Source organism: Streptomyces sp. DSM 15324 (assembly GCF_001514285.1).
Lineage (GTDB): Bacteria > Actinomycetota > Actinomycetes > Streptomycetales > Streptomycetaceae > Streptomyces.
The window spans coordinates 515,581-572,608 of the sequence record NZ_KQ949025.1; the positions used below are offsets into that span (position 1 = coordinate 515,581).

Annotated in this window: 49 protein-coding genes and 1 riboswitch (1 of these 50 cut by a window edge); of the genes, 20 read left to right on the plus strand and 29 right to left on the minus strand. The window is 73.2% G+C overall.

The genetic code is table 11. The features are described from left to right. On the minus strand, positions 1-764 hold the 5' portion of the coding sequence (locus AQJ58_RS42450; protein ID WP_067248919.1) for a YihY/virulence factor BrkB family protein. It extends 154 nt beyond the left edge of the window; the window shows 764 of its 918 coding nt (coding positions 1-764); the start codon lies at positions 762-764; the stop codon falls past the left edge of the window. A gap of 122 nt (positions 765-886) precedes the next feature. On the opposite strand from AQJ58_RS42450, the gene AQJ58_RS12635 reads away from it, so the two are divergent. Next, on the plus strand, positions 887-1,642 hold the full coding sequence (locus AQJ58_RS12635; protein ID WP_067248921.1) for a decaprenylphospho-beta-D-erythro-pentofuranosid-2-ulose 2-reductase: 756 nt from the start codon (positions 887-889) through the stop codon (positions 1,640-1,642). A gap of 3 nt (positions 1,643-1,645) precedes the next feature. Here AQJ58_RS12635 and AQJ58_RS12640 read toward each other — a convergent pair whose 3' ends face one another. The 5 genes from AQJ58_RS12640 to AQJ58_RS12660 all read right to left on the minus strand — a co-directional run bounded on the left by AQJ58_RS12640 (position 1,646) and on the right by AQJ58_RS12660 (position 6,823). After that, positions 1,646-2,224, minus strand: coding sequence for a 2'-5' RNA ligase family protein (locus AQJ58_RS12640; RefSeq protein WP_067248923.1), 579 nt, complete (start codon positions 2,222-2,224; stop codon positions 1,646-1,648). A 181-nt stretch (positions 2,225-2,405) separates the two neighbouring features. Beyond that, positions 2,406-3,419: a tryptophan--tRNA ligase gene (gene trpS / locus AQJ58_RS12645; RefSeq protein WP_067249705.1), complete on the minus strand. Its 1,014-nt coding sequence runs from the start codon at positions 3,417-3,419 to the stop codon at positions 2,406-2,408. A gap of 138 nt (positions 3,420-3,557) precedes the next feature. Continuing rightward, entirely contained in the window at positions 3,558-5,012 is a 1,455-nt protein-coding gene (locus AQJ58_RS12650; RefSeq protein WP_067248930.1) for a glycine hydroxymethyltransferase, read from the minus strand. 31 nt (positions 5,013-5,043) lie between these two features. After that, a riboswitch (ZMP/ZTP riboswitch) is annotated at positions 5,044-5,133 on the minus strand. A gap of 96 nt (positions 5,134-5,229) precedes the next feature. After that, complete coding sequence (locus AQJ58_RS12655) at positions 5,230-6,417, minus strand: glutathionylspermidine synthase family protein (RefSeq protein WP_067248933.1); 1,188 nt, start codon at positions 6,415-6,417, stop codon at positions 5,230-5,232. 13 nt (positions 6,418-6,430) lie between these two features. After that, positions 6,431-6,823, minus strand: a complete 393-nt coding sequence (locus AQJ58_RS12660) for a hypothetical protein (RefSeq protein ID WP_067248934.1) — start codon at positions 6,821-6,823, stop codon at positions 6,431-6,433. 138 nt (positions 6,824-6,961) lie between these two features. Between AQJ58_RS12660 and AQJ58_RS12665 the strand changes: the two genes are divergently transcribed. Beyond that, entirely contained in the window at positions 6,962-7,813 is an 852-nt protein-coding gene (locus AQJ58_RS12665; protein ID WP_067249709.1) for a DMT family protein, read from the plus strand. A 33-nt stretch (positions 7,814-7,846) separates the two neighbouring features. Here AQJ58_RS12665 and AQJ58_RS12670 read toward each other — a convergent pair whose 3' ends face one another. Next, complete coding sequence (locus tag AQJ58_RS12670; RefSeq protein ID WP_067248938.1) at positions 7,847-8,635, minus strand: DUF3050 domain-containing protein; 789 nt, start codon at positions 8,633-8,635, stop codon at positions 7,847-7,849. A gap of 232 nt (positions 8,636-8,867) precedes the next feature. Between AQJ58_RS12670 and AQJ58_RS12675 the strand changes: the two genes are divergently transcribed. From AQJ58_RS12675 to AQJ58_RS12700, 6 genes are read left to right on the plus strand one after another with little or no spacing between them, the layout of a single operon-like run. Further along, entirely contained in the window at positions 8,868-9,464 is a 597-nt protein-coding gene (locus AQJ58_RS12675) for a putative antibiotic biosynthesis monooxygenase (protein WP_067248940.1), read from the plus strand. 28 nt (positions 9,465-9,492) lie between these two features. Next, complete coding sequence (gene pabB / locus AQJ58_RS12680) at positions 9,493-11,640, plus strand: aminodeoxychorismate synthase component I (protein ID WP_067248941.1); 2,148 nt, start codon at positions 9,493-9,495, stop codon at positions 11,638-11,640. Next, positions 11,637-13,187, plus strand: coding sequence for a benzoate-CoA ligase family protein (locus AQJ58_RS12685; protein WP_079078888.1), 1,551 nt, complete (start codon positions 11,637-11,639; stop codon positions 13,185-13,187). The genes pabB and AQJ58_RS12685 overlap by 4 nt, the downstream gene beginning before the upstream one ends. A 32-nt stretch (positions 13,188-13,219) precedes the next feature. Continuing rightward, entirely contained in the window at positions 13,220-14,794 is a 1,575-nt protein-coding gene (locus AQJ58_RS12690) for a class I adenylate-forming enzyme family protein (RefSeq protein ID WP_067248942.1), read from the plus strand. Continuing rightward, a complete protein-coding gene (locus tag AQJ58_RS12695; RefSeq protein ID WP_067248944.1) occupies positions 14,791-15,978 on the plus strand; it encodes an FAD-dependent monooxygenase in 1,188 nt (395 codons plus the stop codon). The genes AQJ58_RS12690 and AQJ58_RS12695 overlap by 4 nt, the downstream gene beginning before the upstream one ends. A 10-nt stretch (positions 15,979-15,988) precedes the next feature. After that, positions 15,989-16,771 carry an aminotransferase class IV gene (locus tag AQJ58_RS12700; protein ID WP_067248947.1) on the plus strand — a complete coding sequence of 261 codons (783 nt, stop codon included), beginning with the start codon at positions 15,989-15,991 and terminating at the stop codon, positions 16,769-16,771. Between the two features lie 83 nt (positions 16,772-16,854). Here AQJ58_RS12700 and AQJ58_RS12705 read toward each other — a convergent pair whose 3' ends face one another. The 6 genes from AQJ58_RS12705 to AQJ58_RS12730 all read right to left on the minus strand — a co-directional run bounded on the left by AQJ58_RS12705 (position 16,855) and on the right by AQJ58_RS12730 (position 21,782). Beyond that, on the minus strand, positions 16,855-17,340 hold the full coding sequence (locus AQJ58_RS12705) for a carboxymuconolactone decarboxylase family protein (protein ID WP_067248953.1): 486 nt from the start codon (positions 17,338-17,340) through the stop codon (positions 16,855-16,857). Between the two features lie 115 nt (positions 17,341-17,455). Then, complete coding sequence (locus tag AQJ58_RS12710) at positions 17,456-18,445, minus strand: malate dehydrogenase (RefSeq protein ID WP_067248958.1); 990 nt, start codon at positions 18,443-18,445, stop codon at positions 17,456-17,458. Between the two features lie 311 nt (positions 18,446-18,756). Further along, positions 18,757-19,662: a helix-turn-helix domain-containing protein gene (locus tag AQJ58_RS12715; RefSeq protein WP_067248961.1), complete on the minus strand. Its 906-nt coding sequence runs from the start codon at positions 19,660-19,662 to the stop codon at positions 18,757-18,759. A 117-nt stretch (positions 19,663-19,779) separates the two neighbouring features. Beyond that, complete coding sequence (locus tag AQJ58_RS12720; protein WP_067248966.1) at positions 19,780-20,232, minus strand: helix-turn-helix domain-containing protein; 453 nt, start codon at positions 20,230-20,232, stop codon at positions 19,780-19,782. 232 nt (positions 20,233-20,464) lie between these two features. Then, a complete protein-coding gene (locus tag AQJ58_RS12725; RefSeq protein ID WP_067248971.1) occupies positions 20,465-20,938 on the minus strand; it encodes a DUF3017 domain-containing protein in 474 nt (157 codons plus the stop codon). After that, the gene (locus AQJ58_RS12730) at positions 20,928-21,782 is read right to left on the minus strand and encodes a bifunctional methylenetetrahydrofolate dehydrogenase/methenyltetrahydrofolate cyclohydrolase (RefSeq protein WP_067248974.1); all 855 of its coding nucleotides are present in this window, start codon (positions 21,780-21,782) and stop codon (positions 20,928-20,930) included. The genes AQJ58_RS12725 and AQJ58_RS12730 overlap by 11 nt, the downstream gene beginning before the upstream one ends. A 382-nt stretch (positions 21,783-22,164) precedes the next feature. On the opposite strand from AQJ58_RS12730, the gene AQJ58_RS12735 reads away from it, so the two are divergent. After that, complete coding sequence (locus AQJ58_RS12735) at positions 22,165-22,614, plus strand: hypothetical protein (protein WP_324613754.1); 450 nt, start codon at positions 22,165-22,167, stop codon at positions 22,612-22,614. Between the two features lie 63 nt (positions 22,615-22,677). Here the strand turns inward: AQJ58_RS12735 and purH are convergent, their stop codons facing one another. Beyond that, entirely contained in the window at positions 22,678-24,255 is a 1,578-nt protein-coding gene (purH, locus tag AQJ58_RS12740) for a bifunctional phosphoribosylaminoimidazolecarboxamide formyltransferase/IMP cyclohydrolase (RefSeq protein WP_067248977.1), read from the minus strand. Continuing rightward, entirely contained in the window at positions 24,252-24,884 is a 633-nt protein-coding gene (gene purN, locus AQJ58_RS12745; protein WP_067248979.1) for a phosphoribosylglycinamide formyltransferase, read from the minus strand. Before purN ends, purH begins: the two co-directional genes overlap by 4 nt. 306 nt (positions 24,885-25,190) lie before the next feature. Between purN and AQJ58_RS12750 the strand changes: the two genes are divergently transcribed. Continuing rightward, a complete protein-coding gene (locus AQJ58_RS12750; protein ID WP_067248982.1) occupies positions 25,191-25,970 on the plus strand; it encodes a hypothetical protein in 780 nt (259 codons plus the stop codon). 120 nt (positions 25,971-26,090) lie between these two features. On the opposite strand, the gene AQJ58_RS12755 is transcribed toward AQJ58_RS12750, so the two are convergent. After that, a complete protein-coding gene (locus AQJ58_RS12755) occupies positions 26,091-27,887 on the minus strand; it encodes a cell division protein PerM (RefSeq protein ID WP_067248985.1) in 1,797 nt (598 codons plus the stop codon). 123 nt (positions 27,888-28,010) lie between these two features. On the opposite strand from AQJ58_RS12755, the gene AQJ58_RS12760 reads away from it, so the two are divergent. Next, positions 28,011-28,838, plus strand: coding sequence for a SigE family RNA polymerase sigma factor (locus AQJ58_RS12760; protein ID WP_067248988.1), 828 nt, complete (start codon positions 28,011-28,013; stop codon positions 28,836-28,838). Between the two features lie 74 nt (positions 28,839-28,912). On the opposite strand, the gene sucD is transcribed toward AQJ58_RS12760, so the two are convergent. From sucD to AQJ58_RS12795, 7 genes are all read right to left on the minus strand, one after another. Beyond that, entirely contained in the window at positions 28,913-29,797 is an 885-nt protein-coding gene (gene sucD / locus AQJ58_RS12765) for a succinate--CoA ligase subunit alpha (protein WP_067248991.1), read from the minus strand. A gap of 21 nt (positions 29,798-29,818) precedes the next feature. Then, the gene (sucC, locus tag AQJ58_RS12770; protein WP_067248994.1) at positions 29,819-30,997 is read right to left on the minus strand and encodes an ADP-forming succinate--CoA ligase subunit beta; all 1,179 of its coding nucleotides are present in this window, start codon (positions 30,995-30,997) and stop codon (positions 29,819-29,821) included. 426 nt (positions 30,998-31,423) lie between these two features. Continuing rightward, positions 31,424-31,846, minus strand: coding sequence for a hypothetical protein (locus tag AQJ58_RS43285; protein ID WP_067248996.1), 423 nt, complete (start codon positions 31,844-31,846; stop codon positions 31,424-31,426). A gap of 148 nt (positions 31,847-31,994) precedes the next feature. Then, the gene (locus AQJ58_RS12780; RefSeq protein ID WP_079078889.1) at positions 31,995-32,666 is read right to left on the minus strand and encodes a hypothetical protein; all 672 of its coding nucleotides are present in this window, start codon (positions 32,664-32,666) and stop codon (positions 31,995-31,997) included. A 447-nt stretch (positions 32,667-33,113) separates the two neighbouring features. Continuing rightward, entirely contained in the window at positions 33,114-34,277 is a 1,164-nt protein-coding gene (locus AQJ58_RS12785; RefSeq protein WP_067248999.1) for a VWA domain-containing protein, read from the minus strand. Then, positions 34,274-36,802 (minus strand): DUF5682 family protein, encoded by a 2,529-nt coding sequence (locus AQJ58_RS12790; protein ID WP_234360034.1) that lies wholly within the window; start codon positions 36,800-36,802, stop codon positions 34,274-34,276. Before AQJ58_RS12790 ends, AQJ58_RS12785 begins: the two co-directional genes overlap by 4 nt. 378 nt (positions 36,803-37,180) lie before the next feature. After that, positions 37,181-38,311, minus strand: a complete 1,131-nt coding sequence (locus AQJ58_RS12795) for an ATP-binding protein (RefSeq protein WP_067249000.1) — start codon at positions 38,309-38,311, stop codon at positions 37,181-37,183. A 156-nt stretch (positions 38,312-38,467) separates the two neighbouring features. On the opposite strand from AQJ58_RS12795, the gene AQJ58_RS12800 reads away from it, so the two are divergent. Then, positions 38,468-39,829: a hypothetical protein gene (locus tag AQJ58_RS12800; protein ID WP_067249003.1), complete on the plus strand. Its 1,362-nt coding sequence runs from the start codon at positions 38,468-38,470 to the stop codon at positions 39,827-39,829. A 47-nt stretch (positions 39,830-39,876) separates the two neighbouring features. Continuing rightward, positions 39,877-41,523, plus strand: a complete 1,647-nt coding sequence (locus AQJ58_RS12805) for a DUF5691 domain-containing protein (protein WP_067249717.1) — start codon at positions 39,877-39,879, stop codon at positions 41,521-41,523. A gap of 99 nt (positions 41,524-41,622) precedes the next feature. On the opposite strand, the gene AQJ58_RS12810 is transcribed toward AQJ58_RS12805, so the two are convergent. Next, positions 41,623-42,039, minus strand: coding sequence for a coenzyme B12-dependent isobutyryl CoA mutase small subunit (locus tag AQJ58_RS12810; RefSeq protein WP_067249006.1), 417 nt, complete (start codon positions 42,037-42,039; stop codon positions 41,623-41,625). Between the two features lie 353 nt (positions 42,040-42,392). On the opposite strand from AQJ58_RS12810, the gene AQJ58_RS12815 reads away from it, so the two are divergent. Both AQJ58_RS12815 and AQJ58_RS12820 read left to right on the plus strand, forming a co-directional pair. Continuing rightward, complete coding sequence (locus AQJ58_RS12815) at positions 42,393-43,307, plus strand: esterase/lipase family protein (RefSeq protein WP_067249008.1); 915 nt, start codon at positions 42,393-42,395, stop codon at positions 43,305-43,307. A 257-nt stretch (positions 43,308-43,564) separates the two neighbouring features. Next, positions 43,565-45,085 carry a M23 family metallopeptidase gene (locus AQJ58_RS12820; RefSeq protein WP_067249011.1) on the plus strand — a complete coding sequence of 507 codons (1,521 nt, stop codon included), beginning with the start codon at positions 43,565-43,567 and terminating at the stop codon, positions 45,083-45,085. Between the two features lie 118 nt (positions 45,086-45,203). Here the strand turns inward: AQJ58_RS12820 and pcrA are convergent, their stop codons facing one another. Beyond that, positions 45,204-47,699: a DNA helicase PcrA gene (pcrA, locus tag AQJ58_RS12825; RefSeq protein ID WP_067249013.1), complete on the minus strand. Its 2,496-nt coding sequence runs from the start codon at positions 47,697-47,699 to the stop codon at positions 45,204-45,206. A gap of 415 nt (positions 47,700-48,114) precedes the next feature. On the opposite strand from pcrA, the gene AQJ58_RS12830 reads away from it, so the two are divergent. Both AQJ58_RS12830 and AQJ58_RS12835 read left to right on the plus strand, forming a co-directional pair. After that, a complete protein-coding gene (locus AQJ58_RS12830) occupies positions 48,115-49,176 on the plus strand; it encodes a C40 family peptidase (RefSeq protein WP_067249015.1) in 1,062 nt (353 codons plus the stop codon). Positions 49,177-49,267: 91 nt separating this feature from the next. Then, entirely contained in the window at positions 49,268-50,284 is a 1,017-nt protein-coding gene (locus tag AQJ58_RS12835) for a tellurite resistance/C4-dicarboxylate transporter family protein (protein WP_067249017.1), read from the plus strand. On the opposite strand, the gene AQJ58_RS12840 is transcribed toward AQJ58_RS12835, so the two are convergent. After that, positions 50,262-50,615 carry a hypothetical protein gene (locus AQJ58_RS12840; protein WP_067249020.1) on the minus strand — a complete coding sequence of 118 codons (354 nt, stop codon included), beginning with the start codon at positions 50,613-50,615 and terminating at the stop codon, positions 50,262-50,264. The genes AQJ58_RS12835 and AQJ58_RS12840 overlap by 23 nt on opposite strands. Positions 50,616-51,125: 510 nt before the next feature. On the opposite strand from AQJ58_RS12840, the gene AQJ58_RS12845 reads away from it, so the two are divergent. After that, a complete protein-coding gene (locus AQJ58_RS12845) occupies positions 51,126-52,208 on the plus strand; it encodes a C40 family peptidase (RefSeq protein WP_067249720.1) in 1,083 nt (360 codons plus the stop codon). A gap of 43 nt (positions 52,209-52,251) precedes the next feature. On the opposite strand, the gene AQJ58_RS12850 is transcribed toward AQJ58_RS12845, so the two are convergent. Both AQJ58_RS12850 and AQJ58_RS12855 read right to left on the minus strand, forming a co-directional pair. After that, the gene (locus AQJ58_RS12850; protein WP_067249023.1) at positions 52,252-52,998 is read right to left on the minus strand and encodes a LuxR C-terminal-related transcriptional regulator; all 747 of its coding nucleotides are present in this window, start codon (positions 52,996-52,998) and stop codon (positions 52,252-52,254) included. Then, complete coding sequence (locus tag AQJ58_RS12855; RefSeq protein WP_067249024.1) at positions 52,995-54,287, minus strand: ATP-binding protein; 1,293 nt, start codon at positions 54,285-54,287, stop codon at positions 52,995-52,997. The genes AQJ58_RS12850 and AQJ58_RS12855 overlap by 4 nt, the downstream gene beginning before the upstream one ends. Positions 54,288-54,466: 179 nt before the next feature. On the opposite strand from AQJ58_RS12855, the gene AQJ58_RS12860 reads away from it, so the two are divergent. Next, the gene (locus AQJ58_RS12860) at positions 54,467-56,116 is read left to right on the plus strand and encodes a PspC domain-containing protein (RefSeq protein ID WP_079078891.1); all 1,650 of its coding nucleotides are present in this window, start codon (positions 54,467-54,469) and stop codon (positions 56,114-56,116) included. Next, the gene (locus AQJ58_RS12865; protein ID WP_067249029.1) at positions 56,103-56,375 is read left to right on the plus strand and encodes a hypothetical protein; all 273 of its coding nucleotides are present in this window, start codon (positions 56,103-56,105) and stop codon (positions 56,373-56,375) included. The genes AQJ58_RS12860 and AQJ58_RS12865 overlap by 14 nt, the downstream gene beginning before the upstream one ends. A 7-nt stretch (positions 56,376-56,382) precedes the next feature. On the opposite strand, the gene AQJ58_RS12870 is transcribed toward AQJ58_RS12865, so the two are convergent. Continuing rightward, entirely contained in the window at positions 56,383-56,916 is a 534-nt protein-coding gene (locus AQJ58_RS12870) for a DoxX family protein (protein WP_079078892.1), read from the minus strand. Between the last annotated feature and the right edge of the window lie 112 nt (positions 56,917-57,028).

A 57,028-nucleotide genomic window follows, 5' to 3' on the forward strand; every position in this document is an offset into this window, starting at 1 on the left:
ACGCCGAAGGCGCCGTACATGCTCTTGCCCGCCACGTTCTGCAGATAGCCGCTGAGCAGCAGTTTGAGCAGTTCGAAGCCGACCGCGCCGATCAGCGCGGCGACGATCAGGCGGCGGCGGGTGGGCTCGACGCCCGGCAGCAGGGTGAGGACGTAGAGGAGGAGCAGGAAGTCGGCGAGGACGGCGATGGTGAAGGCGGCGATCCGCAGCAGGATGCCGTCCCAGCCCGCCTTGTCGATGCCGAGCGCGTCGGTGATCCGGCCGACCAGGGCGGAGGCCACGGTGGAGATGGCGAGGGTGACCAGGACCGCGCCGCCGAGCCCGACCAGGATGCCCGCGTCCTTGCCCTTGCTCAGGATCGGGTTCTCCTCCTGGTCGGGCAGCTCCCACACCGCCCGCAGACAGTCCCGCATCTGACCGACCCAGCCGATGCCCGTGAGCAGCAGCAGGGCGCCGGCGATGAGGCCGACCGTGCCGGAGTTCTGCACGAGGTCGTGGATGTCGAGCTGGTCGGAGATGCCGGGGACCTGGTCGGCGATCTTGTTCTGGAGTTCCTGCTGCCGGGACTCGCTGAGGGTGGCGGCAGCGATCGCGGCGGCCAGGGTGAGCAGCGGGAACAGCGCGACGAAGCTGATGAACGTCATGGCGGCGGCGAGCCGGGTCCATTTCACCCGGTCCAGACGTTCGTACGACCGCCACGCGTGCGTGGCCATGAGGCGGGTGACCCACGGCCCGATGCCGGGAAGCTGCTTCAGCCAGTCCATGCTCCGACTCTGCCCTGCCCGGCGGGAATGACGCGAAGGGCCGCGGGGGCGGGTACCCCGGATGCCCTGGGCCATTTCAGGTAGAAAAGGGATGTTTCCCCTCTGAAGCCCCAGGAGTTGCCGTGCAGGACGCCTTCGGTCTCCCCCAGTCCCTCCTCGTCCTCGGCGGTACGTCGGAGATCGCGCTGGCGACCGCGCGCCGGCTGATCGCCCGCCGCACCCGCACGGTGTGGCTGGCCGGACGTCCCTCCCCCGCCCTGGAGTCGGCCGCCGCCGGCCTGCGCGCGCTCGGCGCCGACGTCCGTACGGTCGCCTTCGACGCCCTCGACCCCGACCGCCACGAGACCGTCCTCGGCGAGGTGTTCGCCGCGGGCGACATCGATCTCGTGCTGCTGGCCTTCGGGGTCCTCGGCGACCAGGCGCACGACGAGCGCGCCCCCGCGGCGGCGGTGCGGGTCGCGCAGACCAACTACACCGGCGCGGTGTCGGCCGGCCTGGTGAGCGCCCACGCGCTCCAGGCGCAGGGGCACGGGGCGCTCGTCGTGCTCTCCTCCGTCGCCGCGGAGCGGGCCCGCCGCTCGGACTTCATCTACGGCTCCAGCAAGGCCGGCCTGGACGCGTTCGCGCAGGGGCTCGGGGACGCGTTGCAGGGGACCGGCGTGCACGTCATGGTCGTACGGCCCGGCTTCGTGCGGACGCGCAGCACGGCGGGGCTGCCGCAGGCGCCGCTCGCGACCACGCCCGGGCAGGTGGCGGCGGCGGTGGAGCTGGGGCTGCGGCGGCACTCGGAGGTGGTGTGGGTGCCGGGGGTGCTGAGGGTGGTCATGGCGGGGCTGCGGCACGTCCCTCGGGGGGTCTTCCGACGGCTGCCCGTCTGAGCCTCAGCGGGTCGGCAGGGTGCCCCGGTCCGCGTGTGCCGTCTGCGGCGGGATCATCGGGCCGCCGAAGGGGTAGGCGCGCAGTTGCCGCCAGACCCCGTCGGACCCCTGTTCGTGCAGGGCGAAGCCGGTGCAGGACCATGCGGCCTCGTAGCCGGAGAGGTCCTCGAAGGCCCGGTCCATGGCCTCCTCGTCGATGCCGTGCGCCACGGTGACATGCGGGTGGTACGGGAACAGCAGCTCGCGCACGAGCGGACCGGAGGGGTCCCGGACGAGCTGCTGGAGCCGGGCGCAGACCTCGGCGCCCTCGACGACCTTCAGGTAGACCACCGGCGACAGCGGGCGGAAGGTGCCGGTGCCGCACAGACGCATCGGGAAGGGGCGGCCGGTCGCGGCGACCTCGCCGAGGTGGGCGTCCACGGCCGGCAGGTCGGCCGCCTCGATCTCCGTCGGCGGCAGCAGCGTGACATGCGTGGGGATGCCGTGAGCAGCGGCGTCGCCGAAGCCCGTGCGCCGCTCCTGGAGCAGGCTGCCGTGAGGCTCCGGGACCGCGATCGACACGCCGATCGTTACGGTCCCCACGTCGTCTCCTGTCGTCAAACCGGTGGTGGTGTCGTGCCGGGTTCGTACTCAGTCGTCTCGGTCGTACGGCTATCGACTGTACGGCCACGGCTGTGCTCTGGGCAGGCGCAGAGGAAGTGATGTGCAGCGCTCTGCCCGGAGGAACGGGGGTGCGGTGCGCCCCGGGTGCCCCCGAGCGCCGTCAGTGCTTCGCGGGCAGGAAGCCGACCCTCTCGTACGCCCGGGAGAGCGTCTCCGCGGCGACGGCGCGGGCCTTCTCGGCGCCCTTGGCGAGCAGCGAGTCCAGCGTCTCCGGGTCGTCCAGGTACTGCTGGGTGCGGTCCCGGAAGGGGGTGACGAAGTCGACGACGACGTCCGCGAGGTCGGTCTTCAGGGCGCCGTACATCTTGCCCTCGTACTCCTGCTCCAGCTGCGCGACGCTCCTGCCGGTGAGCGTGGAGTAGATGGTGAGCAGGTTGCTGACGCCCGGCTTGTTCTCGGTGTCGTAGCGGACGACCGTGTCGGTGTCCGTGACCGCGCTCTTGACCTTCTTCGCGGTGACCTTCGGGTCGTCGAGCAGGTTGATGAGGCCCTTCGGCGTGGACGCCGACTTGCTCATCTTGATCGACGGGTCCTGGAGGTCGTAGATCTTCGCCGTCTCCTTGAGGATGTACGGCTTCGGGATGGTGAAGGTCGCGCCGAAGCGGCCGTTGAAGCGCTCGGCGAGGTCGCGGGTCAGTTCGATGTGCTGGCGCTGGTCCTCACCGACCGGGACCTCGTGGGCCTGGTACAGCAGGATGTCCGCGACCTGGAGGATCGGGTACGTGAACAGGCCGACGCTGGCGCTGTCGGTGCCCTGACGGGCGGACTTGTCCTTGAACTGGGTCATCCGGGACGCCTCGCCGAAGCCGGTGAGGCAGTTCATCACCCAGGCGAGCTGGGCGTGCTCGGGGACGTGGCTCTGCACGAAGAGCGTGCAGCGCTCGGGGTCCAGGCCGGCCGCGAGGAGCTGGGCCGCGGCCAGCCGGGTGTTGGCCGTGAGGTCCTTCGGGTCCTGCGGGACCGTGATCGCGTGCAGGTCGACGACCATGTAGAAGGCGTCGTGGGACTCCTGGAGGGCCACCCACTGGCGGACGGCGCCGAGGTAGTTGCCGAGGTGGAACGAGCCGGCGGTGGGCTGGATGCCGGAGAGCACGCGGGGTCGGTCTGAGGCCATGTTCACCATTCTCTCAGAGGGCGAGGGTGAGTTCGGCCCGGGAGGGGAGGGGTGGTGCGGCGCGCGGGACCGCGGACCGTGGTGGCCGGTCGCGCAGTTCCCGCGCGCTGTGCGGGGCGCTGCCCCTGAAGGCGTCGGTCAGCCGAGGTCGATCTCCGGGTACAGCGGGAAGCCCGCGACCAGGTCCGTCGCCCGCTGGGAGATCTCGTCCGCCACCTTCGCGTCCAGGACGTGGGTCGCCTTGCTCGGCGCGCCGGACTTCGTCGTGCCCTGCTCGGTGGTGGTGAGGACGCGGTCGATCAGGCCCGCGACCTCGTCCATCTCCGCCGTGCCGAGGCCGCGGGTGGTCAGGGCGGGGGTGCCGATGCGGATGCCGGAGGTGTACCAGGCGCCGTTCGGGTCGGCGGGGATCGCGTTGCGGTTGGTGACGATGCCCGAGTCGAGGAGGGCGGCCTCGGCCTGGCGGCCGGTGAGGCCGTAGGAGGAGGCGACGTCGATCAGGTTGAGGTGGTTGTCGGTGCCGCCGGTGACCAGGGTGGCGCCCCGGCGCGCCAGGCCCTCGGCCAGGGCGCGGGAGTTGTCGACGATCCGCTGGGCGTAGTCCTGGAACGCGGGCTGCCGGGCCTCGGCCAGGGCGACGGCCTTGGCGGCCATCACGTGCGGGAGCGGGCCGCCGAGGACCATCGGGCAGCCGCGGTCGACCTGGTCCTTGAGGGAGTCGTCGCACAGGACCATGCCGCCGCGCGGGCCGCGCAGGGACTTGTGGGTGGTCGTGGTGACGATCTGGGCGTGCGGGACCGGGTCGAAGTCGCCGGTCAGGACCTTGCCGGCGACCAGGCCCGCGAAGTGCGCCATGTCGACCATGAGGGTCGCGCCGACCTCGTCGGCGATCTCGCGCATGATCCGGAAGTTCACCAGACGCGGGTAGGCGGAGTAGCCGGCGACCACGATCAGCGGCTTGAACTCCCGGGCCTGGGCACGCAGGGCGTCGTAGTCGATGAGGCCGGTCGCCGGGTCGGTGCCGTAGGAGCGCTGGTCGAACATCTTGCCGCTGATGTTCGGGCGGAAGCCGTGGGTGAGGTGGCCGCCCGCGTCCAGGGACATGCCGAGCATGCGCTGGTTGCCGAAGGCCTGGCGCAGCTCCGCCCAGTCGGCCTCGGTCAGGTCGTTGACCTGGCGGGCGCCGGTCTTCTCCAGGAAGGGGACCTCGACGCGGTCGGCGAGGACGGCCCAGAAGGCGACCAGGTTGGCGTCGATGCCGGAGTGCGGCTGGACGTAGGCGTGGCGGGCGCCGAAGAGTTCGCGGGCGTGCTCGGCTGCGAGCGCCTCGACCGTGTCGACGTTGCGGCAGCCGGCGTAGAAGCGGCGGCCGACGGTGCCCTCGGCGTACTTGTCGCTGAACCAGTTGCCCATCGCGAGGAGGGTGGCCGGGGAGGCGTAGTTCTCGGAGGCGATCAGCTTGAGCATCTCGCGCTGGTCCTGGACCTCCTGGCCGATGGCGTCGGCGACGCGCGGCTCGACGGCGCGGATCACGTCGAGGGCGGCGCGGAAGGCGGTGGACTCGGTGGACAGGCGTGCGGAATCGGCAGACATTCGGGACCTCCGGACATGCGTTCGGCGTTCACGGTTCGGCCCAGGCGCACGGCACTCTGCTGCTCACGGGCCGCTCCCCGATGGTCCGTCCCATCCCAGCGCGCCAGTCACGACCCGCCGTCAGCCTACCCGGCACGGGTGGCCGGGAAGGCGCCGCGTCCACCATGCGAGCGACCCCCGCGAGGGGGCGCGGGCAGTCGGCAGCGGTACCGCGGGGCTAGAGGATCACGTGTGGGAGGAAGCGGGCGTACTCGTCGGTGATCAGGCCCGAGGACTCCCGGATGCCGAGGCCGGCCGACTGCCCCGCCACGACCCAGGCACCGAGGACGACGTGCTGGCCGTCGAAGGCGGGGAGCGGGGCGAGCGCCTGGTAGCAGCAGGGTTCGTCGGTGCGTACGACGGGGTCGGCGCCCTTCTCGTGGATCGTGACGCCGGCCCCCTCCCGGCCGAGCAGGGGCTTGGCCACGTACCCGGTGGTGGCGGCCAGCTCACGGGGGCCGTCGAGATGGGCGGGCAGGAGGTTGGGGTGGTCCGGGTACAGCTCCCACAGGACGGCGAGCAGGGCCTTGTTGCTGAGCAGCATCTTCCAGGCGGGCTCGATCCACAGGGTGCTGCCGGTGCCGCCGCCGTTGTCGAGGGTGTCGAGGACATGCGGGGCGAAGCGGTCGGTGGTGAGCCACTCCCAGGGGTAGAGCTTGAAGCAGCTGCGGATGAACCGGAGCCGGTGGTCGACGAACCGGCCGGAGAGCCGGTCGAAGCCGATGTCCTCGACGGGGATGAACGCCGTGTCGAGCCCCGCCTGTTCGGCGGTCTCCTTCAGGTAGGCGACCGTCATCAGGTCCTCGCCGAGTTCGTCGGCGGTGGAGTGCGCGAAGTAGAGCGGACCGCCGGGCGGCAGGAGCGGGGCCTGCGCGCGCCAGGCCTCGACCAGGCGTTCGTGCAGGGAGTTCCACTGGTCGGCGCCCGGGAAGCGCTCCTCCATCCAGAACCACTGCGGGGAGGCCGCCTCCACGAGCGAGGTCGGGGTGTCGGCGTTGTACTCCAGCAGCTTCGCCGGGCCGGTGCCGTCGTAGCGCAGGTCGAACCGGCCGTAGAGGGACGGGAGTTCGGCACGCCGGTGCCAGGCCTCGGTGACGGCGGCGGCCACGCGCGGGTCGGTGATGCCGAGGTCGGCGAGGCGGCCGGCGGCGACCAGGTGGTCCGCCGCCGCCAGGCACATCCGGTGCAGTTCCTCGACGGTCTCCTCCAGGGCCTCGACCTCGTCGAGGGTGAAGGCGTAGTACGCGCTCTCGTCCCAGTACGGGCGCAGGCTGCCGTCGGGGTGGCGGGTGAGGGGGTAGACGAGCCCCTGCTCCTCGACCGTCCGCTGCCAGCCGGGTCGGGGTTCGATGGTGTGGCGCTGCATGGCGTACGGCCGCTCAGCCGCCGCTGCTGCCGGAGCCGGAGCAGCCGAAGCCGCCCCGGTCGACGGCCTCGCTCTTGCTGAAGGTGCCGTAGTCGGCCCAGCCGGCGTCGACGTCGGCGTCGTAGTACCAGGCGGCGTCGCTCGTGCGCGCCGTGCCGGAGGTCTTCCTGCCCTTGCCGGACGAGAAGCCGGAGGAGCCCGCGGAGGAGGAACCGGAGGAGGCGGCGGCGGAGGACGAGCAGTTCTTGTCGGCGACGACCTTGTAGCCGTAGAGCGAGTCGTAGCTGTCGCGGTCGACGCAGCGGCGGTCCGGGTCGGAGCCGCAGGAGGTGAGGGCGGCGGCGACCACGCCCATGCCGCCGAGTACGACCGTGCTGGACCGCAGGCGCCTGCGTGCTTCCGCCATGTCCTTGTCTCCCCCTTGCCGTCTTTACCTCGCCCTTATGGCGCTTCCCGGGTCGCCAGCCTAGAGATCGGTGAGAGCGCGGGCACACCGGCCCCCCGCGGGGTGCCGGTCGCCTACAGTCCGTTCGTGCTGTTCGGAATGGTGTGCGCGCTCGGCGCGGCGGTCTGCTTCGGTGCGGCGACGGTGCTACAGGCGATGGCCGCGCGCGCCGCGTCCGGCGGGAGCGGCGGGGAGGCGGCGCTGCTGCTGCGGGCGCTGCGGCAGTGGCGGTACGTGGCGGGTCTGGGGCTGGACGGGCTGGGGTTCGTCCTCCAGATCGCCGCGCTGCGGTCGCTCCCGATCTACGCGGTGGCGGCCGCGCTGGCGTCGAGCCTCGCGGTGACGGCGGTGGTGGCGGCCCGGTTGCTGCGGGTGCGGCTGAGCCGGGGCGAGTGGGGTGCGGTGGCCGTGGTGTGCGCGGGGCTCGCCATGCTGGGGCTCGCCTCGGGCGCGGAGGGCGGGGAGAGCGGGCCGGCGGCACTGGTGTGGGTCATGCTCGGTACGGCGGTGGGGGTGCTGCTGCTGGGCGTCGCCGGGGGGCGGCTGCCGGCGCGGGGGCGGGCGCTGGTGCTGGGCGTGGGGGCCGGCTTCGGGTTCGGGGTCGTCGAGGTGTCGGTACGGCTGATCGACGCGCCGTCCCCCGCGGACCTCGTCACCGATCCGGCGGTGTACGCGCTGCTGCTGGGCGGTGGGGCCGCGTTCCTGTCGCTGACCTCCGCGCTCCAGCGGGGCTCGCCGACGACGGCGACCGCCGGGATGGTGATCGGCGAGACGCTCGGGCCCGCGCTGGTGGGGGTGGTGTGGCTGGGCGACCGCACCCGTGAGGGCCTGGCGTGGCTCGCGGTGCTGGGGTTCCTGGTCGCGGTGGCGGGCGCCCTGGCCCTGGCCCGCTTCGGGGAGGCCCCGGAGGAGCCCCGGGCCGAGGAGCTCTCCCCGGGGGGCGCCCTCTAGGCGTCCGCGAGGTGCGGGCGCGTCGGCGGTGGGTCAGGTCATCGCCGCGGTGATGCCGTCCCACAGGCGGGACCTGGCCTCCAGGGCGACGGTGACGGCCTCCACCGCCTCCTGCCAGCGGCTGTCGTCGGTGCCGCAGAGGTCGCCGACCATCTGGAGGGCCATGGGGGTGTGTTCCTCGCCGTCGACCTCGATGTGCCGGGCGAGGTAGTCGCGGAAGAGGGGGAAGCGGTCCGTGCCCTCCTCCTTGACGACCTGGTCGAACATGTCCGGGATCAGGTCCTCGCGGGAGAAGGCGAACACGGCGGCCCGGCAGTGCAGCGGGCTGTGGGCGATGATCTCGAAGGTCGTCGTGACGAACTCCGCCGCCGCGGCGGGCACCCGTGCGACGCGCAGGGCCGCCGGCAGAGCGTGCCCCTCGCCGATGAGACCGAGGAAGGTGTCGACGCGGGTGGTGTCGGCCCCGGCCTCGGCCATGGCGGCCCGGTACAGCTCGAAGTGGCTGGTGAAGCCGCCGTTCAGCTCGTCGCTCTCCTCGACCAGCACGATGTCGTTGATGAGCCGGCGGGCCACCGCCGAGCCGCGGGGCACCCAGGGCACGTCCACGCAGGTCAGCTCGCGCTGGAGCGACGTGAGCAGGGACATGAAGTCCCACACCGCGAAGACGTGGTGGGCCATGAACGTCCTGAGGTGGTCCGGCCCGGATATCCGCCGGTAAATGGGGTGGGCTGTTACTTCTTTTCTGGCGGATTCCAGCACGGAGCGAGCCCGTTCGATTCCCTCTTGTCCCCCGGCGGTCAATTTCCAGTCGTACCTGGACATGAAGATCTCCTTCGATCTCGGACCGCGATCGTCCAACCATCCGAGCGTCGACGGCAAGCACTTTCCTGAATTCAGTGGAAGTTGCTCTCGACAGGGACCGACAGATGGCGGCAAGGAGCCTGAAACACCGTCAAAGAGCCGCGATCCGGACAATCACGGGACGGACACAGGACGGACACAAAAATTCATTGAATCTTTGAACGCGACCGCTCCAGGGTGCGTACTCCACCCCGTGAGCAGTAATCCCGTCACCGTGACCGTGGCTTATCACGTGGTGCCGGGCCGTGAGGCCGACTTCCACACCTGGGGGTGGGCGATGCTGGGCGCGAGTGCCCGCCAGCCGGGTTTCCTCGGGGGTGGCGTCCTTGTCGATCAGGAGGCGGAGTGGCACGTCGTCTATCGCTTCGCCACCGAGGAAACGGCTCTGGCCTGGGAGGTCTCGTCCGACCGGGTCCAGTGGGACGTCCGCACCCACGGCATCGCCGAACGAGCGGGCCGCCGTAGCGTGCAGGGGTCGAAGCAGTGGTTCGACACCCAGGGACCCCCGCCCCCGCCCCCGGCCCCACCTGCTCCGCCGGCCCCGCCGGCGAAATGGAAACTGTGGTTCGTGAATATGAGCGCGGTGTTTCCGCCGGTGCTCCTGTTCAATCTGATCGCGCTGCCCTATCTCGGCGGCCTCAATCCCTTCATTCGGACGCTGTTGCTCTGCCTGTGTGTGACGGCTCTCGTCACCTGGATTCTCATGCCGCGCCTTCAGCGTTTCTTCAAGAAATGGCTGTACCCACCGCTCCAGGCGCTGCGTGGGCGGCACAAACGACGGACCGTATAGGTTCGTGAACGACGAAGGAGGTGGGCGGGTGAAGACCCTGCTCATCGACAATTACGACTCGTACACGTACAACCTGTTCCAGCTGATCGCCGAGGTCAACGGCGAGGAGCCGGTGGTGATCCACAATGACGCCGGCGGTGCCGACGGGATGGATGCGTTAGACGTTCTCGGCGGTTTCGACAATGTCGTGGTCTCGCCCGGTCCGGGGCATCCGGGAGCGCCCCGTGACTTCGGCATCAGCGCCCGGGTGCTCGCCGAGGCGACCGTGCCCGTGCTCGGTGTCTGCCTCGGCCACCAGGGCATCGCGCTCGGGGAGCGGGGCCGGGTGGCGCCCGCCCCGCAGCCCCGGCACGGGCATCTGACCCAGGTGCGCCACGACGGCCGGGACCTGTTCCAGGGGCTGCCCCAGCAGTTCACCGCGGTCCGCTACCACTCCCTCGCGGTGCACGAGCCGCTGCCCGCCGCCCTGGAGGCCACCGCCTGGGCCGAGGACGGCGTCCTCATGGGCATCCGGCACCGCGAGCGGCCGGTGTGGGGCGTGCAGTTCCACCCGGAGTCGGTGCTCACCGAGTACGGCCACCGCATGCTGGTGAACTTCCGCAACCTCACCGCCGAGCGGGCCCGCCGCCCCCGCACCAAGAACACCGCCGTTCCCCCGGCCTCGATCACCTGGCCGGCGATCCCCCGCCCCCGGCAGGGCAACCTGCCCGCCTACCGGCTGCACACCCGCCGGATCGCCGGAGCGGTCGACACCGAGGCCGCCTTCAGCCGGCTGTTCGCCGGCTCGGCGCGCTCGTTCTGGCTGGACAGCTCCCGCGTGGAGAAGGGCCTCGCGCGCTTCTCCTTCCTCGGCGACGACAGCGGCCCGCTCGCCGAGTTCGTCCGCTACGACGTCGAGGCCGGCCGGTGCGAGATCGAACGGACCGGACGGCCCCCGCGCAAGGTCGCCGCGAGCGTCTTCGACTACCTCAAGCGGCAGCTGGCCAACCGCCGGGTCGACGCCACCGGCCTCCCCTTCGACTTCACCGGCGGGTACGTCGGCTACTTCGGCTACGAGACCAAGGCCGACTGCGGCGCGCCGGGCCGCCACCGCGCCGAGACCCCGGACGCGGCCTGGCTGTTCGCCGACCGGCTGATCGCGGTGGACCACGAGGAGGACTTCACCTACGCGGTCTGCCTCGCCGAGGACACCCCGCAGGCCGCCCGCGAGGCCGCCGACTGGCTGGAGGACACCGTCGCCCAGCTCACCTTCGTCGCGCCCGACGGCCACCGGCCGCCGCCCGCCCCGGCCCGGCCCGACCTCGCCGCCGCCGAACCCTGGCTGACGCGCGACCGGACGACGTACCTCTCCGACATCGAGGCCTGCCAACGGGAGCTGCGGGCCGGCACCAGCTACGAGATCTGCCTCACCGACGCGGCCCGGCTGCCCGCCCCGCCCGAGGCGTACGCCTTCTACCGGGAGCTGCGCCGCGTCAACCCGGCGCCGTACGCGGCCTTCCTGCGGTTCGGCGACCTCGACGTGGCCGGCGCCTCGCCGGAGCGGTTCCTGCGGATCACCCGGGACGGTGTCGCCGCCACCAAGCCGATCAAGGGCACCGCGCCGCGCGGCGCCGATCCGCTGGAGGACGCCCGGCTCCGGGACGCGCTGGCGGCGGACGCCAAGACCCGCGCCGAGAACCTGATGATCGTCGACCTGCTCCGCAACGACCTCGGGCGGGTCTGCCGGACCGGGACCGTGCGGGTGTCCCGGCTGATGGCCGTCGAGACGTACGCGACCGTGCACCAGCTCGTCTCCACCGTCGAGGGCAGGCTGCGCGAGGGCACCGACGCCGTGGACTGCGTGCGCGCCTGTTTCCCCGGCGGCTCCATGACCGGCGCGCCGAAGCTGCGCACGATGGAGATCATCGACGGGATCGAGACCGAGGCGCGCGGCGTGTACTCCGGCGCCCTCGGCTACCTGGGGTGCAGCGGCGGCGCCGACCTCAACATCGTCATCCGCACCGCCGTGCTCTCCGACGGCCGGATGCACCTCGGCGCGGGCGGCGCGATCGTCCTCGACTCCGACCCGGTCGCCGAGTACGACGAGATGCTGCTGAAGACGGCCGCGCAGATGCGGGCCTACACGGGCGCCGTCCCGCTGACCGCCCCGGACGCCCTGGAAGAGGGCGCCCGATGACACCGCCCCGGCTCGTCCCGGCCCCCCTCGCCACCCCGTCCGAGCCGTCCGAGCCGTCCGCCGACGCCAACCTCGCCGTCCGGCTCGCCCGGCTGGCGGAGCGGGAGGGGTGGGGCGGGCGGGCCGCGTTCCACCAGGGGCACCGGACCTGGACGCACGGGGAGGTGCACGGGCTCGCGGCGCGGGCGGCCGGAGTGCTCGCCGCTCACGGCGTGCGGGCCGGGGACCGGGTGCTGCTCGCGCTGCCCGACTCGATCGTCTGGGTGGCGGCCTTCCTCGGCGTCGCCCGGCTCGGCGCGGTGGCCGTCCTGGTCAACCCCGAACTGCCCGCAGCCGACCACGCGTTCATGGCCGCGGACACCGGTGCGGTGCTGTGCGTGACGGGGCCGGGGCCGGAGGACGACCGGTTCGCCGGGCGCGCCTGTCTCGGCGCCGACCAGCTGCTCGCGCTCGCCGCCACCGCACCGGCCGCCGACGCCCGTCCGGTCGGCCCCGGCAGCCCGCTCTACCTCCAGTACACGTCCGGTACGACCGGTCGGCCCAAGGGGGTGGTGCACACCCACGCCGACCCGGTGGCGTACCACGAACTCATCGGCCGGCCGCTGCTGGACATCACCCCGGACGACGTCGCCCTGTCGGTGTCGAAGCTGTTCTTCGCCTACGGCTTCGGCAACGCGTTCGTCTTCCCCCTGCTGTCCGGCTCCTCGGCCGTCCTGGTGGACCGGCGCCCCACCCCGGCCGCCGTGGACGAGCTGGTCGCCCGGCACCGGGTGACCCTGCTCTACTCCGTGCCGTCCGCGTACGCGGCGCTGGTCGCCGACCGGGGCAGCGGCCACGAGGCCCGCTTCGCCTCCGTACGGGCCGCCGTGTCGGCCGGCGAGGGCATGCCGGACGGGCTCGGCGGGCGCGTCGCCGACCTGCTCGGCGCGCCGGTCCTGGAGCAGATCGGCTCCACCGAGGCCGGACACGCCTTCTGCGCCAACAGCCTCGGCCACAACCACCCGGGCACCGTCGGCCGCCCCGTGCCCGGCTTCGAGGTGGAGCTGCGCGACCAGGCCGGGCGCCCGGTCCCGGACGGCGCGGAGGGCGAGCTGTGGGTCCACGGGCCGACGGTCACCCCCGGCTATCTCCACCGGCCCGAGGAGAACGCCCGCACGCTCGTCGACGGCTGGCTCAACACCCACGACCGGGCGCGCCGCGAACCGGACGGGACGTACACACACCTCGGCCGCACCGACGACATGGAGATGGTCGGCGGCATCACCGTCTCCCCGCTGGAGGTGGAGGCCGTACTGCGCACCCATCCGGCGGTGCACGAGGTCGCGGTCGCGGCCGTCACCGACGCGGGCGGGGCGGGCCGGCTGCGCGCCTTCGTCGTCCCGGCGCGGACCCCGGCGCCGCCGGGCCTGCGGGAGGACCTGCTGCGGCTGGCCCGGGAACGGCTCGCCGCCTTCAAGGTCCCCCGCAGCGTCAGCCTCGTCCCCTCCCTCCCCCGCACCCCCACCGGCAAGCTCCGCCGCCATCTGGTCCGCCAAGGGGCCTGGTGACCGGGCCCGGCACCGCAGAGAGGAACCGTCACATGCCTCAGCAGCCCCTTCTCGCCGACCGCGGGTTCTACCTGGGCCCGATGCTGCGCCGGGCCGCCGAGCGGCACGGCCCCGTGTTCGTCACCCTGGACCGCCCGCTGGACACCCACCCCGGCCTCGGCACGGCCCTCAGCTACACGACCCTGGCCGAGGTGGTCGAGGAGTTGTCGGGGTGGCTGTGGGAGGCGGGCGTGCGGCCCTCCGAGCAGGTCGTCGTCCACAAGACGGACAACGTCGACATCGTGCTGCTGACCTGCGCGCTCTCCCGGATCGGCGCGGTGCCGGTGCTGCTGTCGCCGGGGCTTTCCGGCGAGGTGGTGGGCAAGCTGCTCGGCCGGCTCCGGCGGCCGTGGCTGGTCACCGACGGGACGAAGCTGGACGGCGCCCTGTCGGGCCTGGACCTCGACGCCCTGGTACGGCGCACGCTCACCGTGGCCGACACGCCCGGCGCGGAGTCGCTCAGGAAGTACGCCGGCGCGCCGACGCCCCGGCCGGTGCGGCTGCACCCCCGGGAGCCCGCCCTGATCACCCACAGCTCGGGCACCACGGGTGTGCCCAAGCTGGCCGTGCACTGCGCGAACACCATGTGGAACCGGCTCGTGCCGCAGAAGGCGATGGGCTGGCCCACCCGCGGGGAGGTGGCGGCGCTGCACCTGTCGTTCGTGCACTCGCGCTTCTACCATCTGCTCGGCGTCCTGCTGCACTTCGGCAGCCCGCTGCTGCTGATCACCGACCCGGACCCGGCGTCCGTGGGTCCGCTGCTCGTCCGCCACCGCCCGGGGATCGTCGAGACGCACCCCAACACGTTCGTCCTGTGGGAGGAGCTGGCCGACGCGCCGGGCGCCCCGCTGTCGCGGGTGAGGTCGTACGGCTCGACGTTCGACGCGATCCATCCGCGCACGGTGCGGCGGCTGCTCGACGCCTCCGGGCGCCGCTCGCCCTGGCTGATCCAGCTGTACGGGCAGAGCGAGAGCGGTCCGGTGGCGTTCCAGTGGTTCACCCGGCGTTCGGTGGCGCGGGCGGACGGCCGCCGGGTCGGCACCGGCATCCCCGGCTTCACCCGGGTCCGGGTGACCGGCCCGGACGGCGAGCGGCTGCGGCCCGGCACGCCCGGCCGGATCGAGGCCCGCACCCGGGGCCGCATCCTCACCTATCTGGGCATGCAGGAGCAGTACGACCGTCAGCTCACCGACGGCTGGTGGCAGATGGGCGACATGGGTTACCGCAGCCGGCTGGGCGCGCTGTACCTGATGGACCGCGAGGTCGACCGGATCGACTCCGTGCACAGCAACCTGGAGGTCGAGGACACCCTGATGGACCGCCTGGAGGAGCTGCGTGAAGTGGTCATCGTGCCGGGCGCGGACCGTGAGCCGGTGCCGGTGGTGTGCGTACGCGGGGAGCGGCCGCTGGACCCGGAGCGCTGGCGGGAGGCCACGGCCGATCTGCCGAAGATGGCCGAGCCGAGGCAGTGGCGGTTCGAGGAACTGCCGATGACGGCCACCTGGAAGGTGAAGCGGCTGGAGATCACCCGCAGGCTGGCCGAGGAGCGCGAGACGGTGCGTGCGTGACCGCGGCGGAGCCGGTGATCGTGGTGGGCGCGGGTCCGGTCGGCCTGTCGGCCGCGCTGGGCCTGCGGGCACGCGGGCTGCCCGTCACCCTGCTGGAGGCGGACCCCGAGGACCGTGCGCGGCCGGGCAGCCGGGCCCTGTTCGTGCACCGCGAGACGCTGCGGCTGCTGGACGGCATGTCCCCGGGCCTGGCCGCCGAGATCACGGAGTACGGCCGTACCTGGCACACCCGCCGCACCCTGTACCGGGGCCGCGAGGTGTACGCGCGCACCTTCCCGCCCCCGTCCGGGCTGCCGCCGTTCACCAGCCTGCGCCAGGTGGACACCGAGCGCTTCCTGCGCGGGGCGTGCGAGCGGGCGGGCGTGGAGTTCGTCTGGGGGACGCGGATCACGGGTGTCTCCGCCTCGGCCCGGGGTGTCGTCCTGACCGGCGAGGACGGGCGCGTGTGGAGCGCCGGGTACGCCGTCGCCGCCGACGGGGCGCGCTCGGCGGTGCGGCACGCGCTGGGCATCGCGATGGAGGGCACCCGGGGCGAGGGCTTCCACGTGGTGGTGGACGTCGCGGACGTGCCGGGCGCCGAGCTGCCGCTGGAGCGGGTCTTCCACTACGAGCATCCGGGGGTCGGCGGCCGCAGTGTGATGCGGGTGCCGTTCACCGGCGGCTTCCAGGTGGACCTCCAGTGCTTCGACGACGACCGGGAGGAGGAGTACGGCACGGAGGACGCCGTACGCCGCTGGCTCCCCTCGGTCGTGGGCGAGGGGTACGACGGGCGCGTCCTGTGGGTGTCGGCGTACCGCTTCCTGCGCATGGTCGCGGCCTCGTTCACCGACCCGCACCGGCGGGTGCTGCTGGCGGGGGAGGCGGCGCATCTGTTCCCGCCGTTCGGGGCACGCGGGATGAACAGCGGGATCGCCGACGCGGCGGCCGCGGCGGAGGCGGTCGCCGCCGGGACCGTCGCCGCCGTGGACGGCTTCGCGGAGGTACGGCGGGCCGCCGGGCTGTTCAACAGCGAGGCGGCCGGGATCGCGCTCGGCCAACTGCGTCCGCACCGGCGGATCGTCCGGCTGCGGCAGCGCGTGGCGGCGGCGCTCGCGCCCGTGCTGCCCTCGTGCGGATCATGGCTGGAACACGCCCCGTACGGTCCCCGGCACGGGGGGCCCGCGGGGGCGGGCGGCAAGTACTGAGGAGGTCGGGATGAGTGCGTCAGGACTGCTGAGCTGGTCGCCGGGCGGCGGGCTGACACCGGTCGCGGCGGCCGGGGGCCCGCTGCTCGCCGCGGACTCGTGGCTGGTGCGGGAGGGCCGGGTCCGGGCGTACGACCGTCACCGGGAGCGTTTCCTGCGGGCCTGCGCGGAGTGCGGCGGGCCCGGGCCGCGCCCGCTGGTGGAGTTCTGGCGGGAGGTGACGGCCGCGCTGCCGCGCACGGGCGAGTGGTTCCCCCGGGTCGAACTCACGGCGGGGTCGAGGGAGTTGCGGTTGCTGCTGCGGCACGCGCCGCCGCTGGGCGCGGAGATCCGGCTGTGGGCCGTGGGCCAGGAGGACCCGCGCACCGCGCCCCGGCGCAAGGGCCCCGATCTCGACGTGCTGGCCGAGGTGCGGGCGCGCGCGGCCGCCGCGGGCGCCCAGGAGGCGGTGCTGGTCGGGCCGTCCGGGGTGGTGCGGGAGTCGCCGACGGCCGGGGTGCTGTGGTGGGAGGGGGACACCCTGTGCCTGCCGCCGTCGCGGCTGCCGCTGCTGCCCTCGGTGACGACGGCGCTGGTCCTGGAGCGGGCCGTGCGCGAGGGCTTCCGCGTCGACCGCCGGGAGCGGACGGTGGCCGAGCTGGACGGGCGCGAGGTGTGGACGGTGAACGCCCTGCACGGCCTCCGCCCGGTGACGGGCTGGGCGGGGGCGGACATCGAGGCCGGCCCGGCGGCACGGGCGGCGGAATTCCGGGAATGGCTGGAGGGTGTGCGGGAGCCGCTGCCGGGAGCGTGAACACGGAAAAAGCATCGGACATCGACGCGGGAAGTCGATGCCCGAATTACGTGCGCCTTTTCGGTGATTAATTCTTCACTTCTTCACTTCTTCACGGGCTGATAAGACCCCGGTACCATCCGCGTGGCGATCGCGATGCGGTTGTACGCGTTGATGACGGTGGCCGCCCAGATCAACGCCGCGAGCTGCGCCTCGTCGAAGACCTCGGCCGCCTCGGCGTAGACGTCCTCCGGCACGTGTCCGTCGGCGACGAAGGTCACGGCCTCGGTCAACGCCAGCGCGGCGCGCTCCCGTCCGCTGAAGAAGGGGGTCTCCCGCCAGGCGCTCAGGGCGTAGATCCGCTGCTCGGTCTCGTCGGCGGCGCGGGCGTCCTTGGTGTGCATGTCGAGGCAGAAGGCGCAGCCGTTGAGCTGTGAGGCGCGAATCCTGAGCAGTTCCAGGATCTCCGGTTCGACTTTCGCGTCCTGTGCCGCGGCGACGGCGGCGGCGTGCAGGGAACCCATCGCCGCGGAGACGTCGGGGGTGATTTTCTTCAGGGCCACACGAGATATCCGGTCAGGGTTGCTCATGAGCTCGACTATATCCGTGAATTCGCATTCCGGGGCCGCTTCGGATAGCCCTCCCCCAACAGGCGCGGGCCCCGCTCCGCAACCGGAACGGGGCCCGTGGCCGTCACAGAACCGCTCAGATGAGGCCGAGGCTGCGTACCGCCTCGCGCTCCTCCTCCAGCTCCTTCACCGACGCGTCGATCCGCGCCCGCGAGAACTCGTTGATGTCCAGGCCCTGGACGATCTCGTAGACGCCGTCCTTGGTGGTGACCGGGAAGGAGGAGATCAGGCCCTCCGGGACGCCGTAGGAGCCGTCCGACGGGATGCCCATGGAGGTCCAGTCGCCCTCGGCGGTGCCGTTGACCCAGGTGTGCACGTGGTCGATCGCGGCGTTGGCGGCGGAGGCGGCCGAGGAGGCGCCACGGGCCTCGATGATGGCCGCACCGCGCTTGGCGACGGTCGGGATGAAGTCCTCGGCGAGCCACTTCTCGTCGCCCACGACCTCGGCGGCGTTCTTGCCGGCGACGGTGGCGTGGAAGATGTCCGGGTACTGGGTCGCGGAGTGGTTGCCCCAGATGGTCAGCCGCTTGATGTCGGCGACCGTCGAGCCCGTCTTCTTCGCGAGCTGGGTCAGCGCGCGGTTGTGGTCGAGGCGGGTCATCGCGGTGAAGCGCTCGGCCGGTACGTCCGGGGCGGCGGCCTGGGCGATCAGGGCGTTGGTGTTGGCCGGGTTGCCGACCACGAGGACCTTGATGTCGTCCGCGGCGTGGTCGTTGATGGCCTTGCCCTGCGGCTTGAAGATGCCGCCGTTGGCGGAGAGCAGGTCACCGCGCTCCATGCCCTTGGTGCGCGGGCGGGCGCCGACGAGCAGGGCGACGTTGGCACCGTCGAACGCGACGTTCGGGTCGTCGGTGATGTCGATGCCCTGGAGCAGCGGGAACGCGCAGTCGTCGAGCTCCATGGCGGTGCCCTCGGCGGCCTTGAGCGCGGGGGTGATCTCCAGGAGGCGCAGCTTGACCGGCACGTCCGCGCCGAGCAGCTGGCCGGAGGCGATGCGGAAGAGCAGGGCGTAACCGATCTGGCCGGCCGCGCCGGTGACGGTGACGTTCACGGGAGTGCGGGTCATGGCGTTCTCCGTATGACAGCTGTCGGTGGGGCGTCCCTGCCCCGGATGGGACGTACAAATGATCGATCTCTTGGTATCAAGAGATCCATCCAGCGGTCAGGCTATCGCGCATCCGGGATCCCGGACGGCCGGGGCGGTGTGGCCCGGCCCACAGACCCGCCCCCGGCACGGACGAAGGGCGGCCGCCGGTCCGGGAGAGGTGGAACCGCGCGGCCGCCGGGTGGGGGTACCGGTCGTGCCGGACTCCCGTGGGGGTACCGTTCGCGTGCCCAGGGTGGGGGAGGGTATTCCTTCCTGTACGCCGGATTTTTCTACCGGGTGCACCCCTGCGCCCCCGAGGCCAGCACCGCACAGGCCTTCGCGTCCTCGGGATCGCGTACGGCGATCATCGGGGTGTACGCGATCGTCTCGCCGGTGCCGGTGATGGTCCCGGTCTCCTCGTGCGAGCCGACGGTCACCCGGACCACGTCCCCCGGTACCGCCCGGGTGATCCGCCCCCAGGCCGCGCCGCACATCTTGCTGTAGCGGACCTCGGCCACGGCCGTCCCGACCACCGCACTGCTCGCGGTGGTCACGAGGTCACCGGTGCACCCCATCCGTTCGGCGTCCTTGCCGGTGCAGCCGGCGCCCGCGCAGCGGACCCCCGGCGGCAAGGCCGGGCTCGTCCGGGCCGACGGCGAGGGCGGGCCGGGGGCACCGGCCGTCCGCCCCGGGAGCACGGCGTGGGTCAGCAGGAACGCGCCCGCGGCGAGGACCAGCACCCCGGCGGCCACGGCGAGGTACCGCACCGGCCGCCGTGTACGCGCCCGCCCGGCTCCCCCGGCCGCAGGTGCCGGCCCGGGCGGCGGGCCGGCGCCCGCGGCCGGCCGGGGCGGCGGTCCGAACGCCCCCGCGGCCCGGGCCCGGACGACGCGCGCATCGTCCACGGTCCGTTCCTGCCGCAGCCGCGCCGTGCTCCAGGCCCGTTCGGCCGACGTCCAGACCGCGACGAGATCGGCCGACGGGGTGCCGGTGGCCTCGGCCAGGGCGACGACCGCGCCCCTGGGCGCGAGCAGCCGGCCGTCGAGGTACTTCTCCCACGCGGTCCTGCTGTACCCGGTCCGGTCCGCGACCGCGCCGACCCCCAGCCCCGCGCGGTCCACCACCCGGCGCAGCAGTTCGGCGAACTCCCTCATCTGTGGGTCGAGTTCGTCCGGCAGGTCCCGCCAGCGAGCCATGGAGCCCCCTCCCTCCGCCCGGCGCCCTTTCGGTCACGTTAGCCCCGATGTCCAGACGATTCGGGACACAAACCCGAACGGCCGACGTATCGGCACGAGAGCTGCACGGGACGCTTCTCAGCCGAAGGCCACGGCCCCGCCGACCACGGCCAGCAGCAGGGCGAGCAGCAGCAGGACAGCGAGGAGCAGGAGCCGTCCGGCGGGGCGGGCCGGCCCGGGTGGCTCGTCCAGCCGCTCCCACCAGGGAACGGTGGGGTCGTCCTCGTACGCCTCACCGGGGTTCGCCGGGGCCGGGCGCGGCCAGGCCTCCACGGCCAGTTCCCAGCGCACGACGTGCCGTTCGGCGTCCGCGCCGGTCACTCCGGCGACCTGGCACAGCGCGGCGACGGCCTGCCGGGGCGGCGGCTGGACGGCGTTGAGATAGCGCTGCCAGGACGACTTGCTGTAAGCGGTGCGGGCGCCGAGCGCGGCGAGGCTCAGGCCGGTGCCGTCCTTGAGCTGCCGCAGCAGCTCCACGAAGTGCCGTACCTCCGGCGGCAGCCCGTCCGGCAGCGGCTGCCAGGCGCCCATCCCGCCCACCTCCTCCTCGGTCCCCTGGACGGGACGACACCGGACGCCCGCCCGGTTCCCGCCCGCCCGGTTCCCGCCCCGGCCGTCGGGCGCGGCCCAGCCACGGAACGGTCACCTCCGTGCCACAGCCCACGGCACCCTGTTGAACGGCCGCTGCCCGCTGGGGCAGCGTGGAGACGCACCGCGGCCCGTCCTTCTCGGGGGAGAGGACGGGCCGCGTGAGGTCTCGGGATCAGCTGCTGACGGTGAAGTGCAGCGTGTCCTTCAGAAAGGGGATCTGGAGCCAGGGATCCGGCTGGGCCATCAACGCCAGCAGCACGATCACCGCCCCCAGTACCCCGTACGTGGCGATGTCGGTGAACCGCGACCGCACCGCCAGCATGCCCACCCCGGGCAGCAGCCACCGCAGCACCGCCCCGGTCAGCAGACCGACGCCGATCATGATCGTGCCCGCCCGGAACTGGTCGAGCGCGGTCACCAGGAGACCGACGGCGATCAGGGCCAGCACGGCGATGATCGGCCACTGCCGTGCGGCCAGCGCGTCGCCGGCCGCGGCCCGCCCCGCGCCCTCGGGGCGCGCGGTGTCCTTGGTGAACAGCGGGAAGCGCCGGGTGTGCCGGCGGGGCACGCCGTCCGCGTCCGGCGCGCTGACCGGGTCCCGCACCTCGATGTCCTCGGCCTCGCCGGGGGTGTCCTCAGCCGGCACTGCGCTCCGCCGCCTCGACCACGTTGACGAGCAGCTGGGCACGGGTCATCGGGCCGACGCCCCCGGGGTTGGGGGAGATCCAGGCGGCGACCTCGCGGACGTCGGGGTGGACGTCGCCCTTGATCCTGCCCTCGGCGTCGCGCGAGACGCCGACGTCGAGGACGGCCGCGCCCGGCTTGATGTCCTCGGCGCGGATCAGATGGGCGCTGCCCGCGGCGGCCACGACGATGTCCGCGCGCTTGAGGTGCGCGGCGAGGTCACGGGTGCCGGTGTGGCACTGGGTCACGGTCGCGTTCTCGCTGCGGCGGGTGAGCAGCAGCGGCATCGGACGGCCGATCGTGACCCCGCGGCCGACGACCACCACCTCCGCGCCCTTGATCTCGACGCCGTAGCGCCGCAGCAGGGTGAGGACGCCGTTCGGGGTGCAGGGCAGCGGGGCGGGCTCGTTGAGGACGAGGCGGCCGAGGTTCATGGGGTGCAGACCGTCGGCGTCCTTGGCCGGGTCCATCAGCTCCAGGATGCGGTTCTCGTCGATGCCGCGGGGCAGCGGGAGCTGGACGATGTACCCGGTGCAGGCGGGGTCGTCGTTGAGCTCGCGGACGACCGCCTCGATCTCCTCCTGCGTGGCCGTGGCGGGCAGTTCACGCTGGATGGAGGCGATGCCGACCTCCGCGCAGTCGCGGTGCTTGCCGGCGACGTACTTCTGGCTGCCGGGGTCCTCCCCGACCAGGATCGTGCCGAGGCCGGGCGTCACACCCTTCTCCTTCAGCGCCGCCACACGGGCGGCCAGTTCTGACTTGATCTCGGCCGCGGTGGCCTTGCCATCGAGAATCTGGGCGGTCATGACCCCATCCTCCCGGATGACGGGCTCCCTGTTCCAATCCGGCCCCGCCCGGCCACGGCCCGCCGCGCGCGAGCGGCGGGACAAGTAACTGGACAAGAAACCGGCCATTGCTCAACGATTGAGGTCACAGTGCCGCGGGCAGTACCGGGGGGACGCACCGCATCTCTGATCTTCCTCCGCAGTGCGCCGCCCGCCGTCCCTGGACTCGACGACCTACGGAGGAAGAAGCGCCATGAGTTTCGGCGACCCGAACAACCCCTACGGCCCGCCCCAGCAACCGCCGCAGCAGCCCGGCTACCCGTCCTACCCCACCGCTCCCCAGCCCGGGTACGGCTAACCGACCGCTCCCCAGCCCGGCCAGGGCTACCCGCAGGCGCCGCCGGTGCCGCAGGGCTACGGCTACCCCGCCCAGATGCCGATGCAGATGCCGGGGCTCGTCACGACCGCCCGGGTGCTGCTGTTCATCCTGTCGGGCTTCCAGTTCCTGGCCGCGGTGATCTTCGGCATCCTCGTCGCGGTGGCGAGCAACGCGGAGAACGACACGGGCCTGGTGGCCGGGGTGGTCGCCGCGGTCGCGGTGCTGATGCTGGCGCTCGGCGGCCTGTCGGTCTTCCTGGGCGTGAAGATGCGCAACGGCCGCGGCGGCATCCGCGTCGGCACGATGATCTACGCGTCGCTGATGATCCTGGGCAGCCTCGTCAACATCGGACAGGGCCTCTCGCAGACGGCCGCCGCGGGCGCCCTCGGCGGAATCATCTCGCTCGCCTTCGGCATCACGATCCTGGTGGCCATGATCAAGGGCGGCGCCTGGTTCAACCGTCCGCGGTACTGAGCCGTACACGGAGGCGGGCGGCCCGGCAGCATGCCGGACCGCCCGCCTCCGTGTACGCGCCGGTCAGTGGAAGAAGTGCCGCGTCCCGGTGAAGTACATGGTGATGCCCGCCTTCTGTGCGGCCTCGACCACCAGCTCGTCGCGGACCGAACCGCCGGGCTGCACGATGGCCTTGACCCCGGCGGCGCCCAGCACGTCGATGTTGTCCGGGAACGGGAAGAACGCGTCCGAGGCGACGTACGCCCCGCGCGCCCGCTCCTCGCCGGCCCGCTCGACGGCGAGCTTGCAGGAGTCGACCCGGTTGACCTGGCCCATGCCGACGCCGACCGAGGCACCGTCCTTGGCGAGCAGGATGGCGTTGGACTTCACCGCCCGGCAGGCCCGCCAGGCGAACGCCAGCTCGGCCAGTTCCTCGGCGCCGAGCGCCTCGCCGGTCGCGAGGGTCCACTGGGCCGGGTCGTCGCCGTCGGCCTGGAGGCGGTCGGTGACCTGGAGCAGGACACCGCCGTCGACGGGCTTGACCTCGACCGGGGCGGCGGGGGCGCCCGGCGCCTTCAGCACCCGGATGTTCTTCTTCTTGGCGAGGGCCTCGAGCGCCCCCTCCTCGTAGTCGGGCGCGACGATGACCTCGGTGAAGATCTCGGCGACCTGCTCGGCCATCTCCTTGCTGACGGGCCGGTTGACGGCGATGACCCCGCCGAAGGCCGACAGCGGGTCACAGGCGTGGGCCTTGCGGTGTGCCTCGGCGACATCCGCCCCGATCGCGATGCCGCACGGGTTGGCGTGCTTGATGATCGCGACGCACGGCTCGTCGTGGTCGTACGCGGCCCGGCGCGCGGCGTCGGTGTCCGTGTAGTTGTTGTACGACATCTCCTTGCCGTGCAGCTGCTCGGCCTTGGCGAGGCCGGCACCGCTGCCGTCGACGTAGAGCGCGGCGGCCTGGTGCGGGTTCTCGCCGTAGCGCAGGGTGTTCTCCCGCGCCCAGGTGGCGCCGAGGAAGTCGGGGAAGCGCGACTCGTCGACGGGGGCGTAGGAGGAGGCGAACCAGGAGGCGACCGCCACGTCGTAGGCGGCGGTGTGCTGGAAGGCCTCGGCGGCGAGCCGCTTGCGGGCGGCGAGGTCGAAGCCGCCGCCCTGCACCGCGGCGAGGACGTCGCCGTAGCGGGCGGGGCTGGTGACGACGGCGACGGACGGGTGGTTCTTGGCCGCCGCGCGGACCATCGACGGGCCGCCGATGTCGATCTGCTCCACGCACTCGTCGTCGGAGGCGCCGGAGGCGACGGTCTCGCGGAACGGGTAGAGGTTGACGACGACCAGGTCGAACGGCTCGACACCCAGCTCGGCGAGCTGTTCGCGGTGGCTGTCGAGGCGCAGGTCGGCGAGGATGCCCGCGTGGACCTTGGGGTGCAGCGTCTTGACGCGGCCGTCCAGGCACTCGGGGAAGCCGGTCAGCTCCTCGACCTTGGTGACGGGGACGCCGGCGGCGGCGATCCGGGAGGCGGTGGAGCCGGTCGAGACCAGCTCGACACCGGCCTCGTGCAGCCCACGGGCCAGCTCCTCGAGTCCGGTCTTGTCGTACACGCTGACGAGCGCGCGCCGGATCGCCCGCTGGGAGCTGCTCTCTGCGGTCTGGGCGGTCACTGGATAACTACCTTTCGTCCCTCAATGCGATAGCCGTTGCGGGCGAGCCGCCCCACGACCTCGACGAGCAGCTTTCGCTCGACGTCCTTGATGCGCTCGTGCAGAGCGCTCTCGTCGTCCTCGTCCCGGACCTCGACCACGCCCTGGGCGATGATCGGTCCGGTGTCGACACCGTCGTCGACGAAGTGGACGGTGCAGCCGGTGACCCGGGCCCCGTACGCCAGCGCGTCACGCACACCGTGCGCGCCGGGGAAGCTGGGCAGCAGCGCGGGGTGCGTGTTGACGAACCGCCCCCCGTACCGGGCCAGGAACTCCTTCCCCACGATCTTCATGAACCCGGCGGAGACGACGAGGTCGGGCTGGTGCGCGGCGACGGCCCGGGTGAGGGCGGCGTCCCACTCCTCCCGGCTGCCGTGGTCCTTGACCTTCGTCACGAAGGTGGGCAGGCCGGCGCGCTCGGCGCGGGCGAGCCCCTCGATCCCGTCCCGGTCGGCTCCGACGGCGACGATCTCGGCCCCGTAGGCCTCGGCGCCGGTGGCGGCGATCTCGTCGAGGAGTGCCTGCAGATTCGTACCGGATCCGGAGACCAGCACGACGAGGCGCTTGGCCACGGACGGCTTGGCGGCCACGGGGAGAACCCTTTCTCGGGGAAGCAGCTGCGCACGGCCGGCGACGCCAGTCGGTTCGACCTGCGACTTGTACGTTCGTACGAATGCATCGCGCCCCCCGATACGGGGAAGCCTACGAAGCAGCCGACCGTCAGCAACGATACCGGCACACGAGGCCGCCCCCACGGGACGGGGGCGTGGCCGGAAGGTAGCGTCTGCGGGGAGCGGGACCGGGAACGCGGTGCCCGTGCGGTGCGTTCCCACTCCGAGAGCTCACCGAAAGCCGAAGCTGGACCGTCGTATCACCTAGGGGAAGACGCACACTTGATGCCGGACCGCAGCCTGCGACTCCACCCGCTCCCCCCGCAGCCCGTGCCGGGAGAGCGCGGCGCCCTGCTGCGCGAGCGCCCGTCATCACCTCCCGAGTCCGACAAGCCCCAGGACGCCCCCGGGGCCGACGAGGACAACCCCTTCGCTCCTCCGCCCGAAGGCACCCCCGACCGCCCCTGGCAGCCCCGCCGTCCGGCGAACGGCGGCGGCGAGAACCCCACCCCCTGGGGCCCGCCGCCGGCCGGGGGCGGCTCCCCCGACGGCGGCCGCTCCCCCTGGGGCGGCCACTGGAGCGACCAGCAGCCCGGCCGCTCCGACGGCGGCTTCGGCGAGCGCCCGGGCGGCGGCCCGGAGGGCCCGACGCCCCCGCCCAACCCCCGCTGGGACCCCACCGACCCGGCCCAGCGCCGCGCCCGTTACGCGCTGCTGTCGGGCATGTGGGCCTTCTTCTTCGCCCTCTTCGGCTGGCCGTACGTGGCCCTGCTGCTCGGCGCCCTCGCCCTGAACTGGGGCATCAGCGCCCTGCGGACCAAGCCCCGCACCCCCGACCCCGACACCCCGGCCGCCCCCACGGGCCGCCCGCAGACGACCGCCGCCATCAGCGGCCTGGTCACCGCCTCCCTGGCCCTCGCCCTGGTGGCCACGACCTTCACCGCGCAGCTCGTCTACCGCGACTACTACACCTGCACCAAGGACGCCCTCACCAGCGAGGCACGGCAGTCCTGCAGCGACCTCCTCCCGAAGGAACTGAAGGGCATCCTGGGCGCGAACGCGTAGGGCGGCGCCGCCAGGCGCGGGCGCCGGTCCGGTCCGTGCGGTCCGTCCGGCCCGTGCGGTCCGTCCGGCCCGTGCGGCGTGCGCAGACGAGGCGCGTCCGAGGACCAGGCCCGGGCCCGGTCAGGGCCGCTCGGGAGTTCGGGCGGCGGATCCCCCTCCCGGCGGAGGCGGGACAAGCGGGGTGGGCGGGGCAGACGGCGGCGGCGGGGCAAGCGACTTGGGCGGCGCAGACGGCGCTGGCGGGGCAAGCGACGTGGGCGGGACAAGTGGGGCGGGCGGGGCAGACGGCGGCGGGGGGGCAAGCGACGTGGGCGGGACAAGCGGGGCGGGCGGGGCAAGCGACGCCGGCGGGGCAAGCGACGTGGGCGGGGCGGCCGGCTCCTCCTCGCCCGCCGCGTCCCGCAGCGCGGCCCACCGCGCCGCCCGGGCTTCCTTGCCCTGCCATTCCGGCTCCTCCCCGCCCGCCTCCACCGCATCGAAGTCGTACGGTTCCGCCGCGGGCTCCGCCCCCGGACCAGGCTGACCCGCCACCGCTTCCCGTGCCTCGCCATGCCCCTCCTCCCGGACGACCGCAGCCGCCATCCCCGCGCCGGTCCAGGAAAACTCCCTGACCCCCCGCCCCCGCCATCTGCGCACCCACAGCCCCACCGGCACCCCCACCCCCACCACCCACGCCGCGGCCGCCGCCCCCACCTGCCAGCCGACCGGCCCGAACCGGGCCATCGCCCCCACCCCCAGCGGCCCACCGGCCAACGTCCCGAGCACCCCCACCACCACGGCGCACCCCACGCCCGCCGAGGCCACGGCCCCGGCGGTCCGCCACCGCGACCACGCCTCCACCGGCGCCTCGGCCACCCCGCCGCTGGAGCCGGCCCCCGCGGTCCCCACGCACACCCCCACCACCACCCCGGCCAGCACCGGCACCACCCCGGCCGCCCAGTTCCACGCCGTCCCCGGCCCCGCCTCCGGCACCGCCGCCAGCAGCGGAAACGGCGGCAGCAAGGGCGCCGGATCCGACCCCAGCGGCGACACCACGTGCCCCACGCCCAGCACATATCCGGGGCCCACCGCGTAGGCCGCCCCCCACACCGCCGCGTTCGGCACCAGCGCCAGACACAGCAGCAGCACCGCGAACCGCCCCGACCACCCCTCCGTCAGCTGGAGGAAGGCCCCCCGGGCGGCGCCCGCGTGCCAGACCGACGACACCGCCACCAGCGACGCCCCGCCCCCCACCAGGGCCACGGCGCCGGCCTGTGCCGCCCGCGCCGCCACCGCGATCCACCGCGGCCCCTCCCGCCGGGGCACCACCCGCCCCAGCGGCTCCAGGGGCCTCCCGCACGCCGACCACACCCCCGCCCCCGCCGCGACCACGGCCACCGCCGGCACGCCCGCCGCGGTCCACCCCCACGAGGGCCGCAGCGCACCGCCGGCCGCGTACCAGGCCGCTCCCAGCCCCACCACGAGATAACCGGCCACGACCCCCACCCAGGCGGTCCGCGGATCGACCGGCCCGCGCCTGACCCCGTCCACGCCCCCGCTCCCCCCGTCCCCGTCCCCTTCTTCCTCTGCGTCCCCGTCCCCCTCGACCGCGTCCCGAGCGGCCCGGTGCACCAACCACACCGGAAGCACCAGCAGCAGCAACGGGGTCACCCCGACCGGCGCGGGCACCCCGGACAGCGTGTCGGTGCGCACGAGTTCCGCCCCGTGCGCCAGCAGCCACAGCGCGGCGGCGACATGCAGCGCCCCGCCCGGTCCGCTGTCCGGATACGGCGAGCTGATCCACAGCACCATCACCAGCACGGCGAACACCGCGAGCCCCAGTCCGGCGGCCAGCACCCCGCCGAGTACGGAGACCACGAGCCCCGGCGAGCGATCACGCATACGGGAGGAGAGCGAAGGCGGCGTCACGCCCGCCATGGTCCCAACGACACGCGCTTTACGGGCGTAACGGGCGAACCTTCGCCGTGTCACTCAATATACGTTTATGTTCTTTTTCGTACGGAGCAGCTCCCGGCGCCGCCGCAAGCCCGAGGCGTACGCGTGAAGAACCCGACTCCACCCCTCACCCTCCGGCTGACGCCCGCTCAGGCCTTCGACGCCCTGTACGCGTTCTGCGCCCCGGCCCTCGTCCGCCAGAGCTACCTCCTCTGCGGCCGCCGCGAACTCGCCCGTGAATCCGTCGAACGGGCCTTTCAACTCGCCTGGCAGCGCTGGCCCGAGGTGGCGGTCGACCGTGACCCGGCCGGCTGGGTCCGGGCCGCCGCGCACGAGTACGCGCTCTCCCCCTGGCACCGGTTCCGCCTCGGCTTCCGGCACCCCGAACCCCCGCCAGCCGACGCCGCCGACCGCGCCCTGCTCGCCGTACTCCTCGCGCTCCCGCCGTCGTACCGCCGGACGGTCCTCCTCTACGACGGTGTCGGCCTCGATCTGCCGGAGACGGCGGCGGAGACGGAGGCGAGCACACCGGCGACCGCGCACCGCCTGCTGCACGCGCGCGAGGCCCTCGCCGCGTCGCTGCCCCAGCTGGCCGATCCGGCCGCGCTGCACACGCGCCTCGCCGAGCTGGCCTCGGCGGAACGTCTGCGCGCGGCCCGCCCCTCGACCGTCCGGGCGGGCGGCGAGGCCCGCGCCCGTTTCTGGACCCGGGCGGCGATCGCCTTCACGGTGGCGATCATCGGCGCGACGGCGCTGACCGTGCACTCGGCGCCCACGCGCTACGACCCGCCGGTCCCCCCGGGCGCAACGGTCCGGGGAGTCCCCCCGGAGGCGGCCCCGGGGACCCTGTCGAAGAAGCAGACGGCGCTGCGGAAGAAGCTCCGTTCGAACCCGGCGTACGGCCCCGAACGCCTCGCCCCCCAACCGCGCTGACGGCCCCGGGAAAACGCGGTGGGCCCGCCCCCATCAGGGGGAACGGGCCCACGAACGTCCGGCTGCGAGGCCGTTCAGCCGGCGAGGATCTCGCGCGCCAGCTTCGCCGTCTCGGTCGGCGTCTTGCCCACCTTGACGCCGGCGGCCTCGAGGGCCTCCTTCTTCGCGGCGGCCGTACCGGAGGAGCCGGAGACGATGGCGCCGGCGTGGCCCATGGTCTTGCCCTCGGGCGCGGTGAAGCCCGCGACGTAGCCGACGACCGGCTTCTTCACGTTGTCCTTGATGAAGGCCGCGGCACGCTCCTCGGCGTCGCCGCCGATCTCACCGATCATCACGATCAGGTCGGTGTCGGGGTCGGCCTCGAACGCGGCGAGCGCGTCGATGTGGGTCGTACCGATGACGGGGTCGCCACCGATGCCCACCGCCGACGAGAAGCCGATGTCCCGCAGCTCGTACATCATCTGGTACGTCAGCGTGCCGGACTTCGAGACCAGGCCGATACGGCCCGGCTTGGTGATGTCGCCCGGGATGATGCCGGCGTTCGACTGACCGGGGGTGATCAGACCCGGGCAGTTCGGGCCGATGATCCGGGTCTTGTCGCCCTTGGACACGGCGTACGCGTAGAACGCGGCCGAGTCGTGGACGGCGATGCCCTCGGTGATGACGACCGCGAGCGGGATCTCGGCGTCGATGGCCTCGACGACGGCGGCCTTGGCGAAGGCCGGCGGCACGAAGAGCACGGACACGTTGGCGCCCGTCTTCTCGATGGCCTCGGCGACGGTGCCGAAGACCGGGATCTCGGTGCCGTCGATGTCGACGGACGTGCCGGCCTTGCGGGGGTTCACGCCACCGACGATGTTCGTGCCGTCGGCCAGCATGAGCTTGGTGTGCTTCATGCCCGTGGCACCGGTCATGCCCTGGACGATGACCTTGCTGTCCTTGTTGAGGAAGATAGCCATGGCTGTGGTGTCCCTCGTCCCTTACTTCGCAGCCGCGAGCTCGGCGGCCTTGTCGGCCGCGCCGTCCATGGTGTCCACGCGCTGCACCAGCGGGTGGTTGGCGTCGGAGAGGATCTGACGACCCAGCTCGGCGTTGTTGCCGTCCAGACGCACGACGAGCGGCTTGGTGACGTTCTCGCCGCGGTCCTCCAGGAGCTTCAGCGCCTGGACGATGCCGTTGGCGACCTCGTCGCACGCGGTGATGCCGCCGAAGACGTTGACGAAGACGGACTTGACGTCCGGGTCGCCGAGGATGATCTCCAGGCCGTTCGCCATGACGGCAGCGGAGGCGCCGCCGCCGATGTCGAGGAAGTTGGCGGGCTTGACGCCCCCGTGGTTCTCACCGGCGTACGCGACCACGTCGAGGGTGCTCATGACGAGACCCGCGCCGTTGCCGATGATGCCGACCTCGCCGTCGAGCTTGACGTAGTTGAGGTTCTTGGCCTTGGCGGCGGCCTCCAGCGGGTTCGCGGAGTCCTTGTCCTGGAGCGCCTCGTGCTCGGGCTGGCGGAACTCGGCGTTCTCGTCCAGGGAGACCTTGCCGTCCAGGGCGATGACGTCACCGGAGGCGACCTTGGCCAGCGGGTTGACCTCGACGAGGAGCGCGTCCTCGGCGACGAAGGTCTTCCACAGCGTGACCAGGACGTCGGCGACCTTGTCGGCGACCTCGGCCGGGAACTTGGCGGCCGCGACGATCTCGCGGGCCTTCTCCGGGGTGACGCCCTCGTTGGCGTCGATCGGCGTCTTGGCGACGGCCTCCGGACGGGTGGCCGCCACCTCCTCGATCTCCATGCCGCCCTCGACGGACGCGATGGAGAGGAAGGTGCGGTTGGCACGGTCGAGGAGGAAGGAGACGTAGTACTCCTCCACGATCTCCGGAGCCGTCTCGGCGATCATCACCTTGTGGACCGTGTGGCCCTTGATGTCCATGCCGAGGATGTTGGTCGCGTGCTCGACCGCCTCGTCGGCGGAAGCGGCGAGCTTGACGCCGCCGGCCTTGCCACGGCCGCCGACCTTCACCTGGGCCTTGACGACGGACTTGCCACCGAGACGCTCGGTGGCTGCGCGGGCCGCCTCAGGCGTGTCGATGACTTCACCGGCCAGCACCGGTACATCGTGCTTGGCGAAGAGGTCCCTCGCCTGGTACTCGAACAGGTCCACGCGCTTCCGTCCCTATCAGTGATCTCGCGGTTCGTTGGATGCGTGGGCGTGCCGCGATGGGCAACGTGACGTCCGCATGTGTCACAGGGGAGGCGCACACGGTGTCCGAGCGCGCGGCATGTCCGTCTCGCAGGTTATCGCTGCTTGCGGGGGGCCTCTAAATCGCGGGTCACACCTGAGCGGTGATACCTGTCACATGATGTCGCGTTCACTGGCACGCAGTGTCGCGCGGGCGGGGCCTCACCGGGTGGGGGTCGACCCGGTGAGGCCCCTTGACCAGCCCTTTCAAGGGCCGCGGGCGAGCGATCCCCGCCCCGACGGGGACCTCTCACCCTCCTCCGCGAGGCGCGAACCGGACAGTCCGACGGCTTTCGGCCATCCGGGCCGTCACCTCACGCAGTACTTTCGGGGAGCGCGGGAAGGCGCTCAGGCTCCGTACGCCGGATCGACCGACTGTCCGGTCAGGCCGTGCGCGCACCGCTCTCCGGCAGCGACGCCTCCCTCGGCGTACGGCCGCACCTGCTCGACCACGCCGTACGCCGTTCCGTCGGTGTCGCTGGGGGCGAGGGGGGCGGCGTGAACCGCCGGAACGGCGGGGGCGGCGGGCGCGGCGGGCGCGCCGAGGGCGGTGAGGGCGGCAGCCCTGGAGGCGAAGGAGGAGGCGGGCCGGTGGCCGGCCGCCCGCAGCGCCTGGTCGGCGCGGGCAGCCCGGGCGCCCAGGATGACCTGGACGGCACCGCTCCTCGCCCTGGCCGCGGCCCGGGACCGGATGTGGGTGACGGTGGCGGTGTCCGGGACCGTCGAGGTCATGTCGGCGGCGGCCGGGAAACGGCGGATGTTCTTGTCCATGCGTACGTCAGATCCTTATGGGGGTTCCGAGAACTCGGAAGGCTGAGGGACGTTCCGGCGCCCGGGCGCGACGGCTCGGGGCACGGGTGGGCAGACCTGTTCCACCCCCGCGCGGCAGGTCTGCGACGAGGGAAAGGGCCGCCCGGACCTAGCCGGGGAAGACCGGAACGTCCTGGTGCCTGTCCCGGGTCCCGGCCGCGTCCGACCGCACGACGACGCCCGACACCTGCGGCACCGGCATCCGGTGGGACACCGTCACGGCGTGGGCGTCGGCGTGCCGCGACGCGCCGCCGCCGAGCGCGGAGGAACCGCCCAGCAGACCGCTCGGCTCACCGCCCGGGACCCGGTGCGCGGGAGCCTGCCCGGCGCGGGCGGGCGCCGGGTCGTGGTGCGAGGCCGCGCGCAGGCCGCCCCCGTCGCCGAGGACGGCGGGGACGGCGGGCAGCACGAGGCCGTACGACGCCGTGGCCGCGTCGGCCGCCCCGTGCCGCGGGGAGACATGCCGGGACCGGTGTCCGTCGGGCGACGAGGTCACCGGAGAATCCTGCGTGGGTGCCTGGATCACCGGCACCGGAAGCGGAAGCGGAAGCGGCTGCGCCGGGAGGGAGGGCGGTTCGGAGGCGTCCGGCAGCTCCGCCGGATCCGGCAGTCGTCCCAGGTCGGTGAGGACCGGCAGCTCCACCGGGAGGGGCAGCGCCGCGGAGACCTGCGCCACCTGCCCCGTCACCGCCGTCACGACGTCCTGCACCGGCCGCAGGACCCGCTCGACCTGCACCACCGGGAGCGGGAGCGAGAGCGAGACCGGGAGCGGGAGCACCACTGGTGCCGGAGTCGTGTGCGGTGCCGGGGCCGTGTGCGGTGCCGGGGCCGTAGGCGGTGCCGGAGTCGTGGTCGGTGCCGGAGTCGTGGTCGGTGCCGGAGCCTGAGCCGGTGCCTGAGCCGACGGGGTGGCCGTCGCCCTCGTCGCGGACGTCGGTGTCCCTTCCGCCGCCTGCGCCCACCCTCCGCAGAGGAGGCCGAACGCAAGCAACCCGCCCACCAGCAGCGCCAGTTGCAGCGCACGCCGCCCGGCCATCCCGCGCAGAACGCGCGGAGCGACAGCGGGCAGGGCGGTGGGCGAGGTCAAGAAGGGAGGGTCCTTGCGTGTGCGAGGGAATGTGCGCCGATCCTTGCACGCGGGTGCCGTGGTGACGCAAGCCCGCTGTTACCGATGGCTGGTCATGTCATCCATGTCCTTTTTGCGCTGCCCCTTGTGCGGACGCGGACGTCACACGGTGTCCGGCACGGGCAGCGGACGCTTCTCGATCGCCGCCGCCATCACCTCCGGGAACAGGTCCGGGGTGCAGGCGAACGCCGGTACGCCCAGGGCCGAGAGCGCGGCGGCGTGCTCCCGGTCGTAGGCGGGGGCCCCCTCGTCCGAGAGCGCGAGCAGCGCCACGAACTGCACGCCCGACGCCTTCATCGCCGCGACCCGCTTCAGCATCTCGTCGCGTATGCCGCCCTCGTACAGGTCGCTGATCAGCACGACGACCGTCTCGGCGGGCCGGGTGATCCGCGACTGGCAGTAGGCGAGCGCCCGATTGATGTCCGTACCGCCGCCGAGGCGGGTGCCGAAGAGGACGTCGACCGGGTCGGCCAGCCGGTCGGTGAGGTCGACGACCGCCGTGTCGAAGACGACGAGCCGGGTGTCGAGGGACCGCAGGGAGGCGAGCACCGCCCCGAACACGGAGGCGTGGACCACCGAGGCCGCCATCGACCCGGACTGGTCGACGCAGAGGACGACGTCCTTCCTGAGGGACCGTGCCGCCCGCCCGTGTCCGACCAGCCGCTCCGGCACGACCGTCCCGTGCTCGGGCAGGTAGTGCTTGAGGTTGGCGGCGATGGTGCGGTTCCAGTCGATGTCGTGGTGGCGTGGCCGGTGGACGCGGGCCCCCCGGTCGAGGGCGCCGGTGAGAGTGGCCCGGGTCCGGGTCGCGAGCCGCCGCTCCAGGTCCTCGACCACCTTGCGGACGACGGCCCGTGCCGTCTCCTTCACCGTCTCCGGCATCGCCTGGCTGAGCGAGAGCAGCGTGCCGACGAGATGGACGTCGGCCTCGACCGCCTCCAGCATCTCCGGCTCCAGCAGCAGCGCCGACAGCCCGAGCCGGTCGATGGCGTCACGCTGCATCACCTGGACGACGGAGGTCGGGAAGTACGTCCGGATGTCCCCGAGCCAGCGCGCCACGGACGGCGCCGACACCCCGAGCCCCGCCGAACGGTCCCGTCCCGCCGCAGGCCGCTCCGCCTTTCCGTAGAGCGCGGTGAGCGCCCCGTCCATCGCGGCGTCCCGCCCGGACAGCTGCCGCCCGGTGCCGTCCGCCGCGTCCCCGCCGAGCACCAGCCGCCATCGCCGCAGCCGCTCCTGAGCCGTGTCGCCCGCCTCGACCGTCATCTGCCCACCCCCGCCAAGTCGCCGTCCATGCCGCCGTCAGCGCCGGTGTGGAAGCCGCCGCCCAACCCACCGTCCGAGCCGCCGCCCAACCCGCCGCCACCGCCGGGGTCGAAGCCGCCGCCCGAGCCGCCGTCAGGGTCGGAGTCGAAGCCGCCGTCCAGCCCCAGCAGCAGCCGTACCACCGGCAGCACCGCGCCCGCGCGCTCCTCGTCGAGGCCTGCCGCGAACCCGGGCACGCCCGCCCCCGGCCGCAACGCGCCCGCCCGCTCCCCGGGCCCCCGCCGGACCAGTTCGCCGAGCGTTCTGCGCACCCCCGGCTCGTAGGCCGAGAACGTCCGCCGCAGCAGCGGCAGCACATCCGTGAACGCCTCGGCCGGCACCCCCGTGAGCCAGCCGTCGACCAGCGCGAGCAGCCGCTCGTCGTGCACGAGGAGCAGTCCTCCCCCCGCACCGCCGCCGACGAAGCCCTCGATCCACGCGGCCGCGTCCCGGGGCGCCGTCCGGGGCGACAGCGCGAGCCCCATGAGCCGGGCCGCCTCCTCCTGCCCCACCGCCCCGTCGTCGAGCAGCAGCCGCACCGCCCGCCCCCGTACGACGCCCGCGACCCGGTCCCGCCCCGACAGCGCCCGCAGCACGGCTCGCCAGCGCGCCCGCAGCGCACCGCGACGCGCGAGCGGGCCGTCCGTCGCCGGAGCAGTCCCGTCGTCGCCCGGGGCCGCCGTCTCCTCCAGCAGCCCCACCGACCCCTGCACCGCGTCCACGTGCCGCCGCATCTCCTCCGCCGCGTCGGCGTCCAGACCGGTGCAGGCCGGGGGCAGCCCGACGAAGATCCGTTCCGCGAGGCCGGTGGCGACCTCCGCGAGCGCTCCGGTGTCGGTACCACGTACGTCGCCGTAGCGCAGGGAGCGGACCAGGGCGGGCAGCGCCTCGGCGAGGCGGCCGACGTCCGTGTCCAGCGCCGCCCGGTCGGCGAGGACCCGCATCACGACCGTCAGCGCGTCGGGGAGAGCGGCCGCCAGACAGTGTTCGGCGAGGGCGGTCACCTCGGCGAGGTCGCGCGCGCACACGGCGTCCGCCTCGGCCTTGGCGGTCGCCGCGGCGCGTACGGTCGTCCCCCACACGCCGGCCTCGGCGACCCGCACGGACAGTTCCGGTTCCCAGCGCAGCCGCCAGGTCTCCCGGAAGGTCCCCGTACTGCCCCGCGACGCCACCGGCTCGCCCCAGGCGACGCCCAGCAGCCGCAGCCGGTGCAGGAGTCTGCTGCGCCCGGCGTCGGTGTCCTTGCGCAGATCGAGTTCCGCCTCCCGCTCCGCCGCCTCCGGTTTCAGCCGCAGCCGGCGCTGGGCCCGGTCGAGGTCCCGTTGCAGGGGCACGGCCGGCGCGCCGGGGGGCACCTCCCCGAGCACGTCCCCGATCACGAGCCGGTCCCGCACCAGCGCCAGCGGTACGTCCGACCCGTCGCCCAGCACGGCCCGAACCGCGTCGGTGGTCTCCCCCAGACCGGGCAGCGGCCGGCCGCGCAGCGCGGCGAGCGTCTCGGCGAGCCGGACCGCCTCGATGACATCAGCAGGGGACACGATCCGGTCCTCCGCGCGCAGCAGCCCGGCCACCTTGGCCAGCCATCGCTCGACCGGCCGGTCGGGCGCACCGAACAGGTGCGCGTACCAGCCGGGCGAGTCGATGCCCGCCCCGTACCCCCCGTCCCGGGCCAGCCTGCGGTGGGTCCACGGCACCCAGGTCAGCTCGGCCCTGACCTTGGCGAGCCCTTTCAGCAGGGCCCGGTCGTCGGCGACGGCCGCCTTGCGGCGCAGGGCCGGCACATGCCAGGCCCCGCACACCACGGCCACCCCGCCGTCTCCGCACTCCCTTTGTGCCGACCGCACCTGGAGCCGCATGTGCGCTTCCCGTACGAGGTCGCGGTTCCCCTCCGTGCCCTCGTACGTCTCCCGTACCGCCGTCATCGCCTCCTCGACGGCGGCGAAGGGAGCGAGCGGGTCGCCTCCGCCCGCTCCCCGATGCTCGACGACGTCCTCCCACCAGCGTTCGGCGTCGTCGTACCCCGCGGCCTCGGCGAGCGCGCCGAGCGGGTCGATGCGCAGTGCGCCGCCCGGCGTGCCGCTCCGTTCCTCCACGGCCGGTCCGTCCTCGGCCTCCGCCCGGCCTTCCCAGGCCAGGGTGTGGGCGGCGGGGAGGTCGATGAAGCGGGCCGGAACGCCCTGCTCCAGCGCCCAGCGCAGCGCCACCCACTCGGGGGAGAACTCGGCCATCGGCCAGAACGCGGAGCGTCCCGGCTCGTCGACGGCGTGGGCGAGCAGCGCGACCGGCGGCCGCATGTCCCGCCCGGCGGCGAGAGGGATCAGCGGGTCGGCCTCGGGCGGGCCTTCGATCAGCACGGTCCGGGGCCGGGCGGCCTCCAGCGCCGCCCGCACCGCCCGCGCCGATCCGGGGCCGTGATGCCGCACCCCGAGCAGCAGCGGCCACCGCACGTCCTCGCCCGACCGCCCGTTCCCCTGAATCCCCGTCATCCGCTTGCCCCCCCTGTCATCCCGTCGCACCGCCAGATCCGCGCCTTCAGATCCGGGTCGTCAGATCCGCACCTTCAGATCCACGTCGTCAGACCCGGGTCGTCAGATCCGCACCTTCAGATCCACGTCGTCAGACCCGGGCCACCAGACCAAGGCCACAGCCCTGGGCCACCAGCCCCGGGCCCCCACACCTGGACCATCAGTTCCGGCCCTTCAGCCCTGGGCCATCAGATCCGGGCCACCAGCTGCGGGATCACCGCACCCGTCGTCACACGCGCGGCCAGCGCGAGTCCTTGTCGTCGTTCACGCGGTTCATGTGCTCACCCCCCTTCCGTGCCGGTCGCAGCCGCGGCCACCTCGAGTCCTCGTCGTTCCGGTTCACGCACTCACCTCCCTGCAGGCGCGGTAGAAGTCGCCCCAGCCGTCGCGTTCGCGGAGCACCGTCTCCAGGTACTCCTGCCAGACGACCCGGTCGGCGGCCGGATCGCGGACGACAGCGCCGAGGATTCCCGCGGCGAGGTCGCCGGGCCGCAGCACACCGTCGCCGAAGTGGGCGGCCAGGGCGAGGCCGCCGGTGACGACGGAGATGGCTTCGGCGGTGGACAACGTGCCGCTGGGAGACTTCAGCTTGGTTCGGCCGTCGCCGGTGATGCCGTCCCGCAGTTCACGGAAGACGGTCACCACGCGACGGATCTCGTCGACCCCGTGCGGTACGGCCGGCAGCTCGAGGGAGCGGCCGATCTGGTCGACACGCCGCGCCACGATGTCGACTTCGGCGTCGACGCTCGCCGGCAGCGGCAGCACCACCGTGTTGAAACGGCGGCGCAGGGCGCTGGACAGTTCATTGACCCCGCGGTCCCGATCGTTGGCAGTGGCGATCAGGTTGAAGCCGCGAACCGCCTGAACCTCCTGCCCCAGTTCAGGTATCGGCAGCGTCTTCTCCGACAGGATGGTGATGAGTGTGTCCTGAACGTCGGCGGGGACGCGAGTCAATTCCTCGACGCGGACCGTCGCCCCCTCCCCCATGGCGCGCATGACGGGACTGGGCACGAGGGCGTCCGGGCTCGGGCCGTGCGCCAGCAGCTGCGCGTAGTTCCAGCCGTAGCGGATGGCCTCCTCCGGGGTGCCCGCCGTGCCCTGCACCAGCAGGGTCGAGTCACCGCTGACCGCCGCGGCCAGGTGCTCGGACACCCAGGTCTTGGCGGTTCCGGGCACGCCGAGCAGGAGCAGGGCGCGGTCGGTGGCGAGCGTGCTGACGGCCACCTCGACGATGCGGCGCGGGCCCACGTACTTCGGTGTGATCGCCGTGCCGTCGGGCAGGGTGCCGCCGAGGAGATAGGTGGCGACGGCCCACGGCGACAGCTTCCAGCGGGCCGGCCGCGGCCGGTCGTCCTGGGCGGCGAGCGCGGCGAGTTCATCGGCGAAGGCGTCTTCGGCATGCGGCCGCAACGCCTGCGCGGGCTGGGTCTGACCGGGTTTCACGAACGTCGGGTCTACGGACACGGACATGGCTGAGGTCCCCTCCAGCTCGGCCGGTTCGGGTCTGGTGTCCACCGTGCACCACCCCACTGACAATCCGTTGTGACCTGCGAAAACGCCGCGGATCGAGGATGCGGCGGCCCCGCGCGGGGCCGATTGTCAGTGGGAGGGCCTACCGTCGACGACATGACTCAGCAGGAGGTGCGCTGGACCGCGGACCGGGTGCTGGCACTGGCGCCTGATTCCGCGTCACGCAAAGCGGGCAGCAAACTCGGCGTGGCCGCGGCGTGGTCCGGGACGGGCAGGTCGCGGGAGGGGACGGTGTGGGGGGTGTGCGGCGGCAGCGGCGGCGTGCCGTATCGCGCGGTCGTCGACACCGCTGCCGCGCCCGGCACCCCCGGACCGTGGTGCGCGTGCACGTGCCCGAGCCGCAAGTCCCCGTGCGAGCACGCCCTCGGTCTGCTGCTGCTCCGGTCGGCCGGGGAGGTGGCCGTCCCGGTGGGGCCGGCGCCGGACTGGGCCGAGAAGTGGATCGCGCGACGGCAGGGGCCTACGCAGGAGAAGGGGGAGGTGGGCGCGGCGGGTCCCGGCTCCGGACCGGCCGATCCGGAGGCGGCGCGCCGGAGGGCGGAGCGGCGCGCCGAGCGGATCACCGCGGGGGCGACGGAGCTGGAGCAACGGCTGGCCGATCTCCTGCGCTCCGGCCTCGCCACGGCCGAGCAGGCGGGGTACGGGCTGTGGGAGGAGACGGCGGCCCGCATGGTCGACGCCCAGGCCCCCGGACTGGCGGCGCGCGTGCGGGAGTTGGGGGCGATACCGGGGTCCGGACCCGACTGGCCGGTCCGGCTGCTGGAGGAGTGCGCCCTGCTCCACCTCCTCGACCAGGGCTGGCTGCACCGCGAGCGGCTCCCGGAGACCCTGGCCGCCACGGTCCGCTCCCGTGTCGGCCTGACCGCCCGGCCGGCCGGCCCGCCGCTGCGCGACCACTGGCTGGTCCTCGCCCAGCACGACACGCCGGACCCGAAACTGACGACCCGCCGGATCTGGCTGCACGGCATCGCCTCGGGCCGCACGGTCCTCGTTCTGTCCTACGGCGCCGCGGGCCGCGCCCCCGACCTCGCCCTGCCGGTCGGGCTGGCCCTGGACGCCGAGCTGTCCGTCCATCCGGGCAGCGGGCGGCGACGGGCGGCGCTGGGCGAGCAGTTCGCGCCACCGGCACCGACCACGGCCCGCCCGCCGGGCCTGACGACGGCCGCGGCGGCCGCGCACTACGGCGCGTCGCTGCGCGACGACCCCTGGCAGGAGTCCGTGCCGGTGACCCTGGACGGCGTCGTCCCGACCCCTGACGGCCCGTCCTGGCAGCTGGCCGACGCCGACGGGGACACGGCCCTGCCGCTCACCCCGGCGGCCGCCGCCCGTCCGGGCCTGTGGCGGCTGGTCGCGCTCTCGGGCGGCGCCCCGGTGACGGTGTTCGGCGAGTGCGGCCACCGGGGTTTCACCCCGCTGACCGCCTGGCCGCCCGGCCCGGGAGAGGCGGTACCGCTGTGACCGAGACTGAAGGGACACCCCTGCACGCGCACGCCACGCCGACCCCCATCGCCACGTCGACCTCCGTCGCCGCGCCCGTCCCCACGCCCCTCTCGGACACGGCCCCCGCCTGGGAGGACCTGGTCACCGCCGCCCTCCTGGGCACGGATCGCCGTCCGCCCCCCGGGTCCGTCACCGGCCGTCCGGCGCCGTCCGCGCTGCTGGACGCGGCGGCGGCCGAGACCGTACGGCGCCGGGCGGGGCTGCGTCCGGGACGGGCCGCGACCCGCCCCGAACCGGCCCCCGCCGACCCGCGCCCCACCCTGCCCGCTCCCGCGGCCCGCAGACTCGCCCTGCTGCTCGCCGACCGCGCCGGCACCGGCGGAACGGGGCGCAGGGGGACCGCACCGGACCTCGTGGAGCTGCTGCCCCAGTGGCTGGCGGCGGCGAACGCGCACGGGTACGCCCCGCCCGCCGAGGCCCTGCCCGCGCTGCTCGACGCGGCACGCGGGCGTACCGACCTGCGGCCGGCGGCGCTGAGGTTCGCGGGCCCGCGCGCGCTGTGGCTGGCCCGGCTGAACCCGGAGTGGCGGTTCGCGCTGCGCGCCGCGCCCGGCGGGGACGCCGCGCTGCCGCGCCCGGAGGAGACCGGGCGGATCGAGAAACTGTGGCAGGAGGGCCTGTTCGCCGAGCGGGTCGCCCTCCTCGCCTCGCTGCGCTCCCGCGCCCCCGACACGGCCCGCGCCCTGCTGGAGTCGACCTGGTCCACGGAGCGCGCGGAGGACCGGCTGATGTTCCTCGACTCGCTGCGCGCGGGCCTCGGTGAGCGGGACGAGCCGTTCCTGGAGGCGGCGCTGACGGACCGCAGCCGCAATGTACGGGCGACGGCGGCCGAGTTGCTGTCGGCGCTGCCGGGTTCGGCGCTCGCCGCGCGGATGGCGGTGCGGGCGGGCGCGTGCGTGGCCGTCGACCACACCGGCGACACGCCGACGCTCGTCGTCGAGGCGCCCCATGTGTGCGACGCGGAGATGGAGCGCGACGGCGTCGCCCCCAAGGCCCCGTCGGGCCGGGGTGAGCGGTCGTGGTGGCTCGGCCAGCTGGTGGAGGCGGCCCCGCTCACCGCCTGGCCGGCCCGGCTGGGCGGGCGGACACCGGAGCGGATCGTCGCACTCCCGGTGGCCGACGACTGGCTGGGCGAGCTGCACGCGGCCTGGTGCCGGGCCGCCGTACGGCAGCGGGACGCGGCCTGGTCGCGGGCGCTGCTCGGACCGCCGTCCGCGCCCGGGGCGGGCGGTCCTGGCGCGGTGTCCCTGGCCGAGCGGGCCAAGCTGCTGGCCACCCTGCCGGTGGGCGAACGGGCGGAGTGGGTGGCCGGTTTCATCGCGGCGCACGGGCTGTCGGAGGCGTTCCAGCTGCTCGGCGTCTGCGCGGTGCCGTGGGCCGCGCCGCTCGGGCGGGCGGTGGTCGACGCCCTCAACATCGCGCGCGACGCGGGAAGTTACCCGTGGAGTTTCAGCGGGGTGATGGGTCTCGCCGAACGCTGTCTGGACCCCTCGGAGGCCTCCCGGCTGGACGCGCTGCTCGCCGTACCCGACGAACCGGAGGACGCGTCCCCCGGGGCCGGGGGCTACTGGGCCGAGGCCTTCCAGCGCCTGGGGAGGACCCTGCGGCTGAGAGCGGTGATGGCACGGGAACTGGGTGGCGGGCCGTCGTGAGGGCGCCGCCGGCCGACCGTCGCCGGGACCGGCCAGGATTCCCGGTCTGGAGTTCCGGCCTGGATTCCCCCGGATTCCCGGTTCCCCTGGATTCCCGGCCTAGATCTCGGTCGGCTGTCCGACGTTCTCCCGGACCCAGTCCACGATCGTCGCCATGGTCGTCCCGGGAGTGAAGATCGCCGCGACGCCCTTCTCCTTCAGCGGGGCGATGTCCGCCTCGGGGATGATCCCCCCGCCGAAGACCAGGATGTCCGCGGCGTCCCGCTCGCGGAGCAGTTCGATCACCGCGGCGAAGAGCGTGTCGTGCGCGCCGGACAGGATGGACAGCCCGATCGCGTCGGCGTCCTCCTGGATCGCCGTGTCGACGATCTGCTCGGGGGTCTGGTGGAGCCCGGTGTAGACGACCTCCATGCCGGCGTCGCGCAGTGCCCGGGCGATCACCTTGGCGCCGCGGTCGTGGCCGTCGAGTCCCGGCTTGGCCACCACCACGCGGATCGGGCCGGATGCCACACCCATGACTGCCTCCCAGAAGCGACTCCGCCCGCTCTCGACGGCTCGGACACCCCGTGCCACACACCGGGGAAGTGAACGAACGTTACCGCCAGCATCCCGCACCCGGCCGTTTCGTGGCATGGGCCAACGGGGAAATCACACCATGGGACAGTCATGGGAGCCGCACACGAGGTCGCCGTACCGCCGCGCCGCAGACCGCGCGCCGCGGCGGTACGGCGCATCGGGTACAGGCGCGACGGACCCCCGGGGCCAAGGACCCCGCCCGCCGCGCGGCAGCCGACCTCCTCCGCCACGGCTTCCACGAGGGCACACGGGGGACAGAGACGTCCTCGGCGTGTGCCGACAGGAGGTCGGCGATGCAGGTCACCAGGGTGCTGCAGCCCTTTCTTCCGCTCTACCGGCGTCTGCTGCCGGACCTTCCGAGCCTGCCGAACATCCCCGGCCGGCTGGCCGGGCTCTCCACGGCCCTGCTGAAGGCCACCGTCCTCGACCTCGCGATCCTCGCCGGCCACCTGCTGCTCTACCCCTCCGGCATCACCCCGGAGCGGCGTCCCGCCGCGCTTCCGCCCGGAGAGAACACCGCATCGAAAAAAAATGGCACCGCGTGCCCCACCCCGCTGCCCACGCCGGCCCCGCCCCCGGTCGTCCTGCTGCACGGCTTCATCGACAACCGCTCGGTCTTCGTCCTGTTGCGCCGCAGCCTCGCCCAGCACGGCAGGCATCGCGTGGAGTCGCTGAACTACTCGCCCCTGACCTGCGACATCCGTACGGCGGCCGAGCTGCTCGGGCGGCACATCGAGGAGATTTGCGAGCGCACCGGCAGCACCCGGGTCGATGTGGTGGGGCACAGCCTGGGCGGTCTGATCGCGCGCTACTACGTGCAGCGACTGGGCGGTGACGTCCGGATCCGCACGCTCGTCACGCTGGGGACCCCGCACACGGGCACCAAGGCGGTGCCACTGGCGAACGCGCACCCGATCGTGCGCCAGATGCGCCCCGGCTCCGAGGTCATCGAGGAGCTGTCCCGGCCCGCGCCCGGCTGCCGTACGCACTTCGTCAGCTTCTGGAGCGACCTCGACCACCTGATGGACCCGCTGGAGACGGCCCGGATCGACCACCCCGACCTGCTCGCACAGAACGTCCGGGTGACGGGAATCGGCCACCTCGCCCTGCCCGTGCATCCGGCGGTCGCGACCGGCATACGGCAGGCCCTCGACACCGCGGAGACGGCGACGGCCGGCCCGCGCACCGGAGGCCTGACGGTGGCGTGAGACCGGCCCGGCAACCGCTCACGGGGATTCGATAGCTGTTTGAGACCCGCCTCGCCTCGAACATTCTTCGAACATAAGGCCAAACCCGCGTCCGCCGTCCCCCGAAACACGGCCGATTGCCCCTTTCCTTCGAGCACGAAACCAACGGAAGATTGTCGCGCCCGCATACCGACGGGTACAGTCGCCGCACTGCTCTGGCAGCCCCTGTTGTCGAGGCGAGAGAGAAGTTGGTGAACGACCGTCACCCGTCGGGGAGCATGACCACCCCGGCTCCGGCTTCCGACGCCGACTCCGCGCCCTACGCGTCGTACGGCACCCAGGAAGCCTCGTACGACGGCTTCTCCCAGTACCACGGCTATGACACCGGCGCCCAGCACACCGGCCACTTCGCGGCCGACCCCTACGGCGGGCTCCCCGGCGACGGCACGGGCGCGGGCCTCGGCGACAGCTCCTACGGCACCGGGCAGTGGAACCTCGGCGCCCAGCCGACCATGGTCGACACCGGCGGCCACCAGCTCCACGACACGAGCGGCCACCAGGTCCTGAACTACGACCCGTACGCGGCCCAGCACCACGCCGCCTACGACTCGGGCGCCTACGACACCACCGGCTGGCCGACCGACCACCAGCAGCTCCCGCTCGTCCCGCCGCAGACCTCGGCGTCCGACGCCAGCGGCCAGTGGGACGCGAACGCCTGGCTCCAGCCGGACCAGTCCGGCAACCCCGCCGACCAGACCCAGCACTGGGAATGGGGCACCCAGACCTTCGAGACCGGTACCTACGACGCCACGCAGTGGAACTCCGACGGCGACGGCGGGACCGGCGCCGCCTCCGACGCGTACGAGCAGTCGGCCGAAGTCCCCTTCGACCAGCAGCCCACCGCGACCTTCGAGTCGATCACCCCGGACGAACAAGGCGCTGACGGCGGCGAGTTGTCCGCCACCGGTGAGCTGCCCGCCGTGTCCGAGCACCCCCTCCTGGACGACCAGGAGGAGATCGAGCCGGCGCCCGCCACCCGCGCGGCCGCCCGCAACGCGAGCCGTTCCCGCCGCCGTACGCCCCCGAAGCGCTCCGCGCTGCTGACCGTGGCCGTGCCCTCGGCGTGTGTGATGGGGGTCGCCGGGATCGCGGCCGCCTCCCTGGGCACGCTGACCGGCGGCGACGACAAGGACACCACGGCCTCCGCCTCCGACGCGCAGCCGGTGAAACCGTCCGCCGCCAACAACAAGCTGGACGCCCAGCTCGCGACGCTCAGCGCCGAGGCCGACAACTTCGCCGACCGGGCCAGCCGGACGCAGGAACGCATCGACCTCAAGGAACAGCAGGCCGCCGAGAAGAAGAAGGCGGCGGCGGAGGCGGCCCGCAAGGAGCGGCTGCGCCCGAAGTACGCCCTCCCGGTCGCTCAGCGCGGACTGAGCGCCTACTTCGGCCAGGCCGGCGTCAACTGGATGTCCCAGCACACCGGCATCGACTTCCCCGTCTCCTACGGCACGACGGTGATGGCCGTGACCGACGGCACCGTACGGACGCAGTGGAACAGCGCCTACGGCAACATGCTGATCGTGACGGCGAAGGACGGCACGGAGACCTGGTACTGCCACCTCTCCACCTACCGTGTCGCCTCCGGATCGACGGTGAAGGCCGGCGACCCGATCGCGTACTCCGGGAACTCGGGCAACTCCACCGGTCCGCACCTGCACCTCGAGGTGCGCCCGGCCGGCGGTTCGCCCATAGACCCGCTGCCGTGGCTGCGCAGCCACGGGCTGGACCCGACGTAGCACCCCGGGACTCCTCACGTGAGCCCCGAGCCCCCGCCCCGTCGGCGGGGGCTCACTCGTGTGCGCCGCCTGCCTCCGCCACCGCGAGCCCCTACAGCGAGCCCCGACAGCGGGAGCCCTACAGCTTCTCGACCGGCGCGTACCGCAGCAGCAGCCGCTTCGGCTTGCTGTCGCCGAAGTCGATGGTCGCCTCCGCGTTCCCGCCCGTGCCCTTCACGCCCACGACCGTGCCCAGCCCGAACTGGTCGTGGGTGACGCGGTCGCCGACGGCCAGCGCGACCACCGGCTTCTCCGTCGCGCCCCGGCGGGTCGCGAAGCCGGAGGCGCCGGCCGCCGAGGACCGCGAGCGGGACGAGGACAGCGAGGCCGCCACACCGAAGACCGGACCGGAGGACACGGGCGCGCTCGCCCCCTTCCGCTTCCAGTCCACATGGGTCGCCGGGATCTCCTCCAGGAACCGGGAGGGCGGGTTGTACGACGGCTGGCCCCAGGCGCTGCGCAGCGAGGACCGCGTGAGGTAGAGCCGCTCCCGCGCGCGCGTGATGCCGACGTAGGCCAGCCGGCGCTCCTCCTCGAGCTCCTTGGCCTGGCCGAGGGCGCGCATGTGCGGGAACACGCCGTCCTCCATGCCGGTGAGGAAGACGACCGGGAACTCCAGCCCCTTGGCGGTGTGCAGGGTCATCAGGGTGATGACCCCGGAGCCGTCCTCGTCCTCGTCGGGGATCTGGTCGGAGTCGGCGACGAGCGCGACCCGCTCCAGGAAGGCGGCGAGACCACCGGTGGCCGCGCCCTCCCCCTCGGCCTGCTCCTGCTCGAACTCCAGGGCCACGGCGGCGAGTTCCTGGAGGTTCTCGATGCGGGTCTCGTCCTGCGGGTCGGTGGAGGCCTGCAACTCGGCCAGATAGCCGGTGCGTTCGAGCACGGCCTCGAGGACGGTCGCGGGGCCCGCGCCGGACTCGACGATCGTCCGCAGCTCCTCCATCAGCACGTTGAACCGCTTCACCGCGTTCGTGGAGCGCGCGGCCATGCCGTACGCCTCGTCGACGCGCTTGAGGGCCTGCGGGAAGCTGATCTTCTCGCGCTGGGAGAGGGCGTCGATCATCGCCTCGGCGCGGTCGCCGATGCCGCGCTTGGGGACGTTGAGGATCCGGCGCAGCGGGACGGAGTCCTCCGGGTTGGCGAGGACGCGCAGGTAGGCCAGGACGTCCCGGACCTCCTTGCGCTCGTAGAAGCGGACACCGCCGACGACCTTGTAGGGCAGGCCGACGCGGATGAAGACCTCTTCGAAGACCCGGGACTGGGCGTTGGTGCGGTAGAAGACGGCGACATCGCCGGCCTTGGCGTCGCCCGCGTCGGTGAGGCGGTCTATCTCGTCGGCGACGAACTGCGCCTCGTCGTGCTCGGTGTCGGCGACATAGCCGGTGATGCGCGCGCCCGCGCCCGCGTTGGTCCACAGGTTCTTCGGGCGGCGGGACTCGTTGCGCTCGATGACGGCGTTGGCGGCGGACAGGATCGTCTGCGTGGAGCGGTAGTTCTGTTCGAGCAGGATCGTCGTCGCGTCCGGGTAGTCCTCCTCGAACTGGAGGATGTTGCGGATCGTCGCACCGCGGAAGGCGTAGATCGACTGGTCGGCGTCACCGACGACGCACAGTTCGGCGGGCGGGACGTCGTACTCGTTGGGCGGGACGTCGACGGGGTGTTCAAAGGTGCCGACCAGCTCCCTGACCAGGGCGTACTGGGCGTGGTTGGTGTCCTGGTACTCGTCGACGAGGACATGACGGAAGCGGCGGCGGTAGTGCTCGGCGACGTCGGGGAAGGCACGCAGCAGATTGACCGTCGTCATGATCAGGTCGTCGAAGTCGAGCGCGTTGGCCTCGCGGAGCCGGGACTGGTACATCGCGTAGGCCTGGGCGAGGGTCTTCTCGAAGCCGTCGGCGGCCTGGGCGGCGAAGTCCTCCTCGTCGATCAGTTCGTTCTTCAGGTTGCTGATCTTGGCGCTGAAGGACTTGGGCGGGTAGCGCTTGGGGTCCAGGTCCAGATCGCGGCAGACCAGGGCCATCAGCCGCTTGGAGTCCGCGGCGTCGTAGATGGAGAAGGAGGACGTGAAGCCGAGCTTCTTCGACTCGCGGCGCAGGATCCGCACGCACGCGCTGTGGAAGGTCATCACCCACATCGCGTTCGCGCGCGGGCCGACGAGCTGCTCGACGCGCTCCTTCATCTCACCCGCGGCCTTGTTGGTGAAGGTGATCGCGAGGATCTGGCCCGGGTGGACGCCGCGCTCGGCAAGGAGGTGGGCGATGCGGTGGGTGAGCACACGGGTCTTGCCCGAGCCGGCGCCCGCGACGATGAGCAGGGGGGTGCCGGCGTGGACGACGGCCGCGCGCTGGTTGTCGTTGAGCCCCTCCAGGAGGGCGGCCGCGTCGATCGCCGGACGCGGGGCGCCGTCGCGGTAGTACGCGTCCCGGTCCGGGGGTGCGTCGAACTTCCCGCCGAACAGATCGTCCGGAAGCGACTCCGGACCGTGATCGTCCTCGGGCGGCGGCGGGGGTTCCTCCTCGTGGCCCGCGGGGGCCTGGAGGTTCGCCAGGAAGCTGTCGTCAAAGAGGCTGCTCATCGCTCTCCGAGTCTAGGGTGCCCCACCGACAACGCGTGGCCCTCCCCCGAACATCCCCACCCTCACCTTCCGAGGCGGCGATATCACAGCACGTGATCCCACGTCCCAGGTTTGAGGAAGATAACGAAAACGTATCGGGCATATCGCCCGGCAACCTTCACAGAAGCCACACGAGTTGGCTACCGTGCCGGGCAGGCCACACGGATCCCACCGGCGAACCTCGCCGGGCCGTACTGCCTCCGCCGAGCCCGGCGCGCCCCCTGTGCGGCAGCCGGAGCCGGGGACCACCGGGACCCCGGGGTGAATCGCCCGACTCCCCAGCGGGAGGCGGCCGTAGGGCGCCCTTCCGCACCGTCCGCCCGAACCCTCCCGCACCGCCCACCCGGTCGGCGGACGATGGAAGGAGTCGCCTCCCTTGGCGTCGCAGCACCGCAAGCCGCGCTTCTTGGGCAGCCGCGTGGCAGGCATACGCACGCCCGGCCTGGCCACCGCCGCCTTCACCTCCGTGGCCCTGCTGTCCCAGTCGGCGAACGCAGCGCCCTCCGACGACGGCACGCCGAGCCTGGAGGAGGTCGAGAAGAAGCTCGACGACCTCTACCGCCGGGCGGAGTCGGCGCCCGAGAAGGACAACGGCGCCAAGGAACGGAAGACCAGGCAGCGCAAGCGGGTGGACGGTCTCCTCGAGGACGTCGCCCCGCGCACCCGGAAGCTCAACGAGGCGCGGGAGGAACCCGGTTCCTTCGCCGCCGCCCGGTACCGCACCGGCGCCTCCGCGCCCGACACGGCGGCGTTCCTGACGGCGGACTCCCCGCGGGACCACGTCGACCGGACCCAGCCGAGGAGCCGGCTGACCGACCGCCAGAAGGGCGCCGCCGACGACTACGTCACCGGGCAGTCGGCGACGATGCGCGAACGGCAGGAGGCCGCCGAGAGCCTCGCCGCGCTCGGCGACACCGAGAGCGAGCTGAAGACCGCCAAGGCCGCCGTGCAGAAGAAGCTCGGCGACGCGCGCGAGCTGCTGGCGCGGCTGACCGCCCGGGAGCGGGCTGCTGCGTCCTCCCCCGCCGCGTCCCCCTCTGCCGCATCCCCCTCTGCCGCCTCCTCGGACTCCTCATACATCAGCCAGGCCGAGAAGGCGCTCGCGTTCGCCCGTGCACAGATCGGCAAGCCGTACGTCTGGGGCGCCACCGGCCCCGACTCCTACGACTGCTCCGGCCTCACCCAGGCCGCCTGGAGGGCCGCCGGCGTCTCGCTGCCGCGCACCACCCACGACCAGGCGAACGCCGGCACCACCGTCTCCCTCGCCGACGCCCGCCCCGGTGACCTGGTCTTCTTCCACGACGACATCAGCCACGTCGGCATCCACCTCGGCAACGGCATGATGATCCACGCCCCGAAGCCGGGCACGTACGTCCGCGAGGAGTCGATCCACTACGACGGCGAGTCGGGCGTCCACAGCGTGGTCCGCCCGGCCTGAGCCGACTGCGGGCACGCGCGTGCAGGTCGTTTTTCTCGACTACGCGCGTGTGCCGCCGCCGCAGCCGCCTCGCGTCCTTAGCATCGGGCCCATGCCCGGCACCTCCTCCCTGCGCGCCCGGTGGGCGCGGCGTCCCCCGGCGGCCGGCGCCGCCGTGCTGGCCACCGGCGTCCTGTCCATCGGACTGCGCCTGGCGGGGCACGAGGTCCTGTCCCACGTCGCGCTGGCACTGGCCGGCGCCGCCTGGGTGGCACTGGCCGCCGACTTCGTCGTACGGCTCCTGTGGGAGCGCCGGCGCCGGCTCGCGGAGGCCGGGACCCCTGGCGGGCTGACCGCCGTGGCCGCCACGACCGTGCTCGGCACGGGCGTCTCGACGCTGGGCCGGCAGAACCTGGCCTGGGCCCTGCTGGCGCTGTCGGCCCTGCTGTGGCCGGTGCTGATGGCAGGTTTCCTGCGGCAGGTCGTCCGGCGCCTCATGAGCCACCGGGCCCGCGGGATGCCCGGAGCGGTGTTCCTGTGCTGTGTGGCCACCCAGGGGCTCGCGGTGCTGGGCGCGACCCTGGCGAAGGCCGAGGCCCTCTCCTGGCCGGCGCACACCGCGCTCGTGCTGTTCTGGCTCGGCCTGGTGCTCTACGTGGGCGTGCTCGCCCTGTTCGACCATCGGCAGGTCACCGAGGGCGCCGGGGACCAGTGGGTGGCCGGCGGGGCGCTCGCCGTCTCCGCACTCGCGGGGGCGCGGCTCATCGACGCGGACCACGCGCTGTATCTGTGGAACGCCGACGACCGCGGCGTCCTGCGCGCGACGACGGTCGCGCTGCTCGTCCTCGCCCTCGTCTGGTACGCCGTCCTGCTCGCGGCCGAGGTGCTCCGGCCGCGGCCGCGCTACGACGTACGGCGGTGGGCGACGGTGTTCCCGATGGGGGTGACGGCCGTGGCGACGCTGTCCGTGGCGACCGCCGCCGACGTCCCGGGGCTGACGGGGCCCGGCAAGGTGCTGCTGTGGGTCGCGGTGGCCGCGTGGCTGGTGGTCGCCGCGGCGGCCCTGATCGCCGGGTCCGGCGGGGCCGTCGGGCTCGGCGGGTCCGTCAGGTCCACAGGACGGCGATGAAGATGTTCACCACGGTCAGCAGGCCCACCACGCCGAACAGCGGCTTCTCCACCTTCTCGTCGTCCCGCTTCACGTAGACCAGGCCCAGGATCACGATCAGCAGCGCCAGCTTCACACCGATCTTGATGTTGTTCAGGGGCTGGTCGTCGGCCTGGTTGAGGCCGACCAGGATCACACCGGTGACGAGCATGGTCGCCGCGCCGTGCAGCATCGCGGGGACGAAACGGGCCGTTCCCCCGCTCATCGCCTTCATCTGTGTGAGGAAGCCGCCCAGGAGCGCGGCGATGCCGATGATGTGCAGGCCGACGAAAAGATGGATGAGTACGTCCATGAGGCCGGATGCTAATCAGCCCGGCCCCGGCCACCCGACACCGGCCCCCACCACCCGGCGCCCTCCCCGATCGACGGCACTCGCATATATGCGTCCATAGCATCCCGCCGCGCCCGACTGCCCGGGAATCGCGGCATCGATCATCGCGCCGCGCGAACCCGACGCACCCGGCCCGGCCCACCGCGCAGAAACTGTCAGCCGGTGGTCCGCTCATGCCTTTTCCGCACATCAGGCCACCGACCCGACACCGTCGGGCCTAGCGTCCTGCCCCAGGTGACCGGCTCCCCACCGCCGCCCGGGCCAGGGGCGGCAGTCGGACACCACCGCCGAGAAGGTCCGGCGGTGTCCCGCTCCCCCTGTGCGGGCCGCCGCCGGACCCGTCAGCGCCTCCCTCGGTCGCCGTCCGCTCCCCCGACGGCCGAGGGCCGCCTGACAGCCGTGGGGCCCGTGCGACGACGGTCGGGCACCCCCACGGCCGAGGCGGTCGTACGAAAGGACGTGCAGTCCCACGTGGCAGCGCACCGCAAGCCCCGACAGCGCTCGCTCGGCGGCCAGACGGCCCGTACGGCGTTCACCCTCGCCCTCGCGGGCGCGGCGACCGCCACGGCCTTCGACGGAACCGGCCAGGCCGAGCCCCAGCTGACCACCGCACAGGTCGAGGTCAAGGTGGACAGGCTGTACCAGGAGGCGGAGACGGCCACCGAGCAGTACAACGGCGCGCAGGAGAAGGCCACCGCCGCCGAGCAGCGCCTTCGCACCCTGCGGGACGAGGCGGCCCGCAAGGAGGAGAAGCTCAACGCGGCGCGGGAGGCGCTGGGCACGATGGCGGCGGCGCAGTACCGCAGCGGCGGCCTCGACCCCGCCGTCCAACTGGCGCTCTCCGACGACCCCGACCAGTACCTCGACGGAGCCGCCTTCGCCGAACGCGCCGGCGACCGCCAGTCCGCCGCCGTCACCCGCGTGCGCCGGCAATTGCGCGAGATCGAGCAGCTGCGCGGCGCCGCCCGCCTCGAACTGTCCTCGCTCAAGGCCCGCAAGGCGGAGCTGAAGGAGCACAAGAGGACCGTCACCGACAAGCTCGCCGCGGCCCGCGGTCTGCTCTCCCGGCTGACGGCGGCGGAACGGGCCCGGGTCGCGGCCGACATGGGCGGCGGCACCGCGACGGCCGACCGCGCCTCACGCGCCTCCACCGGCGCCCGCGCCCCTCTCGAGGCGCCCGGCACGGCCACCGCCGCCGCACCCGACTCCCGGGCGGCGGCGGCCGTCTCCTTCGCCTACTCCAAGCTGGGCAGCCCCTACGTCTGGGGTGCCACCGGCCCGAACGCCTTCGACTGCTCGGGCCTGGTCCTGGCCGCCTACCGCTCCGCCGGGGTCTCCCTGCCCCGCACGACCTACGCCCAGATCGGCATCGGCCGACGCGTCTCCCGCTCCGAACTGCGCCCCGGCGACCTGGTCTTCTTCTACTCCGGCATCACCCACGTCGGCCTGTACATCGGCAACGGCCGGATGATCCACGCCCCGAACCCCTCGGCCCCGGTACGCATCGCCCCCATCGACGAGATGCCCTTCGCGGGCGCGACGCGGGTGGTGTGAGGAGACCGCGTGGTGGGTCATGACCGTGCCATGACCGCGGGGGTCACACCAGCCGTCGGGCCGTCGCCCAGCGCGTCAGCTCATGACGGTTGGACAGCTGAAGCTTGCGGAGCACCGCCGACACATGGGACTCGACCGTCTTCACCGAGATGAACAGCTGCTTGGCGATCTCCTTGTACGCGTAGCCGCGGGCGATGAGGCGCAGGACCTCGCGCTCGCGCTGGGTGAGCCGGTCGAGGTCCTCGTCGACCGGCGGGGCATCGGTGGAGGCGAAGGCGTCCAGGACGAACCCGGCGAGGCGCGGCGAGAAGACCGCGTCGCCCTCCTGCACCCGGAAGATCGAGTCGACCAGATCGGTACCGGTGATCGTCTTGGTGACATAGCCGCGGGCCCCTCCGCGGATCACCCCGATCACATCCTCCGCCGCGTCCGAGACGGACAGGGCGAGGAAACGCACCGGCTGCTCGGTGTCGGCCATCAACGAGGCACAGCGGCGCAGCACTTCGACCCCGCCGCCGCCGGGCAGATGGACGTCGAGCAGCACCACCTCGGGCCGGGTCGCGGTGATGACGGTGACGGCCTGGTCGACGTCCGCCGCCTCGCCGACGACCTCGACGCCCGTCTGCTCGGTCTGGCCGATCTCGGCCTGCACACCGGTGCGGAACATACGGTGGTCGTCGACCAGCACCACCCGCACGCGCCGCCCGCCCGTGCTCTCGCCGGACGTTCGCCCAGGCTCGGACGTGTCCCCCGCTGCCGCCGCCGCGTTCGTCTCGGTCGGGTCGCTCATGACGTCCTCTCCACCCTCTCCATCTCCAGCTCGACCTCCGTGCCGCCGTCCGGCACCGCCCGCAGCCGGGCCGTGCCGCCGTTGCGCTCCATACGGCCGATGATCGATTCTCTAACGCCCATGCGGTCGGCGGGTATCGAGTCCAGGTCGAAGCCGGGGCCCCGGTCCCGGACGGACACGAAGACCGTCCTGCCCTCGACTTCGGCGTACACCTGCACGGCGCCGCCCTCGCCACCGTACTTGGCGGCGTTCACCATCGCCTCGCGCGCGGCCTGCATCTGGGCCCCGACCCGCTCGTCCAGGGGCCCGTCGCCGACGACCACGACCTCGATGGGGACGCCGTGCTTGTCCTCCACCTCGGCGGCGTTGCGCCGGACCGCCTCGGCGACCGTGGTGGGCTCGTCCTCCTCGTCCTTGCCGGTGCCCTCCGGTTTGTAGAGCCAGGTGCGCAGGTCGCGCTCCTGGGCGCGGGCGAGACGGCGGACCTCGCCCGCGTTCTCCGCGTTGCGCTGGATCAGGGTCAGGGTGTGCAGCACGGAGTCGTGGACATGGGCGGCGACCTCGGCCCGCTCCTGGGCCCGGATCCGCATCAGACGCTCCTCGGAGAGGTCCTGGGTCATCCGGACCAGGTAGGGCCCGGCGAGGAGGGTGATGCCGACGAGGACGGCGAGCGCGGCCTGGAGGACCGAGCCGAGGTGGGCGGCCGAGCCCTGGAGGACGAAGATGCCGGAGACACCGGCGGTGACGAGGAGGACGCCGGCGCCGGCCCGCAGCAAAGTCAGCGTGCGGCGTCTGCGCCCCACCTCGACCCAGCGGGCCCGGCGGGCGTTGTCCGCCTGGCGCCAGACGAGGGCGACACCCGCGCCGACCAGGACGGCGGGCAGGAGATAGGCCTTGGCGCCGCTGCCCAGATTCACATTGCCGACGAAGACCAGCGCGACGACGACCATCAGGAGCAGGGCGACGATCTGGCCCCGGTCCGGCTTGCGGGGGACGAGTCTGCGGCGGCCGTCGGGCGCGGTCTCGGTGGAGACCAGGGACGGCGGCCTCTGGTCTCCGACGCCCCCGACGCCGAGGGGCACGAAGAACCAGAAGGCCGCGTAGAGCAGGGCGCCGAGGCCGTCCGCCATGAACAGGCCGACGAAGACGAGCCGCACCCATACGACGGGCAGCCCGAGATGCCCGGCGAGCCCCCGCGCCACGCCACCCAGCCAGCGTCCGTCGCTGCTGCGGTAGAGCTTGCGCGGCGGCCGCGGTTCGACGAGTGGCGCTGCTGCGGCTTCCGGCATGCCAACGATGGTCACACAGCGTGCGGGGCCGGGCATCAGGGTCCACCCCCGAGACGCCCCTGATCTTCGGCCCGGGCGCAGGTCGAACGCCTCCCGGGCGTCGGCTCAGGGCCGATATCAGGGTCCGACCAGGGTCGTTCCGACTGCCGCCGGGGCCGCGGGCCCGCCACCATGGTCCCATGGCACATCACCAGCACGCCGCGGACGCCGTGCCCGACGGGGGCACCGCGCCCGACGCGGCCGCCCCGTCCACCGGCGCCCACGACGCCGCGGGTGAGAAACCTCGCGCGCACGGCCGGGCGGGCCCGCCCTCGCACGAAGACAGCGGAGACAGCGGAGACAGCGGCGGAGACAGCGGAGACAGGGGCGGAGACAGCGGGCGCAGCGCAGAATTCGCAGACCACAGCGACCACAGCGACCGCAGCGACCACGAAGACAAGGGAGCGGACGGTATGTCCGAGGGGCCGGGCCGGGGCGACGAGGCCCTCACCGCCGCGGCGCAGTCGACCGCCCGGCCGGGTGCCGAGGGCGCCGAAGGCGCCGAAGGCGCCGAAACGCCCGGCAGGTTCCGGCGCGACCGGCAGTACAAGATGCTGGCCGGGGTGTGCGCGGGGCTGGGGCGGCACTACGACATGGACCCGGTGATCTTCCGGATCACGCTCGCGGTGCTCTCCGCGACGGGCGGCATCGGTCTCATCTTCTACGGGTTCGCGTGGCTGTTCGTCCCCTACTCCGACGACGAGCAGCACGAGGTGCGCAAGCTGCTGACCGGCCGGGTCGACGGCCAGGCCCTGGCGGCCGTGCTGTTCGCGCTGGTCGGCTGCGGGGTGTTCCTGTCGATGCTGAACAACGGCAGTGTGCTGACCTTCGCCGTGGTGCTCTCGCTCCTGCTCGCGGGGGCCGGGTACTGGTCGCGGCAGCGGGGCTTGCCCGACCCCGATCCGCTCGCGGCGCAGGCCGTCGCCGACGCCCCGCCGGAGGCCCAGGCACCGCCGGTCCCGGCCGCCTACCCCTCCTGGTGGCGGGACCCCATCGTCAAGGACGGCACCCATGTCGGCGGCACCGGTTATCTCTGGGGTCCGCAGGATCCCCGGCAGCGGGACATCGCGGCGGCGGTCAATGTCGGCCTCGCCGGCCGCCCGGTCGCCCGCGAGCACATACGCGTCCCGCCCGGCCGCTCCCCCGCTCCGCGCGGCCCGCGCTGGACGGGCGGCTGGGTGTTCCTGCTGGCCCTGCTCGCGGGTGGGCTCGTCACCCGGCTCACCTGGGACGACCATCCGCTGGGCGCCAGCCTGCAGGCCGGGCTGGCCACCGCGCTCATCGTGCTCGGCGCGGGGATAGCGGTCAGTTCGTTCCTGGGACGCACCGGCGCGGGGTCGGTGTTCCTGGCGTTGGTCATCGCCGGACTGCTGGCGGGTTCGACGGTCCTGCCCAGGGACGTGAGCACGCACTGGGTCGACCGGACCTGGCGGCCGGCGGCGGTGTCGGAGGTGCGGGGTGCCTACGACCTCGGCACCGGTGACGCGACGCTGGACCTGTCCCGGCTGGACGTGGCCCCAGGGCAGACGGTCCGCACGAACGCGGAGGTGGGGGTGGGCCGGCTGCGGGTGGTCCTGCCGCCGGACGCGACAGTGCGGCTGAGCATCGACGTGGGGCTGGGCGATGTCCAGCTGCCCGGCGAGAACAAGGAGGACGTGGACGTGGAGCCGGGCAAGCACAGGGCGGTGACGCTGCCGCCGGTTCCGGGCGGCAAGGACACGGCCGGGACGCTCGACCTGGACCTCCAGGTCGGGGTGGGACAGGCGGTGGTGAGCCGTGCTGCGTCATGAGTTCCAGCCCGGCAGGCTGATCGCGGGCGGCTTCTTCACCCTCGCGGGGGTCGTCTACGCAGGTGACGCGGGCGGGCTCTGGGAGACGCCGTGGTTCGCGGTCGTCCCTCTCGTCGTGGTCGGCCTCTGCCTGGCCGGGGTGGCGGGGATCGTGGCCCGGTCCCTGCGCAGACGGCGCCGGACCGGCCGGGACACCGCACCCGCCACCGGGACCGAGGCCGGGAGCACGGGAGCGCATCCCGGCGGCGGACCGGGGTGAGGCGAGGTCAGTCCAGGCCGCCTGCTCGTTGCCGGCGCCGGCTGTGCCAGAGCGCGTCGAGCGAGAGGTAGGGGGCGCCCGCAAGGACGAGGGGGAGCCAGGCCATCAGGTAGATGAGGTCGTTGCCGTAGTAGTACGGGTCGGAGGCCCAGCTGACCGTGAGCCAGAGGGAGAGGGAGATCAGCGCGCCGCCGAGAGCGGCGAGCCGGGTGAGGAGGCCGAACAGGGCGCCGAGGCCGACGGCGAGCTCGCCGAGGGCGATGGCGTAACCGAAGCCGACCGGGTTCTTCAGGGCCAGGTCGACCAGGGCGGGGATGGCCGAGGAGTCACGGACGGCACGCATGGTGTCGCCGATCGAGCCCGCGCCGCCGTCCTTCATGAAGGCGCTGTCGGTGAGTTTGTCGATACCGGCGTAGATGAAGGTGACGCCCAGGAAGATCCGCAGAGGAAGGAGCGCGTAGTGGGCGGCGGTGTCCCGCCAGCCCCGGCCGCCGCCCTGGAGGTAGGGGGGATAGGTGTCCGTCCGCATGCCGTGAGTCATCGCCCGTAGCCGCCTCTCGCCCTGAGTGGTGGTACCCCTCAACAGACCATACGTACGAAATGGGGGGTGCGCTCAATTGTCCGCACAGCAGGTGGTTCCCCCCGGTTTCACT

Bases quoted from the DNA above. Each gene is read 5' to 3' on its own strand.
- trpS (WP_067249705.1), bottom strand. From the start codon at position 3,419: ATGGCCTCAGACCGACCCCGCGTGCTCTCCGGCATCCAGCCCACCGCC.
- AQJ58_RS12670 (WP_067248938.1), bottom strand. From the start codon at position 8,635: ATGTCCAGGTACGACTGGAAATTGACCGCCGGGGGACAAGAGGGAATC.
- AQJ58_RS43285 (WP_067248996.1), bottom strand. From the start codon at position 31,846: ATGGACAAGAACATCCGCCGTTTCCCGGCCGCCGCCGACATGACCTCG.
- AQJ58_RS12730 (WP_067248974.1), bottom strand. From the start codon at position 21,782: ATGACCGCCCAGATTCTCGATGGCAAGGCCACCGCGGCCGAGATCAAG.
- AQJ58_RS12665 (WP_067249709.1), top strand. From the start codon at position 6,962: ATGGTGTGCGCGCTCGGCGCGGCGGTCTGCTTCGGTGCGGCGACGGTG.
- AQJ58_RS12755 (WP_067248985.1), bottom strand. From the start codon at position 27,887: ATGGCGGGCGTGACGCCGCCTTCGCTCTCCTCCCGTATGCGTGATCGC.
- AQJ58_RS12790 (WP_234360034.1), bottom strand. From the start codon at position 36,802: ATGACGGGGATTCAGGGGAACGGGCGGTCGGGCGAGGACGTGCGGTGG.
- AQJ58_RS12660 (WP_067248934.1), bottom strand. From the start codon at position 6,823: ATGGCGGAAGCACGCAGGCGCCTGCGGTCCAGCACGGTCGTACTCGGC.
- AQJ58_RS12795 (WP_067249000.1), bottom strand. From the start codon at position 38,311: ATGTCCGTGTCCGTAGACCCGACGTTCGTGAAACCCGGTCAGACCCAG.
- AQJ58_RS12700 (WP_067248947.1), top strand. From the start codon at position 15,989: ATGAGTGCGTCAGGACTGCTGAGCTGGTCGCCGGGCGGCGGGCTGACA.
- AQJ58_RS12690 (WP_067248942.1), top strand. From the start codon at position 13,220: ATGCCTCAGCAGCCCCTTCTCGCCGACCGCGGGTTCTACCTGGGCCCG.
- AQJ58_RS12810 (WP_067249006.1), bottom strand. From the start codon at position 42,039: ATGGGTGTGGCATCCGGCCCGATCCGCGTGGTGGTGGCCAAGCCGGGA.
- AQJ58_RS12860 (WP_079078891.1), top strand. From the start codon at position 54,467: ATGGCACATCACCAGCACGCCGCGGACGCCGTGCCCGACGGGGGCACC.
- AQJ58_RS12705 (WP_067248953.1), bottom strand. From the start codon at position 17,340: ATGAGCAACCCTGACCGGATATCTCGTGTGGCCCTGAAGAAAATCACC.
- pcrA (WP_067249013.1), bottom strand. From the start codon at position 47,699: ATGAGCAGCCTCTTTGACGACAGCTTCCTGGCGAACCTCCAGGCCCCC.
- AQJ58_RS12870 (WP_079078892.1), bottom strand. From the start codon at position 56,916: ATGACTCACGGCATGCGGACGGACACCTATCCCCCCTACCTCCAGGGC.
- AQJ58_RS12720 (WP_067248966.1), bottom strand. From the start codon at position 20,232: ATGGGCGCCTGGCAGCCGCTGCCGGACGGGCTGCCGCCGGAGGTACGG.
- AQJ58_RS12800 (WP_067249003.1), top strand. From the start codon at position 38,468: ATGACTCAGCAGGAGGTGCGCTGGACCGCGGACCGGGTGCTGGCACTG.
- AQJ58_RS12855 (WP_067249024.1), bottom strand. From the start codon at position 54,287: ATGCCGGAAGCCGCAGCAGCGCCACTCGTCGAACCGCGGCCGCCGCGC.
- AQJ58_RS12710 (WP_067248958.1), bottom strand. From the start codon at position 18,445: ATGACCCGCACTCCCGTGAACGTCACCGTCACCGGCGCGGCCGGCCAG.
- AQJ58_RS12685 (WP_079078888.1), top strand. From the start codon at position 11,637: ATGACACCGCCCCGGCTCGTCCCGGCCCCCCTCGCCACCCCGTCCGAG.
- AQJ58_RS12785 (WP_067248999.1), bottom strand. From the start codon at position 34,277: ATGACGGTCGAGGCGGGCGACACGGCTCAGGAGCGGCTGCGGCGATGG.
- AQJ58_RS12835 (WP_067249017.1), top strand. From the start codon at position 49,268: ATGCCCGGCACCTCCTCCCTGCGCGCCCGGTGGGCGCGGCGTCCCCCG.
- AQJ58_RS12750 (WP_067248982.1), top strand. From the start codon at position 25,191: ATGCCGGACCGCAGCCTGCGACTCCACCCGCTCCCCCCGCAGCCCGTG.
- AQJ58_RS12655 (WP_067248933.1), bottom strand. From the start codon at position 6,417: ATGCAGCGCCACACCATCGAACCCCGACCCGGCTGGCAGCGGACGGTC.
- AQJ58_RS12815 (WP_067249008.1), top strand. From the start codon at position 42,393: ATGCAGGTCACCAGGGTGCTGCAGCCCTTTCTTCCGCTCTACCGGCGT.
- AQJ58_RS12820 (WP_067249011.1), top strand. From the start codon at position 43,565: ATGACCACCCCGGCTCCGGCTTCCGACGCCGACTCCGCGCCCTACGCG.
- AQJ58_RS12840 (WP_067249020.1), bottom strand. From the start codon at position 50,615: ATGGACGTACTCATCCATCTTTTCGTCGGCCTGCACATCATCGGCATC.
- sucD (WP_067248991.1), bottom strand. From the start codon at position 29,797: ATGGCTATCTTCCTCAACAAGGACAGCAAGGTCATCGTCCAGGGCATG.
- AQJ58_RS12850 (WP_067249023.1), bottom strand. From the start codon at position 52,998: ATGAGCGACCCGACCGAGACGAACGCGGCGGCGGCAGCGGGGGACACG.
- AQJ58_RS12715 (WP_067248961.1), bottom strand. From the start codon at position 19,662: ATGGCTCGCTGGCGGGACCTGCCGGACGAACTCGACCCACAGATGAGG.
- AQJ58_RS12650 (WP_067248930.1), bottom strand. From the start codon at position 5,012: ATGTCTGCCGATTCCGCACGCCTGTCCACCGAGTCCACCGCCTTCCGC.